This is a genomic window from Streptomyces sp. NPDC002867, from assembly GCF_053591895.1.
On record NZ_JBSFUR010000047.1, the window covers coordinates 1 to 47,758 of the forward strand.

At 69.2% G+C, this 47,758-nt stretch carries 45 protein-coding genes and 4 pseudogenes; 27 read left to right on the forward strand and 22 right to left on the reverse strand.

What is annotated here, in order from left to right; genetic code table 11:
* Window positions 1-117: 117 nt before the first annotated feature.
* On the forward strand, window positions 118-1,221 hold the full coding sequence (locus ACWD0A_RS29115) for a M20 family metallopeptidase (RefSeq protein ID WP_451302855.1): 1,104 nt from the start codon (window positions 118-120) through the stop codon (window positions 1,219-1,221).
* Between the two features lie 181 nt (window positions 1,222-1,402).
* Here ACWD0A_RS29115 and ACWD0A_RS29120 read toward each other — a convergent pair whose 3' ends face one another.
* Window positions 1,403-2,854, reverse strand: coding sequence for a transposase (locus tag ACWD0A_RS29120; RefSeq protein WP_451302857.1), 1,452 nt, complete (start codon window positions 2,852-2,854; stop codon window positions 1,403-1,405).
* Between the two features lie 435 nt (window positions 2,855-3,289).
* Here ACWD0A_RS29120 and ACWD0A_RS29125 point away from each other — a divergent pair.
* The 3 genes and pseudogenes from ACWD0A_RS29125 to ACWD0A_RS29135 form a co-directional block, all read left to right on the forward strand.
* Window positions 3,290-3,632, forward strand: a pseudogene (locus ACWD0A_RS29125) (primase-like DNA-binding domain-containing protein); the annotation flags it as partial.
* On the forward strand, window positions 3,629-4,030 hold the full coding sequence (locus ACWD0A_RS29130) for a DUF6009 family protein (protein WP_451302859.1): 402 nt from the start codon (window positions 3,629-3,631) through the stop codon (window positions 4,028-4,030). The pseudogene ACWD0A_RS29125 and the gene ACWD0A_RS29130, both read left to right, overlap by 4 nt.
* An 844-nt stretch (window positions 4,031-4,874) precedes the next feature.
* Window positions 4,875-5,123 (forward strand): hypothetical protein, encoded by a 249-nt coding sequence (locus ACWD0A_RS29135; protein WP_451302861.1) that lies wholly within the window; start codon window positions 4,875-4,877, stop codon window positions 5,121-5,123.
* A 504-nt stretch (window positions 5,124-5,627) separates the two neighbouring features.
* Here the strand turns inward: ACWD0A_RS29135 and ACWD0A_RS29140 are convergent.
* Window positions 5,628-6,158, reverse strand: a complete 531-nt coding sequence (locus tag ACWD0A_RS29140; protein ID WP_451302863.1) for a DUF6584 family protein — start codon at window positions 6,156-6,158, stop codon at window positions 5,628-5,630.
* 286 nt (window positions 6,159-6,444) lie between these two features.
* Between ACWD0A_RS29140 and ACWD0A_RS29145 the strand changes: the two genes are divergently transcribed.
* The 3 genes from ACWD0A_RS29145 to ACWD0A_RS29155 all read left to right on the forward strand — a co-directional run bounded on the left by ACWD0A_RS29145 (window position 6,445) and on the right by ACWD0A_RS29155 (window position 8,331).
* Entirely contained in the window at window positions 6,445-6,681 is a 237-nt protein-coding gene (locus ACWD0A_RS29145; RefSeq protein WP_451302865.1) for a hypothetical protein, read from the forward strand.
* Complete coding sequence (locus ACWD0A_RS29150) at window positions 6,681-7,058, forward strand: fic family toxin-antitoxin system, toxin component (RefSeq protein ID WP_451302867.1); 378 nt, start codon at window positions 6,681-6,683, stop codon at window positions 7,056-7,058. The genes ACWD0A_RS29145 and ACWD0A_RS29150 overlap by 1 nt, the downstream gene beginning before the upstream one ends.
* A gap of 664 nt (window positions 7,059-7,722) precedes the next feature.
* Window positions 7,723-8,331 (forward strand): 3'-5' exonuclease, encoded by a 609-nt coding sequence (locus ACWD0A_RS29155; RefSeq protein WP_451302869.1) that lies wholly within the window; start codon window positions 7,723-7,725, stop codon window positions 8,329-8,331.
* 358 nt (window positions 8,332-8,689) lie between these two features.
* On the opposite strand, the gene ACWD0A_RS29160 is transcribed toward ACWD0A_RS29155, so the two are convergent.
* Complete coding sequence (locus ACWD0A_RS29160; RefSeq protein WP_451302871.1) at window positions 8,690-10,375, reverse strand: ribonuclease J; 1,686 nt, start codon at window positions 10,373-10,375, stop codon at window positions 8,690-8,692.
* 420 nt (window positions 10,376-10,795) lie between these two features.
* On the opposite strand from ACWD0A_RS29160, the pseudogene ACWD0A_RS29165 reads away from it, so the two are divergent.
* Window positions 10,796-10,939, forward strand: a pseudogene (locus tag ACWD0A_RS29165) (IS21-like element helper ATPase IstB); the annotation flags it as partial.
* Between the two features lie 29 nt (window positions 10,940-10,968).
* On the opposite strand, the gene ACWD0A_RS29170 reads toward ACWD0A_RS29165, so the two are convergent.
* The 5 genes from ACWD0A_RS29170 to ACWD0A_RS29190 all read right to left on the reverse strand — a co-directional run bounded on the left by ACWD0A_RS29170 (window position 10,969) and on the right by ACWD0A_RS29190 (window position 13,990).
* Entirely contained in the window at window positions 10,969-11,259 is a 291-nt protein-coding gene (locus ACWD0A_RS29170) for a hypothetical protein (RefSeq protein ID WP_451302873.1), read from the reverse strand.
* A 246-nt stretch (window positions 11,260-11,505) separates the two neighbouring features.
* Complete coding sequence (locus ACWD0A_RS29175) at window positions 11,506-11,919, reverse strand: SMI1/KNR4 family protein (RefSeq protein WP_451302875.1); 414 nt, start codon at window positions 11,917-11,919, stop codon at window positions 11,506-11,508.
* A 12-nt stretch (window positions 11,920-11,931) separates the two neighbouring features.
* The gene (locus tag ACWD0A_RS29180; protein ID WP_451302877.1) at window positions 11,932-12,270 is read right to left on the reverse strand and encodes a hypothetical protein; all 339 of its coding nucleotides are present in this window, start codon (window positions 12,268-12,270) and stop codon (window positions 11,932-11,934) included.
* 321 nt (window positions 12,271-12,591) lie between these two features.
* The gene (locus ACWD0A_RS29185; protein ID WP_451302879.1) at window positions 12,592-12,798 is read right to left on the reverse strand and encodes a hypothetical protein; all 207 of its coding nucleotides are present in this window, start codon (window positions 12,796-12,798) and stop codon (window positions 12,592-12,594) included.
* 208 nt (window positions 12,799-13,006) lie between these two features.
* On the reverse strand, window positions 13,007-13,990 hold the full coding sequence (locus ACWD0A_RS29190) for a helix-turn-helix domain-containing protein (RefSeq protein WP_451302881.1): 984 nt from the start codon (window positions 13,988-13,990) through the stop codon (window positions 13,007-13,009).
* A 130-nt stretch (window positions 13,991-14,120) separates the two neighbouring features.
* Here ACWD0A_RS29190 and ACWD0A_RS29195 point away from each other — a divergent pair, with 130 nt between their 5' ends.
* The gene (locus tag ACWD0A_RS29195) at window positions 14,121-14,987 is read left to right on the forward strand and encodes an NAD(P)-dependent oxidoreductase (RefSeq protein ID WP_451302883.1); all 867 of its coding nucleotides are present in this window, start codon (window positions 14,121-14,123) and stop codon (window positions 14,985-14,987) included.
* Between the two features lie 177 nt (window positions 14,988-15,164).
* Here the strand turns inward: ACWD0A_RS29195 and ACWD0A_RS29200 are convergent, their stop codons facing one another.
* Both ACWD0A_RS29200 and ACWD0A_RS29205 read right to left on the reverse strand, forming a co-directional pair.
* On the reverse strand, window positions 15,165-15,581 hold the full coding sequence (locus ACWD0A_RS29200; RefSeq protein ID WP_451302885.1) for a DUF4259 domain-containing protein: 417 nt from the start codon (window positions 15,579-15,581) through the stop codon (window positions 15,165-15,167).
* Window positions 15,582-15,642: 61 nt separating this feature from the next.
* Window positions 15,643-17,225: pseudogene (locus ACWD0A_RS29205) on the reverse strand (ISL3 family transposase).
* A 291-nt stretch (window positions 17,226-17,516) separates the two neighbouring features.
* Between ACWD0A_RS29205 and ACWD0A_RS29210 the strand changes: the two are divergent.
* The 4 genes from ACWD0A_RS29210 to ACWD0A_RS29225 all read left to right on the forward strand — a co-directional run bounded on the left by ACWD0A_RS29210 (window position 17,517) and on the right by ACWD0A_RS29225 (window position 19,266).
* Entirely contained in the window at window positions 17,517-18,224 is a 708-nt protein-coding gene (locus ACWD0A_RS29210; RefSeq protein WP_451302887.1) for an AAA family ATPase, read from the forward strand.
* Window positions 18,225-18,298: 74 nt separating this feature from the next.
* The gene (locus ACWD0A_RS29215) at window positions 18,299-18,568 is read left to right on the forward strand and encodes a hypothetical protein (RefSeq protein WP_451302889.1); all 270 of its coding nucleotides are present in this window, start codon (window positions 18,299-18,301) and stop codon (window positions 18,566-18,568) included.
* Complete coding sequence (locus ACWD0A_RS29220; RefSeq protein WP_451302891.1) at window positions 18,565-18,897, forward strand: hypothetical protein; 333 nt, start codon at window positions 18,565-18,567, stop codon at window positions 18,895-18,897. The genes ACWD0A_RS29215 and ACWD0A_RS29220 overlap by 4 nt, the downstream gene beginning before the upstream one ends.
* 72 nt (window positions 18,898-18,969) lie before the next feature.
* A complete protein-coding gene (locus ACWD0A_RS29225) occupies window positions 18,970-19,266 on the forward strand; it encodes a hypothetical protein (protein WP_451302893.1) in 297 nt (98 codons plus the stop codon).
* Window positions 19,267-19,455: 189 nt separating this feature from the next.
* Here the strand turns inward: ACWD0A_RS29225 and ACWD0A_RS29230 are convergent, their stop codons facing one another.
* A complete protein-coding gene (locus tag ACWD0A_RS29230; RefSeq protein ID WP_451302895.1) occupies window positions 19,456-20,502 on the reverse strand; it encodes a S66 family peptidase in 1,047 nt (348 codons plus the stop codon).
* A 169-nt stretch (window positions 20,503-20,671) separates the two neighbouring features.
* On the opposite strand from ACWD0A_RS29230, the gene ACWD0A_RS29235 reads away from it, so the two are divergent.
* The 4 genes and pseudogenes from ACWD0A_RS29235 to ACWD0A_RS29250 all read left to right on the forward strand — a co-directional run.
* Window positions 20,672-21,901, forward strand: a complete 1,230-nt coding sequence (locus ACWD0A_RS29235) for an MFS transporter (RefSeq protein ID WP_451302897.1) — start codon at window positions 20,672-20,674, stop codon at window positions 21,899-21,901.
* Between the two features lie 417 nt (window positions 21,902-22,318).
* Window positions 22,319-22,993, forward strand: a complete 675-nt coding sequence (locus tag ACWD0A_RS29240; RefSeq protein WP_451302899.1) for an alpha/beta fold hydrolase — start codon at window positions 22,319-22,321, stop codon at window positions 22,991-22,993.
* A 687-nt stretch (window positions 22,994-23,680) separates the two neighbouring features.
* The gene (locus ACWD0A_RS29245; RefSeq protein ID WP_451302943.1) at window positions 23,681-24,199 is read left to right on the forward strand and encodes a hypothetical protein; all 519 of its coding nucleotides are present in this window, start codon (window positions 23,681-23,683) and stop codon (window positions 24,197-24,199) included.
* A 566-nt stretch (window positions 24,200-24,765) separates the two neighbouring features.
* A pseudogene (locus tag ACWD0A_RS29250) lies at window positions 24,766-25,537 on the forward strand (IS110 family transposase); the annotation flags it as partial.
* Window positions 25,538-26,030: 493 nt separating this feature from the next.
* Here the strand turns inward: ACWD0A_RS29250 and ACWD0A_RS29255 are convergent.
* The 7 genes from ACWD0A_RS29255 to ACWD0A_RS29285 all read right to left on the reverse strand — a co-directional run bounded on the left by ACWD0A_RS29255 (window position 26,031) and on the right by ACWD0A_RS29285 (window position 34,022).
* A complete protein-coding gene (locus ACWD0A_RS29255) occupies window positions 26,031-26,759 on the reverse strand; it encodes a maltokinase N-terminal cap-like domain-containing protein (RefSeq protein ID WP_451302901.1) in 729 nt (242 codons plus the stop codon).
* 134 nt (window positions 26,760-26,893) lie between these two features.
* Entirely contained in the window at window positions 26,894-28,549 is a 1,656-nt protein-coding gene (locus ACWD0A_RS29260; protein WP_451302903.1) for an AMP-binding protein, read from the reverse strand.
* Window positions 28,546-30,507, reverse strand: a complete 1,962-nt coding sequence (locus tag ACWD0A_RS29265) for an FAD/NAD(P)-binding protein (protein WP_451302905.1) — start codon at window positions 30,505-30,507, stop codon at window positions 28,546-28,548. The genes ACWD0A_RS29260 and ACWD0A_RS29265 overlap by 4 nt, the downstream gene beginning before the upstream one ends.
* 52 nt (window positions 30,508-30,559) lie before the next feature.
* Window positions 30,560-31,891: a methylaspartate mutase gene (locus ACWD0A_RS29270; protein WP_451302907.1), complete on the reverse strand. Its 1,332-nt coding sequence runs from the start codon at window positions 31,889-31,891 to the stop codon at window positions 30,560-30,562.
* Complete coding sequence (locus tag ACWD0A_RS29275) at window positions 31,888-32,367, reverse strand: cobalamin B12-binding domain-containing protein (RefSeq protein WP_451302909.1); 480 nt, start codon at window positions 32,365-32,367, stop codon at window positions 31,888-31,890. The genes ACWD0A_RS29270 and ACWD0A_RS29275 overlap by 4 nt, the downstream gene beginning before the upstream one ends.
* 52 nt (window positions 32,368-32,419) lie before the next feature.
* Entirely contained in the window at window positions 32,420-32,836 is a 417-nt protein-coding gene (locus ACWD0A_RS29280; RefSeq protein ID WP_451302911.1) for a cupin domain-containing protein, read from the reverse strand.
* A 220-nt stretch (window positions 32,837-33,056) separates the two neighbouring features.
* On the reverse strand, window positions 33,057-34,022 hold the full coding sequence (locus ACWD0A_RS29285; RefSeq protein ID WP_451302913.1) for a LysR family transcriptional regulator: 966 nt from the start codon (window positions 34,020-34,022) through the stop codon (window positions 33,057-33,059).
* 569 nt (window positions 34,023-34,591) lie between these two features.
* Here ACWD0A_RS29285 and ACWD0A_RS29290 point away from each other — a divergent pair.
* A complete protein-coding gene (locus ACWD0A_RS29290; protein ID WP_451302915.1) occupies window positions 34,592-35,158 on the forward strand; it encodes a DoxX family membrane protein in 567 nt (188 codons plus the stop codon).
* Window positions 35,159-35,235: 77 nt separating this feature from the next.
* On the opposite strand, the gene ACWD0A_RS29295 is transcribed toward ACWD0A_RS29290, so the two are convergent.
* Window positions 35,236-35,832, reverse strand: coding sequence for a CGNR zinc finger domain-containing protein (locus ACWD0A_RS29295; RefSeq protein WP_451302917.1), 597 nt, complete (start codon window positions 35,830-35,832; stop codon window positions 35,236-35,238).
* Between the two features lie 84 nt (window positions 35,833-35,916).
* Between ACWD0A_RS29295 and ACWD0A_RS29300 the strand changes: the two genes are divergently transcribed.
* The 4 genes from ACWD0A_RS29300 (at window position 35,917) to ACWD0A_RS29315 (ending at window position 39,789) form a co-directional block, all read left to right on the forward strand.
* Window positions 35,917-36,489 (forward strand): carboxymuconolactone decarboxylase family protein, encoded by a 573-nt coding sequence (locus ACWD0A_RS29300; RefSeq protein ID WP_451302919.1) that lies wholly within the window; start codon window positions 35,917-35,919, stop codon window positions 36,487-36,489.
* 344 nt (window positions 36,490-36,833) lie between these two features.
* Window positions 36,834-37,379 (forward strand): HPP family protein, encoded by a 546-nt coding sequence (locus tag ACWD0A_RS29305; RefSeq protein ID WP_451302921.1) that lies wholly within the window; start codon window positions 36,834-36,836, stop codon window positions 37,377-37,379.
* 37 nt (window positions 37,380-37,416) lie between these two features.
* Window positions 37,417-38,082, forward strand: a complete 666-nt coding sequence (locus tag ACWD0A_RS29310; protein ID WP_451302923.1) for a pyridoxamine 5'-phosphate oxidase family protein — start codon at window positions 37,417-37,419, stop codon at window positions 38,080-38,082.
* A 282-nt stretch (window positions 38,083-38,364) separates the two neighbouring features.
* Window positions 38,365-39,789 (forward strand): vanadium-dependent haloperoxidase, encoded by a 1,425-nt coding sequence (locus ACWD0A_RS29315; protein ID WP_451302925.1) that lies wholly within the window; start codon window positions 38,365-38,367, stop codon window positions 39,787-39,789.
* 1,112 nt (window positions 39,790-40,901) lie between these two features.
* On the opposite strand, the gene ACWD0A_RS29320 is transcribed toward ACWD0A_RS29315, so the two are convergent.
* Entirely contained in the window at window positions 40,902-41,117 is a 216-nt protein-coding gene (locus ACWD0A_RS29320; protein ID WP_451302927.1) for a hypothetical protein, read from the reverse strand.
* Window positions 41,118-41,420: 303 nt separating this feature from the next.
* On the reverse strand, window positions 41,421-41,573 hold the full coding sequence (locus ACWD0A_RS29325; protein ID WP_451302929.1) for a hypothetical protein: 153 nt from the start codon (window positions 41,571-41,573) through the stop codon (window positions 41,421-41,423).
* Window positions 41,574-41,900: 327 nt separating this feature from the next.
* On the opposite strand from ACWD0A_RS29325, the gene tap reads away from it, so the two are divergent.
* On the forward strand, window positions 41,901-43,964 hold the full coding sequence (tap, locus tag ACWD0A_RS29330) for a telomere-associated protein Tap (protein ID WP_451302931.1): 2,064 nt from the start codon (window positions 41,901-41,903) through the stop codon (window positions 43,962-43,964).
* A 4-nt stretch (window positions 43,965-43,968) separates the two neighbouring features.
* Window positions 43,969-44,523, forward strand: a complete 555-nt coding sequence (tpg, locus tag ACWD0A_RS29335; protein WP_451302933.1) for a telomere-protecting terminal protein Tpg — start codon at window positions 43,969-43,971, stop codon at window positions 44,521-44,523.
* Here the strand turns inward: tpg and ACWD0A_RS29340 are convergent.
* Entirely contained in the window at window positions 44,520-45,089 is a 570-nt protein-coding gene (locus ACWD0A_RS29340) for a DUF4145 domain-containing protein (protein WP_451302935.1), read from the reverse strand. The two genes, tpg and ACWD0A_RS29340, sit on opposite strands and share 4 nt — an antisense overlap.
* A gap of 16 nt (window positions 45,090-45,105) precedes the next feature.
* On the opposite strand from ACWD0A_RS29340, the gene ACWD0A_RS29345 reads away from it, so the two are divergent.
* The 3 genes from ACWD0A_RS29345 to ACWD0A_RS29355 all read left to right on the forward strand — a co-directional run bounded on the left by ACWD0A_RS29345 (window position 45,106) and on the right by ACWD0A_RS29355 (window position 47,181).
* On the forward strand, window positions 45,106-45,390 hold the full coding sequence (locus ACWD0A_RS29345) for a hypothetical protein (RefSeq protein ID WP_451302937.1): 285 nt from the start codon (window positions 45,106-45,108) through the stop codon (window positions 45,388-45,390).
* Window positions 45,391-45,502: 112 nt separating this feature from the next.
* The gene (locus ACWD0A_RS29350) at window positions 45,503-45,664 is read left to right on the forward strand and encodes a hypothetical protein (protein WP_451302939.1); all 162 of its coding nucleotides are present in this window, start codon (window positions 45,503-45,505) and stop codon (window positions 45,662-45,664) included.
* Between the two features lie 470 nt (window positions 45,665-46,134).
* Window positions 46,135-47,181, forward strand: coding sequence for a YaaC family protein (locus tag ACWD0A_RS29355; protein WP_451302941.1), 1,047 nt, complete (start codon window positions 46,135-46,137; stop codon window positions 47,179-47,181).
* Window positions 47,182-47,758 lie beyond the last annotated feature (577 nt).

The following is a 47,758-nucleotide window of genomic DNA, read 5'->3' on the forward strand; positions in this document are numbered from 1 at the left end:
CTATGAGCGCAATGCCGACCACTTCCTCGCCTTCGCCAGCATCGCCTGCAGCCTCATCTGCTACCGCAGACTCACCAAATGAGATGACCTCTAAGTTACCGAGCCTGAAGGTCGGACATGCACCAGAGCACTGAGGTCAGCACCGAGGCGATGCTCGCCGACCTCCGGCGACTCGTCGAGGTTGAGTCGCCCTCCCGCGACCTGGCTGCCCTCGAAGAGTCGGCCGAGGCAGTCGCCGAGATCCTGGAGAAGCGGTTGGGCGGTAAGGCGGTCCTGCTGCCAGGGGAGGCCGGAACCCACGTCCGTTGGTCCGGCGGCGGAACTCCGTATGTCCTCGTCCTCGGGCACCACGACACGGTGTTCCCCAGAGGCACCCTTGCCATGCGCCCGTTCCGGGTGGCCGACGGGCGCGCGACGGGGCCTGGCGTCTTCGACATGCTGGGCGGACTGGTGCAGGCCGTGCACGGGCTGGCAGCACTGGACGATCTGTCGGGCGTGGAGATCCTCGTGACGGCTGACGAGGAAGTGGGCTCGGGAACCTCGCGGGCACTCATCGAGGAGTTGGCGCAGGAGTGCGGCGCTGTGCTGGTGTTTGAAGGCTCCGCGGAAGGCGGAGGGTTGAAGACCGCCCGCAAGGGCTGCGGCACCTTCCGGGTGGACATCGAGGGTCGCGCGGCCCACGCCGGTCTTGAGCCTGCCGCCGGCGTGAACGCCTTGGTCGAAGCGGCCCACCAGGTGCTGGCCATCGCGGCGCTCAGCCGACCGGAGGTGGGCACGACGGTGACTCCGACGGTGGCCACCGCGGGGACCTCGGACAACGTGGTGCCAGCTGAGGCAACAGTGCTGGTCGACGTGCGCGTCGAGTCGGCCGCGGAGAAGGACCGGGTCGAGGCGGCGTTCACCGCGTTGACCCCGCACCTTCCCGGGGCCCAGCTCAAGGTGCAGGGCACGGTAGGCCGCCCCCCGATGCCCGAGTCCGCGGCCGCGGAGCTGTTCGCCATGGCGCAGCAGCTGCAGCCGGGCATCGAGGGCAAGGCGGTTGGCGGCGGCAGCGACGGCAACTTCACCGCCGCACTGGGCGTGCCGACCCTCGACGGGCTGGGCGCCGTTGGCGGCGGCGCGCACGCCGACCATGAATACCTGCTGGTCGACGCGATGGCCGATCGGGCCCGTCTCGTGGGCGGACTAGTGACTTCGATCCGCCACGCCCGCCAGGACTGATCCGCTGTTCGCCTTTCAGGCCCCGAACGTGCCAGGACCCAGGCGGGGAGAGTGACAGCCTCCGCCCGGGCTCCTGGCACGTTCGGGATGCTGCTCCACCCGTACCGTCCGGCGCCGGATTTCTAGGCCCCAGCCCGGGTGCCTCCTTTCCCCCGTGGGGCAGCACCCGGGCCGATCCGTCCTACAGTCCGGCGGCCGGATCGTCGCTGGCCGCGGTCCGCAGCGGGCGGTGGCCCTTGTCGTCGAGCTGGGCGAGTTCGCGCTCGTAGTCGACGGTGATGGAGCCGTAGTAGTTGACGACCGAGCTGCGGGCCGGGGAGATGTGCGCCAAGACCTCGGCGTCCACCTCCCGGCCGGCCTCGCGCAGCTGGTCGACGGCCAGGCCCATGTACTCCGTGTGCCAGCAGATGACCGCGTTCGTGACGACGGTCAGGCACCACGCCTGCTCGTTCTGCTGCTCGGGCTGACGCCGGGTGATCTTGCCCTCGCGGGCGTAGTGGAGCTGACGCCGCAGGGAGTGGATGGACTCGCCCTTGTTCAGCTGCCGGGCGATCTTGCGCCGGTATCCCTCGTCCGACAGATACTTCGCCGCGCAGATCGTGCGCCGGATCGCCCCGTACTCCTTGAGCGCGGCGGCCAGCGCGTTCTGCCGGGAGGACGCGGAGAGCTTGCCGACGATCAGCGAGGCGGCGGCGTGCCGGTACTTCAGCGACCCCGCAAGGCGCAGCAGGTCGTCCCAGTGGGCGGACACGAGGTCGAGGTTGGCCTTCTTCGTCAGCAGCGGCCCCGCCCTCGGGAACCGCTCCTCGTAGTCGGCCTTGGCGCCCATCCGGTACAGGGTGATCTTTCCCAGGTCGCGGATGCGGGGCGAGAGCTGCTTGCCGACCAGGTCGAACAGGCCGAAGTTGACCAGGGTCACGCCGTGCGTGTCCGTGGCGTGCTCGGTGATCGGCAGGTCGGTGGCGTTGCCCAGGGTCTCGTCCAGCACGTAGTGAGCCTCGCGGTGCGTGGCCACGATGACCTTCGTGCCGAACGTCGAGTGCTGGTCGCTCACGTGGGTGTAAGTGGAGATGCCCTCGGAGACGAAGTACTTGTTCAGGTGCCGGGCGGTTATCGACTTGCCCCGGGTGGGGGACCGCTGTCCGTCCGAGGACGACAGGGTGCCGGAGCCGAACATCGCGGTCATCGGCAGCTGGTGGTGGTAGTTGACCAGGTAGATGTTCGCCTCGCGCAGCGTCTCCTCGCGGATGTACCACTCCGCCGTCCACGCCAGCACGTCGTACGGGATGTCGCAGGAGGAGGCCATCCCGTGCAGCCCGAGGTTCGTGGACAGCCCGATCAGGCAGGCGATCAGGTTCCGCTTCAGCTGCGGGGAGCGGGCCTGCTTGCCGCCGGCGTGGGTGAAGCAGTCCAGGAACCCGATGTGCCGGTCCATCTCCACGAGCAGCGAGGCGATCGGCACGTTCGGCAGCATCCGCTCCAGCTCCGTGTGCAGGTCTTCGGCCTCGGTGGGGATGTCCTCCGCCGTGAGCGGGGAGATGACCAGCTCGCCGTCGTCGTTGAGCCGGACCGGCCCGTCGCCGCGCTTGAGCGTGTCCTCCAGGTCGCCCAGGGCCTCGTCGAGTTCGTCCATCACCAGCGGCAAGGCCTCGGAGAAGTCGGGGTTCTTGCCGACTAGGCGGCAGAACTCGATGCGGTGTTCGCCCCACTGGGCGGGGGGACAGGTAAGCGGCCGGGTTGTCGTAGCGGCGTGAGCCCGGCACGAACACGTCCCCCGAGCGCAGGCCGTCGCGCAGCGCGAGGAGCGTGCACAGCTCCCAGCAGTGCCGGTAGGCGGTCGCCTCCCCCTTGGCCGCGGCCTCGTCCAGGTAGCCCTGCCAGCGGGCCGGCACGAACAGCGTCGGGGCACCATGGGGGAGCGGGCGCCGGTGGCGTTCAGCTCCCGCAGAATCTCCAGCGCCTCGATCAGCGGCTGCGCGTCGGTGCCGCCGGCGAACCGCACCGTCGTTTCCCGTCGGCCGCCGGGCCCCGTCTCGGCGGCCGGCCGGGGGCCGGCCGGACCCCTGGCCTTGTCGCCGCCGAGGAAGGCCCCGGCATCCTGAACTGGCTGATCGAAGGCGCACGCCGCTACCATCGCCACCACCGCCTACGCCGAAACCGAGGACCACACCGGCCGCTTCTTCGACGAGACCTGCGTGCTGCACCCCGACTACCGAGCCGAGCAATCCCGTCTCTACACCGTGTACAAGGCCTGGTGCCAGAGCGAAGGCGCACCGCCGGCCTCAAGCCGCGCTTTCGCCGCCCGCGCCCGGGAGCTCGTCGGCCTGTCCTCCCCAAAAGAGATGATCTTGTCGAATTCGCGGAAGTATTACCCTGGCATCGGACTGCTCGCCGACGAGGAGAAGGCATGAGTGCCCTGATCAGCGACGACGAGATCAAGCACGAGACCGAACTGGTTTGGCTCGAAGACATCGAACAGCTCGACTACGTCCGCCAGAGCCTCGACCGCCTCCCAACCCGAGGCGGCAAGCCGGCCTACTTCCGCGACGGCCGCATGGTCGGCTACGCCATTCTCGACCCCAAAGCCAAAGCATCCCGCGCCTCCGGTACCTTCCGCCGCCGCGTCTTCTGGCTCCTGCCACACGATCGCGACACAGCTCCGGAGGGCCTGTATGCCATGGGCGCTCCCGCAGAAGCCGTCGACCCACGTACCCTCACTCCCGGCGTCAAATGTCGCAAGACCGAGCGCTCCGAGGGCGGCCCCCCATCGACTGCCATGCAGGAGCTCGGAATAACGCTCCCGCTGTAGTCCAGGCGGAAGCCATGTCCGAAGGACAGTCGCTTCAGTCGCTCCAAGCCTGCGTGCTGGCAGCATCGCCCGCACTGTTGCCTCGGCCCGGCAGCAGGTCTTGCCGGTGGCCGGCATTCGTGCACGAGTCCCCGCCGCCCTTCTGGGCGGGTGAAGCCACAGTGACGAGTCTGCGCTGTGAGAACGCAGGGTGTGGCTGATGCCCCACAAAGTGGCGTACGCGCCGATCGCCTGCGACGAGGCGGGCATCCTCAGCAAAGGTGGTCGCCGTCCTGCGCACTCTCTGAGAACTATGGAGGAGCGGTCCGCCCGGGCGGCGTGCGAATGGGACAGGGCCTTCGCCTCGATCGTGGACGCTGTGGACGAGGCAGTCGACCCGGTTCGGCGCCCTTTGGAGCGGGTACTACTCCTTGGCCCTCCAGGAGCCGACGCGGCGTGCCTTCAGATGCAGGAGTCGCTGAACAACCTGCAGGCCTCGCTGTACTCGTGGGCCGGGGGAAGAGGAGTGGCCCAACTTTCCGCTGTACCGCGGTGCGCGGAAGGTTGCCGATGAGGCTCGGGCAGGGTTCCTGGATGCCTCACGTGCTGTGATGCGGACCGCGCCTCGTCCTGGCCGCCGTTGGTGGCGACGGAGGGCCTGAACTCGACCGTGCGGCCTTGACGTCCTGGCCCGCCGCGGGATGCTGGCCGTGACCGTACGGCCAGCAGAGGGGGACACGGTGAACTGTCCACGGTGCGGAGCAGCAGCCCAGCAGGGTCCGAACGGGTCGTGGTCCTGCGCGAACTGCGGGCCAATCAGCGGCAGCACCCCCGCGTCGGCCGCGGCCGCACTATCGTCCTCGGCATGAGCGCGCGACGAGACACCCCGCCGCCGACCGTCGCCCCTGAACCGCCGGTGGACGAGGGGCCGAAGATCACGCGGACGGATTGCGACCGGTGCGGGACCCGGGTGGCAGGGATCGACGGCCGGTATGCATGCGGGGTGTGCGGCTGGGTGAACCACTGGTCCGAAGGGCACCGTCCGCTACCGCCAGCCGAGGCGGACGTCGACTTCCCCGACCGGCCCGGCGCCGCCGCGCAGCGCGACCGCTGACAGACGGGTGCGCACCCAGCCCGCCTCCCAAGCAACCGATCGCCTGGTCGTCAGTGTCTGCGCCTTTTCGACTCCGTTGACGTGGGTATGGCAGAGAGCGACCGCCCTCGGTCTTGCTTCACGAACTTCTGGCACCCACACTCGCACCTGCCGATTGCCCCTTGATGCTTGCGGGGCAGGTGATTGCATACCGCGCACCTGTGGCCCGCATGCTTGACGAGAACTCCCGCGCCGACGTACCCACACCAACACTCGTGCGGGCCTTTGAAGGGTTGGGCTGCCATGTCAGATCCTGCTCTGAACCGTACGGGCGTAGCCGACAACCATGGTGACTGCATACCGCCGAAGGCACTTCGTGTAGCAGCGCTGGCACAGCTTCTGCGGGTTGCCGCTGCGGCGCCTATGAGGGCATCGGACCTGCATCATCTGCTCGACCTCCCGGACAGCTTCCCGAACGTACGGAGCTTGAGCGGCGCTCCTCACCGGCCCCGCTGGTGACCTGGGTCAGTCGAAGAGGGCAACGACTCCATTCACCCAGATCGCGAGGAACGCAAGGGCCCCCACCAGGCAGCCGACGCCCGCCAGCACGCCGCTGACCGTCCAAGGCTCGGAGGGCGCCTCCTCGTACTTCTCCTCCAGGCCGTCCCGGTAGGAGGCGGGGTCGTCCCAGTCGACGGGGTGCCCCAGCTCCTCCGCGTAGGCGGTCCGCACTGCGACCAGCTGCCCCTCCGCGAAGGAGGTGGCAGCCATCGCCTCGGGGCCGCGCCAGGCGAGGGCCTTCATCCGCCACCCGGGAGACCCGTACCGCGCCTCGAAAGCGACGGTCTCGTCGGCGTGGCGATCCTCTTCGAGGTACATCCAGCGTCCGGCCTCGGCGGCATCGCCGTAGAGCCGGTACACCTCGGCCAGACGCCGGCGGAGCGTCAGGTCGTACGGGAAGGACGAGACGAGACCGCGCAAACGCTGGCGCGCGACGGGAACCCGGCCGGCGGCCAGGTCTGCATCGACTCGGGCAAGGGTCTCTCTCAGGGGCATGAACACATGATCGGGTACCGCACTGATCCACGTCGACCTGGTTTGTCGCTCAACACTCGCTCGCTCTCAATGGCATCGACTGACCCCCACTGAGATGGGACACCATCACTTACGGGACAGCCTTTTGTTGACCAGGAAGGCACCACCACCGCAGTCACCGAACGATGCGCCCGGTTCTTCACATGCACCGACGAAGAAGCCCCTGCTGCGCCATCTCAGGGCCGGAGGGCTGGTCTGCAGGGCCACCACCTGCCTAAGATTGGTAACACCTGTTACCATGCCGGGTATGGCGAAAACACAGATTGGCGCCCGAGTGGACGAGGACGTAGCGGAACTCGCGAGGCAGCGCGCCGCTGACCTCGGTCTGAGTCTGGGGGATTACCTGACCCGCCTCGTGCAGGAGGACAGCAGTGGCCTGCGCGCCCGGGCTGTGGACGCGGCAGCCCGCTTCCTCGCCGAGCACCAGGACATCTTCGACGATGCCGAGGACGCCCAGCAGACTCCGGCAGCGCACGCCGCGTGATGGAACTCCACATTGACGTCCCCTGGATCGTGCAGGTCGCCGAGATCGCAGGAGCGGGCGATCCGGCCTCAGACGACTACGGCGTACCTCTCGCTGCGGTAGCGCGCCACCACGCCGAGTTCTTCGAGCAGCCCGTCTACGGCAGCCCCTACACCAAGGCCGCCGCCCTCGTACACACCCTGGGCCGCTGCCGCTGGCTCGAGCGCTCCAACATGGCCGTCGCCGCCGCTAGCGGGGTCATGTACCTAGAAGCCGCAGGCATCGCGGTCAAACCCACCCGCAACGACGCCATGGCCCTACGCGACCTCCTCCTCGATTCCGGCTGCACCGCCGCCAAGATCGCCGCACTCCTCCGCACGTGGCCCACCGCCACCTGAGGCCCCGCCCCCCAGAGTGGGGCGGTCAGCAGGGCAGGCGCCGATCCACCTGCACCCGCAGTTCCTGCGCCAGCCCGTAGGTCGGCCCAGCCCCCGTGCCGTCACGCCCCCGCCGGGACCTGGACGGCGTGCTCCTTGGCTCGGGTGAAGCCCGCGCGAACGTCAAAGGCGGGCGCTGTTCGCGATCACTCGCCGCATACTACGAGCAGCACGGCTGCCGATGCAGTACCACGACACGGCCGGCGCAAAATCATGCCAGAGGCCGAGCATCGGATTCTCGACCACTCCCACCAGCTGGAAACGTCGGCGCCCAGGGGGCGCTGACGTTCCGCAAGATGAGCTGCGGCGGCGCCTACGCCCACGGTGAGGCCACTACGGAATCAAGGAGCTGTGCAACATCAGCTCCCGCAGCAGCTTCGCCTGCGCCAGAGGGCGTGGGTCAAGCCCGACCTCGCCGAAGTGCCCGAAGCCGCCCGGGACCACGGCGCGATGGGCCCGTAGAGGTCGCCGAGCGGGCCATCATCGTTGAGGGACTGGACGAGCCGCCGCGTTACTACCTCCAGCACGGCGGCTACAAGTGCCGCGACCGATCAAAGCCCCGCCACTACCGCCAGCACGGCCGGGATCCCATTGGCTGGACGGCGGAGAACGGAACACCCACGCCATGAACTTCACCGCCTGGCCCCACGTCCTTGTCGTAGATGTCGAGGGCAACGGCACCAATCCTCCCGACCTGGTCGAGGTCGCTGCGCTGCCTCTCCGCGACGGCCAGGCGGACAAGACCACGGCGGGGGCGTGGCTGATCCGCCCGCCCCGGCCGGTGACCCCGTTCGCGACCCGCGTGCACGGCCTGCGCAACGAAGACCTGGCCGGCGCCCCCGAATGGGACGAGATCGCCGACAAGGTCCACGGCCTCATGGGCGACGCGTGGATCTGCGCCCACAATGCACACGTGGACTACCGGGCATTGAAAGGGCACATGCCGAAGTGGGAGCCGGCCGGCGTCATCGACACACTTCGCCTGGCCAAGGCCACCTTCAAGAACCTGCCCTCCTACGGCCTCGACGCGCTCATCAGCCACATGAGGCCCGATCTTTCGGAAGCCCCCGCCGTGGGACGGCACCGAGCAACGTACGACGCCTACGCCACGGCACAGCTCCTCATCGCCATGGCCGACCACTACGACACCTGGGACCAGCTGATCGCTGCGGCCGTGCCGCCCTGCCTGCCCGGCGCCCCGAAACAGAAGCGGAACCCACCCTATGGTGACTAGAAGCCCGTCCGTATCGCGGCGCTCAGCGCACTCCACCGGCAAGACGACGCTCATTGCCCTCCACGGGCTCGCTCATTCCCATGACCTGGGTACCAGTGGTCTGGTGAGGCAGTTCATTGGCCCGCGAGGCCACCGCGGTGCTGCACCCCTGCCTCACCGGACCGCGGGTCCCGCCGGCGCCGCAGAGAGACGTCGCCCATCGGCGTCGGCTTCCAGTCGAGCTCGGCGAAACGCGCGCTCATCCCTGTCCAATTCTTCGCTTCCGGCTGCGGGCCGGGCAGTTCATGCCGCCTGCAGCAGGAGGGACCGGCAGGTTGCGGGAGATTCGCTGCCGCCCGTAACCCGCGTTCGACGCCGGTCAGGCGTCGATGATCACTGGAATGATGAGGGGCTTGCGGCGGTAGGTGCGGAAGGCCCAGTTGGCGACCGCGCGGGCGATGAGCTGTTCGAGCTGGTGGGCGTCGCCGACGCCTTCCTCCGCCGCCTTCGCCAGAGTTTTCTCGATCACCGGGATGACGGGCTCGAAGGTGGTGTCGTCGTGGACGAATCCACGGGCCAGGAAGTCGGGCGCCTCCGCGAGCGCTCCTGTGTCGGCGTCCACGATCGCGACCACCGTCACCACGCCCTCTTCCGCGAGAGTGACACGGTCTTTCAGGGACGCCTCGGTGGCGCCGCCGACGGTCATGCCGTCGACGTAGACGTTGCCCGCGGGCACCTTGCCGGTGATCGAGGCGCGCCCGTCGACCAGGTCGACGACGACGCCGTCCTCGGCGATCACTACGCGGTCCGGGTCGACGCCGGTACGGATCGCCAGGTCGGCGTTGGCCCGCAGATGCTTCCATTCCCCGTGCACGGGCATGACGTTGCGGGGCTTGACGATGTTGTAGCAGTAAACGAGTTCGCCGGCGCTGGCATGCCCGGAGACATGCACCTTGGCATTGCCCTTGTGGACGACGTTCGCGCCCCAGCGGGTCAGGCCGTTGATGACGCGGTAGATGGCGCTCTCGTTGCCAGGGATCAGGGAGCTGGCGAGCAGGACCGTGTCGCCCTTGCCGATCCGGATCATGTGGTCGCGGTTGGCCATCCGGGACAGTGCGGCCATCGGCTCGCCCTGCGATCCCGTGCAGACCAGGGTGATCTGGTGGTCCGGCAGCTTCTCCAGTTCCTTCATGCCGACCACGAGACCGGAGGGCACCTTCAGGTAACCGAGTTCGCGGGCGATGCCCATGTTGCGGACCATCGACCGGCCCACGAAGGCGACCTTCCGTCCGTGCTGGTGCGCGGCGTCGAGTACCTGCTGGATGCGGTGCACATGGCTGGCGAAGCTGGAGACGATGACCCGTCGCGGTGCCGTGCGCAGGACGTGCTCGATCGCGGGGTTCAATTCGCGTTCGGAGGTGGTGAAGCCGGGAACTTCGGCGTTGGTGGAGTCGGTGAGGAATAGGTCCACGCCCTCCTCGCCGAGCCTGGCGAAGGCGCGCAGGTCGGTGATGCGGTCGTCCAGGGGGAACTGGTCCATCTTGAAGTCACCGGTGTGCAGCACCATGCCGGCATCCGTGCGGATCGCGACCGCGAGCCCGTCCGGGATGGAGTGGTTGACGGCGACGAACTCGCAGTCGAAGGGGCCGAATCCCCGCCGGTCGCCCTCGCGGACCCGCACAGTGCGCGGCCTGATGTTGTGTTCCTTCAGTTTGGCCTCCAGGAAGGCCAGCGTCAGCTTGGAACCGACGACGGGAATGTCGGACCGCTCGCGCAGGAGGTAGGGCACGCCCCCGATGTGGTCCTCGTGCCCATGGGTGAGGACGACGGCCACGATGTCGTCCAGGCGGTCCCGGATCGAGGTGAAGTCGGGAAGGATGACGTCCACCCCGGGCTGTGTCTCTTCGGGGAACAGGACGCCGCAGTCGACGATCAGCAGTTTTCCGGCGTGCTCGAACACTGTCATGTTGCGGCCGATCTCGCCCAGGCCGCCCAGCGCGACGACCCTCAGTCCCCCTGCCGGCAGCGGAGGAGCGGCTTTCAGTTCGGGATGCGGATGACTCATACCCTGACGCTACCGGGGAGTCTGCGGGAAGTGATCCACTGCGGATCCGTCGCCTTCCACACGCAGTCCGGGCAGCTGGACCTTCGCCCGGACTCGCCCACCTACGCCACCCAGCTGAGGCTCCTCAGCGCCGGATCGTCGCCGCGGCGAACGACACCGCCGCCACCCGGGCAGTCCGCACAGTCCGGGTCCTGCCCGTTGGCACCGCGCCCGCAGCGCGCACGGTGGAGTGCCCGACACCCCTGGCCGCGCCGAAGGCGCCCTTCAAGACCCGGGGTCGGAACGGCGGCCCGCCCCCTCTCGCATGGGGCGGACCGCCGTTCGACTCGAAGGGGCGCCCGGTGAGTACGGCGCGTCGTCGTGGCCCCCTGGATCAGTCCGATGACCCAAGACGCGCTCCGCGCCAGTGACATCGACTTGACCAAGACCTTCACCGGCCCCAGGCTTTGCGCGGCGATCGTCGACCGCCTCACCTTCGGCGGCAACATCATCGAGACAGGAACCGATTCCTACCGCCTCTCTACCACCCGAGCCGGCGCCGAACAACAGCTGGCCACCAGCTGACCTGGGCGCACAAGGCTTCGTGAGCATCCTCAACGCTCACGGATCCTTGACCACCACCAGCCGCCCATCTTGAAGGCGTTCACCGGCCCAGGGTTCGGCAGAGTGCGACGCTCGAACTCATCGTCGATGCGAGCAATCAGCCGGCCGAGATCGCGCCGGGCACCGCGAGGGAGGTAAAGCATGACCTCTCCCAGATCATCTCGGGCATACTCCACCTCCAGTCCGGGCTGCCAGACCTGGGATGCGTTCAGATAACGGCCGGGTTGCCTGAACGCCCACTCGAAACGGGCGAGCGCGTCAGCAACTGCGCCAGGCCACATCCGCTCATCCTCGACGCGGCGGACAGCTGCACGAGTCCTCGCGAAAAACCCCGGATCCGCCGAACTGCAACGTGTCTGCGAGGCCGCCACCGCTCAGCACGGACGACCTTCGGGCGCCTACGCGGCATCGCCCTTTCTGAGCAACATGCCCGGCATCCTGCCACGAACGGAGCCGACTCCGCACGGACGATCGAGCCCCCGCCGCTCGGGGGGTGCTCTTACTTCTCGGTTCTGGCACACATTCCGTCAGGGCAGCGGTCGGGAGGGCGTGGGATCGGTGTCGTCCCATTTCCACCCGGTTTGAGGGAACTGATCCAGCAGAGCGGAGAGGGACGCTGCCTGGTGGATGGCCGATGACCAGTCTTCCGCGGAGACGTCGAGTGTCACCAGAGGTGGGGTGTCCTGGCGGAAGTCGTAGGCAAGCAGCTCGCGGCTTCCGTCTCCGCCGATGACGACGGCGCCGGGGAAGCGTTTCTGGAATTCACCGGCGTCATTGATGCCGATGAGCTCGTCCAGCGCGTCGATCACCAGGAAGTCGTCAGCGGGAGGAACGAACTGACTCAGACTCCCTGTAGTACCCAGGAAGTCCCGGTAGTCCTGAGGAAACCGGACTCCGAAGTGGTGCTCGACCTGCACGATCTGGTCCTCGTTCGAACTCATGAGGCAGTTCTATCAAGGGCAGAGGAGGTGACGGTGGCCGCTTTGTGCCGCGGTGAGGAGGACACGTTTGCGGAGTAGGGGGAGCTTGGCTCGTCCGAACATCTGGCGTTTGATCATCTTGATGTGATTGACACGGCCCTCGACGGGGCCGGAGTTCCAGCGGGTGCTCAGACCCTGGACGACGGCGTCCCAGTCTTTCTCCAGGCCGGTGGCGAACGCGTACAGCCGGGGCAGGTCCGCGATGCGGGTGGCGGCCGCCAGCCTTCTCCGGGCTGGACCGAGGACCAGAGGGCTGCGGTCGCCCAGCTGCGCACCGAGTGCGTGGCGCTGTCCGCGACCGTCGGCGCGCACACATACTGGGCCTCGCTCACCGGCGAGGACGTCGTGAAGGCGCGCCAGGAGCTGAAGCTGTCACCAGGCCTAAGATTGTCCCGTCGGTCGACGCGACGACCGCCGCCTGACCCCAAAGAGACTCGCCCGCCGCGTCCGTCGCCCCCGCCCGACTTGCCCCAGCTGCCCACCCTGGAGACGCGGCTCGCCATGAATTCCCAACGGGGGCGGGTGCAGGCGGATCACCGCTGTCGAGCAGCATCCGGAACTCCGGGCAGAGCCGATCCAAGAATCGCCATCACGGCGGGTCTCTGGTGATCTCTCCGTCGGTGCAGGTCAGGCTCAGCTCCAGCTCGGCGAGAGTTCGTTCGGATGGCCGTATGGCACTGGTCGGCCCGTGTACGCGTCGAGCAGGACGCGGTCGTACACGGGTCGATCCAGCTTCACCGTCACGTGCTTCTTCTTTGCCTGCGTGGAGCAGTCACCGGTCTTCGGGCTTTTGACGGAGGCTGACAGCACTACGCTGCCGCGTGTTTCCAGGACATCCACGGCGGGGCCGTCGTCGCCGGGTGGAAGATCCGCGTGATGGTGTGCCGTCGATGCGGAACGGTCGTCGTCGACGAAGGTCTCAACGACGTTGGTGCAGAGGCGATCGGCATCGCTCTGGCCGCGTCGAGTTGCTCACGCACTGACCGGCCGCGGTTCTGGGTCTTTCCCCTGCACGCACTCTTCCGTGCGTACAAGCCCCAGCTCGCTATTACGAAGGTAGCCGCGGGGGCCTGAACGACTTGCGGTAGTCGGTGGGGGAGACCCCCACCGTCCGGGTGAAGTGGTGGCGCAGGTTCGCCGCCGTGCCCAGGCCGCTGCGGTCGCCGATCTGCTCCACCGGCAGGTCGGTCGACTCCAGCAGGCTCTGTGCCCGGCCGATGCGCTGCTGCAACAGCCACTGCAGCGGCGTCGTGCCGGTCGCCTCCCGCAGCCGCCGGTAGAAGGTGCGCGGGCTCAGCCCGGCCCGGCGCGCCAGGTCCTCGACGGTGAGCGGCTCGTGCAGCCGCTCGGCCGCCCACTGGAGTACGGGAGCCAGGCCCGCGTCGTCGTCGCGGGGCACCGGCGCCTCGATGAACTGGGCCTGGCCGCCCGAGCGGTGGGCCTGCACGACGAGGCGCCGCGCCAGCTGGTTGGCGACCGAGGCCCCCAGGTCGCGGCGGACCAGGTGCAGGCACAGGTCGAGCGCGGCGGTGGCCCCGGCGCTGGTGAGGACCCCGCCCTCGTCGGTGTAGAGGACCGAGTCGTCGACGACCACCTCGGGGTGGCGGGCCGCCAGCTGGGCGGTGTGACTCCAGTGCGCGGTGGCCCGGCGGCCGTCGAGGAGCCCGGCCGCGGCGAGCGCGAAGGCGCCGGTGCACAGGGAGACCATCCGGGCCCCAGAGGCGGCGGCTTCGCGCAGGGCTGCTACCAGATCGGCCGGGACCTCCTGGCCGTCCTCGACGACCGCGTCGGGCACGGACGGCACGATGACCGTGTCGGCGCCCACGAGCGCGTCCAGGCCGTACTCCGTACGCAGGGAGATTGCCCCGGCCGGGGCGTTGCCGCAGAGCCTCAGCTCGTACCAGGGGTCGGCCAGGTCGGGCTGCGGGATGCCGAACACCGTGCAGGCGATGGAGAGTTCGAACAGCTCCCAGAGGGAGACCCCCGAGCGAGGGTCGGGGACGACGGCCACGGCGACGACACCTGCGCTCATTCACCGATCCTAACCCGGCCCCGTGGCAGGAATTTTGCGTACATGGTCAGTCCTGCCACTGTCACGCCCCTTCCGCTCCTGCGAGTGTGGATCTTGTTCAAGGACCGCCACAGACAGGGAGTTGTCACTCATGAACGCACAGAACGTCACCGTCATCGGTCTGGGACAGATGGGCGCGGCGCTCGCCGGTGCCCTCCTGGACGCCGGGCACACCACGACCGTCTGGAACCGCAGTCCCGAGAAGGCCGGGCCCCTCGTCGCCCGGGGCGCGGTCCGCGCGGAGACGGTCGCCGAGGCCGTCGCCGCGAGCGACCTAGTCCTGGTGTGCGTCCTCGACTACCCGGCCGTACGCGAACTCCTCGGCCCCGTAGGGGAGTCGCTGCGCGGCAAGGCCCTGGTCAACCTCACCTCAGGCTCGCCCGAGCAGGCGCGCGAGGAGGCGAAGTGGGCGGCCGGGCAGGGGATCGCGTACCTCGACGGCGGCATCATGACGACCCCGCCCGGCGTCGGCGACAGCGCCCACATGTTCCTCTACAGCGGCGCCCCCGAGGTCCTGGCCGCGCACCGCGACACCCTGGCCGTCCTCGGCGACCCCGTCGACCTCGGGACGGACGCGGGGCTCGCCTCGCTGTACGACTCCGGGCTGCTCGGCCTCATGTGGTCCGTCTTCGGCGGCTGGCTGCACGCCACCGCGCTGGCCGGCGCGGACGGGGTCGCGGCGAGGGACTTCACGACGATCGCCTGCCGCTGGCTGAAGACGGTGTCCTGGTTCATGACCGGGTACGCCGAGCAGATCGACGCGGGCGAGTACCCCGGCCACGACGCCACCATCGACGTGCAGGTCGCCGCGATCGGCCACCTGCTGCACGCCGGGGCGGACCGGGGCATCGACCCCCGACTGCCCGAACTGCACCTGGAGTTGATGCGCCAGATGGTGGCCGCCGGGCACGGGGGCGACAGCTACGCCCGCGTGATCGACGCCTTCCGTAAAAGCTAGGTCGTCAACGCCGCTGCGTTAATGGCCCACAGAGACCGTCTCATCCTTGAGAACCTGACGCTGCCGTCATTTCTCATCGACATCCGCAGTCCAGATGATTACCCCCTGCCTCCCGAACCTGCCGACAAACGCTGTCCCTAGAGAGGTTCTGGCACGACTTCCGTGAAGCGGTCACGATTAGTGATCAGTGGGTGTTTCGAGTGCTTGGAGGATCTGTCGCACTTCCTGGCGCCACTGGTCAGCGTCGGCGCTGTCCACCCAGCCGGTTGCCATTTCTGACCCGTCCTGGAGAACCCGGTCCAGTGCGAGTCTCGCCAACGCGCGAAGGGAGGCTGGCAGTTTCGGCAGCGGTTCCCTGGGACCGTCATCCGGGTCAATCACGATGCGGCTGTCCGGGAGAGTGCTGGCGACGAGAGCGCCGGCGGCAACGGCCTCGGCCCCGTCTCCGCCATCGACGCGTTCTCCCGAGTCGGTGACTCGCTGGAATGCCCGCCCCAGCACGTCAATAACCTGCTGGTGAGTGAGTCTCTCAAGTCCATCGACGAAGTCTGCGGCAAGGTCGCTGTCGAACGGGCCGGTTCCCCACGTTCCCATGCATGCCTCCTGATACGGCTGTCTCGGACGAAGGCATGGTTCCAGGAGCCACTGACATCGGTCACGGGGCCAGGAGGACCCGCTTGCGGAGCAGTGCGAAGCCGGCGCGTCCGAACATCTGGCGCTTGAGCATCTTGATCCTGTTGACGTGTCCTTCGACGACGCCGGAGTTCCAGGGCAGGGTCAGGCCGGCGATGACCGCGTCGCGGTCTCGGTCGATGCCGGCCGCGAGAGTGTGGAGGCTGGGCAGGTCGTCCTGGCGGACGGCGTCGAGCCACTGAGGGAGTCGCTCCCCCTGCCGCTCGGTGAGCATTTGGGCGAAGGACCGGACGTGACCGGTCAGGGCGTCGAGTTCAGGGCAGTTGGCCAGGACGACCTTGAGCCGGAGCTGTTCGATCTCGGTTAGCGTCTCGGGTCGGCTGAGGATCCATCTCGTCACCACGCGGGGTGCCGGCGGTTGCGCGGTGACCGGCCGTGGCAAGGTGCGCTTCTCTCGCAGGTAGGCGCTGACGCGGCCGTAACTGCCTCGATAGCCCAAGGGAACGATCTCCTCCCAGAGCTTACAGGCGTTGGTGCAGCCCTCGTCCCAACGTTCGTCCAGGTAGGGCTTGTACTCGTCGAGGACGGAGGTTCTGTTGAGCTGCCACTGGCCGCGAAAAAGGTCTTCCGGCTTCGCAGCGTCGGCGAGGCTTTTGACGGTGCGGTGGGTCATCTGGAGCTCACGCCCGATGGAACGGCGGCTGTGGCTCCGGCTTCCAGCAGCGCGTGGACCGTGGCGTGCCTGGCTCGGACGCGGTTGGCGAACCGCTCGCTCCGCCATGGCGAGTCCGCCTTCTCCTCAGGCGGCGCCGGTTCGTCGGCCTTCCCCTCGCGATCGGGGACCAGGACACGAAGGCACTGGCGGTGGCGGGCGACAGCCCGCTCAGCGGCCTCCCCGAGGTTGTGCCACAAGTGCCAGCGGTCGGCGACCTGCGTGGCCTGGGGTGCCCCGGCTGTGGCACCTTCCGCGAAGAACGGCGCGCGGTCCCGGCAGACGATCTCGATCCCGGGGCGCTTCGCCAGCCATGCGGCCAGGCTGGACGCCTCCCGGTCAGGCAGCAAATCCACCGGCCGACGGGTCTCGACGTCGACAAGCACCGTGCCGTAGACCCGTCCTTTGCGTGTGGCGTACTCATCAACACCAACCACCCGCGGGGCCGGGACTTCGGGTTCGGGCAATGCATCGAGCAGCCGCAACACCGCGCTGCGGCTGATGGACACCCCGAAGGCCCGTGCCATCCGGGAGCCGGCCCGGCCGGCGAGGGCGAGACCCACCGCGGCGAGAGTCGACCGCAACCGCTCCGTCCACCTGCTGTGCTGCCGGGTCAGTCCCGGTATCTGCTCAGCGAACGTCCGCCGAGCACACGAAGACTCCGGACAGAAGAACCGCCGAACTCGCAGTTGTAGGATCACCAGACGTCCCCCACTCGGCACGTCCGCTGGAAACCGCAGGTAAGAGCTGTGCACCCGGGTCGACTCGCTCCCACTGTCCGGGCATGCCGCCCCGGCCGCCGTACTGCGGACGCCGACGCGTATCGCCTCGTGGCTCACGTCCAGCGACAGCACCGACACGTTCGCGATGGACGGTAACAGCAGGCCCTCCAGACGGGGCGACGTCTCTTCCACGACGCCGCACTGTCGACCACTCCAAGATCGGCCCTGGTCATTTCAGGCAACTTCCCGGAGCCTGATCCGAGCGTCAGCCGTCACTCGGCGTGCGCGCATCACGGGAACCGAGCCAGAACCCGAGTCGCGGCAGCAGATGTTCAGCTCGATGGGAGGCATCCGGGTCGGGCCGGAGTCAATGTTCGCGAGAACACACAGCAGTCGGCCGAACGCCGGGGGTTCCGGGGCGGGGGCACACGTCCTGAGCGCGCGTTGTGGGAGACTCGACGCGTGATCATCGAACGTACGTACGTCCACGTGGCCTCGTATGAACAGGAGGAGTGGCCCTGGTCCGTGCCTTGTGTGCGCGGGTTGCTGGAGGACGGGCTGCGGTTCACTGCGCCGGTGACCTTCCTCGTAGGTGAGAACGGCTCGGGCAAGTTCACCCTGGTCGAGGCCCTCGCGGAAGGCTTCGGTCTGGACTCCTGGGGCGGCTCGCACGACTGGCGTTACGCCAGCCATCGCCCCAAGTCGGTGCTGGGTGAGCGGATCCGCTTCGACGCAGCTCCGCGCGGAAGGCACATGCTGGGCAGCTGGTCCGCCCGCAAGGGGTTCTTCCTGCGCGCCGAGACGGCACTGGACGCCCTGGGCCGGGAAGGGTTCGCGCCTGACTCGGTCAGCCATGGGGAGGGCTTTCTCGCTGCGTTCCGGGGCAAGTTCCTCCAGCCAGGGCTGTATGTGATGGACGAGCCAGAAGCCGCGCTGTCGTTCGCTTCCTGCCTGGAGCTGCTAGGCCATATCGACCAACTGGTGAAGGGTGGCGGCCAGGTCATCTGTGCCACCCACTCTCCGCTGCTGACCGCCCTGCCTGGTGCAGACATCATCGAGGTCGGCGAGCATGGCATGCGCCGTGTGGCCTGGCGCGAGCTCGACCTGGTCGACCACTGGCGCCGCTATCTCGCCGACCCGCAGTTCTATCTGCGGCACGTCCTCGACTGAGCCGTTACACCCTCATCCCCACCAGTCTGTTCCGTCACAAGACCGGTGACCAGCGCGACTCCTGGTGATCACTCGTGGCGTCGCTGGAGGAGTCCTTGCGGCTGCACGCCCACCGGCCGGGCATCTTGCTGAAGCTGATCGCCTACCTGCACGACCGCACCGGCGGCATGATCGGCAGTCTGTCCCACCTCGTCCGCGAGGCCGCCCTGGACGCCATCCTCGACGGCAGCAAGAAGATCACCAAAGCCTCGCTGGAACGGGTCGACCTGGACGAGGGCGCGGGACAGCAGAACATTCCCCGCGCACGCCGGCGACGTTCCCGCGGCGAGAAGCACATCGCGTGACCACCGGGCTGCGGTCCCTGCCGCTCGCGCTGCCGCCCGTCCATCGCAAGACCATCGGCTCCTGCCTGAACCGGCTCGCCGACGCCAACCACCTCACCATCGGCTACCTTTCCTCCCTGATAGGCCCGTCGCGGCAGCACCGCTGCGTCGACAACCGAGTCGGTTACCGGGCCCCAGATGGCCTCTCCCGGCTCGCTGTGCTGACCGGCCGGAGCCCGTCCACCCTGATCCGCGCGATGCCGTCGCCCGGCTTGATCGGCGACCCGGTCCGGCGGCTTCCGTTGTCCGCCACCGAGGAGGTCGTCGAGCCGCGGCGCCGCCCGGCCTGAACGGGAACTCGGGATTCGCTCCGGCGCCAGGGTGCGGGCGGGCTCCTGGGCGAAGCGGGCGGTGACGATCCTGTGCTGCCACGGCCCGTCGACGGCGGGCAGGATCTTCTCGTCGACGAGGCGGAAGTACTCCAGCATCAGCTCGGACAGCGTCACGACGTTGAGCCTGCCGGTCTCGCCGAACCGCTGCTCCATGCTCCAGCCGAGCATCTCGCTGCTCGCGACCACGGCGGCGGTCACAGTGCCGTCCGCAGCGATCGCGACGGCCCGGCGACCATCGACAAGGAGAACCCTGCCCCGGTACGGCTCGGGCCGCTTGTAGTCGGACGAGAAGTTGAAGCCGTCGTGCGCGGCTTCATCGGGCCTTGATTGAGCAGGCTCCCCGGATTGCGTCCTGGCTGTGCAGACCATTGATGAGCTCGGGGGTGTTGTGCGGTGTGCTCTGTCGAAACAGGACCGGCCGCTCGTCGCACCCGAGGTGGGCCTCCAGGGCATGGCGGGCCTGGGCAGGATCGCAGGGCGGTGTCGGTGCGGGGACGGCCAGCCGGGTGCCGGGGGTCAGTACGTCACGGTGATGCGTTGTGCTGGGCCGTCGACACGGACCAGGCCGCCGTAGGGGATCACCAGTTGGGGATCGGTGTGCCCGAAGTCGACGTCGAAGACCGCCATGGTCCGCGGGGCGTAGGCGGCCAGCGCACGCAGCACCGCCTCACGCTGCTGCGTGACGTAACGCTGTTTGGCCTCAGGACCGTTTGGCTGCTCGAAGGACCAGGCCTTGGCACGGCCCATCAGCAGGGCGGGGAAGCGGGCCAGCAGGCCCCGCTCGCCCATGTTGCGCAGGATCCGGAAGACCTCCTCCGCGCGCGGCAGCTCCTCGGACGTTTCCAGGAACAGCACGTCACCCTCGTACGCCGCGGTGTCACATTCGATCTCGCGGTCGGCCATCAGCAGCCAGGAGAGAATCTCCAAGTTGCCGCCCCAGGCCCGGCCCTCGACGGTGCGCTCGGGTTGGTGCCAGATCCAGCCGTCGGCGGGCTCTGAGTCCGGTTCCGCGTCGAAGGTGGCCGGGTCCGCCCAGTCGCGGTCGGTGTCGCGGTAGCGCTCGGCGGGGCGGAGTTCGTAGGGGCCGGAGGTGAACAGGGCCGCGCATACGGAGTCGGCGGTCAGGGGGTGGAGTGTGGACGGACGGCCGAACTCGGTCATCAGGCAGCCCCCGTGGTAGCCGACGATGCCCAGGTTCCGCAGCAGCATCAGCAGATTGGTGTTGTCGCTGGTGCCGAAGAAGGGCTTGGGGTTGGAGCGGATCAGCTCACGGTCCAGCAGCGGGAGCACGGTGAGCTGGTCGTCGCCGCCGATGGTGGCCACCACCGCCTTGATGGTCGGGTCGGCGAACGCGGCGTGGATGTCGTCGACGCGCTCCTGGGGCGTGGAGCCCATCTTTCGGGTGGTCGGGTATTCCACGGGTTCCAGGCCGAATTCCTCACGCAGCCGCTTGAGTCCCAGCTCGTAGGGGATCGGGAGGAGTCCTGGCAGGCCGGAGGAGGGTGAGATGACCGCGACGCAGTCGCCGGGCACGGGCTTGGGCGGATACACGGGTGGCCTCATGCGCTGAGAATAGGAATCCGGCTTCTGTTGCGCACTTGCGTTTCCCCATACGAGTTGGTGCGTCGGGACGAGTGCTGGTGACGGGCTCGCTCCCGGGCTTCGTGGACCTCGGGTGGGCAGGGTGGGTTATCTTCTGCCGGGCGAGCGGATGTCTGTGTACCGTCAGGCCATGCCAAAACTGCTGCCGCCCGCCGGACCTCAACGCAGGCTTGCCCTGGCCCAATTGAGCAATTCCGTGGGGGACGGCGCGTTCTACGTCACGTCGGCGCTCTACTTCGTCCATGTCGTCGGGCTGGAGCCGGCCAGGATCGGTCTCGGCCTGACCGTGGCCTGGGCGGTGGGCTCGGTCGTCGGGGTGCCGCTCGGCCGGATCGCCGACCGCCGGGGTCCACGTGGCACGGCTGTGCTCCTCGCGCTCGTGACCGGCGCGGCGGTTGCGTCCTTCCTCGTTGTACGGGATTTTCTGCCGTTCCTCGCGGCTGCCTGCCTCTACGCCACCGCGCAGTCGGGCCTGGCCGCCGCCCGGCAGGCGCTGCTGGCGGGTCTGGTCGCCAAGGAGGAGCGCACCGGTGCGCTCGCTTACCTGCAGTCGACGCTCAACGCGGGGCTTGCCGTGGGCGCCGGTATCGGTGGGCTCGCGCTGTCCGCGGGCACCAGATCGGCGTATCTCGCGGTCTTCGCGATCGACGCCCTGAGCTTTCTGCTGTGCGCGCTCGTCCTGCTGCGGCTGCCAGCCGTTGCGCCGGTGCCTGCGGTACGTGGTGCGAAGCTGGAGGTGGTGCGGGACCGGCCGTATGCCGTCGTCACGCTCCTCAACACCGTGCTGCTCCTGCGGATGCCGCTGCTGAGCCTCGGTCTGCCGCTGTGGATCACCGAGCGTACTGACGCCCCGGAGTGGCTGGTCTCCGCGCTGTTCATTCTCAACACCGGTGGCGTGATGCTCTTCCAGGTCCGTACCGCCCGCTCGGTGACGGGGCTGGCCACGGCAGCCCGTGCCATTCGTCGATCCGGTGTGCTCATGCTCGCGACCTGCGGCGTCTTCGCCCTCTCGGCCGGGACTTCGCCGTGGCTCGCGATCACCTTCCTGGTGGGCGGCTCGGTGCTCCTGGTCGCTGCCGAGATGCTCCAGTCGGCCGGTTCCTGGCAGCTCGGCTTCGATCTGGCACCGGCTGAGCGAATCGGCGAGTACCAGGGCTTCTTCGGCACCGGTGTCACCGTCGCCCGCACGCTCGGGCCGCTGCTGCTGACGGCGCTGCTGGTGGGGATGGGTCCGGTCGGGTGGCTGGTCCTGGGCGGCCTGTTCCTGGTGGCGTCGTACGCGCTGGGGCCTGTGGTGCGGTGGGCGGCGGCGACGCGCCGGGAGCCCGCGCCCGCATCAGCCGTTGCGCCGACCGTCTGAGCTCTCAATCGGCGGCGCATACGGGCCGCGCTCACTGCGCACGCTCCGTCCGGCGGCACGTCGTGTCCCTCGCCTCCCCGGCCGAGACCTACCTCGCAGATGAGGCGCACCCGCTCGGACTGCGCGCCGCCTTCCTGGTCGTCGAAGCCGACCAGGCGGGCATGCGAGAGATCGCCGCCCAGACTCGAGCTTTGCGCTCGTCCACTCGCCCCTCCTCGTTCCGCACAGCATGCCGTCGGCCCGAGGAACACCCCGCTGTCATCTCCGTAATCAGCGACCGCACAAGGCGCGCACATCTCAATCAGCAGCCAGGGCGCCCCGGAGAGCCGGACGGCCACTCCTGTTGAGCCACCAAAGGCAAGACCCGATCAGCCACATCCAGCCCTCCCGGGCCGCCTAACAACTTACGGAGACCTGATGACCACTTTCGTCCTCGTACCAGGCGCCTGGCACGGCGCATGGACCTTCGAACCGCTGGCCCGGCAGCTTCGGGCGCACGGCCACCAGGCCTACCCCCTCACCCTCACCGGTGTAGGGGACCGCAGACACCTTCTCACCGCCACGGTCAACCTCGACACCCATATCGAGGACGTGGTCAACCTCCTCGCGGACGAGGAGATCACCGACGCCGTGCTGGTCGGACACAGCTACGGCGGCATGGTCATCACCGGCGCCGCCGACCGCGCTCACGAGCGGGTTGCCGGGCTGGTCTACGTCGACGCCATGGTCCCCGAACACGGCGACTCCTGCTGGTCGCTGGTCACCGACCAGGAGCGCGCCTGGTATCTCAACGGGGCGGGCGAGACCGGCTACACCAGCGCACCGTTGCCCTTCTTCGACTCCCGGGCCACCCCGCACCCCCTGGCCTCCCTGCTCCAGTCGATCCGCCTGGAAGGCGCCCTCGACCGGTACCGGAGCCGGGACTACGTCTACGCCACCGGCTGGGACGGCCAGTCCCCCTTCACCGCGCTCTACGAACGCCTGTGCAGCGACCCCGCCTGGCGTACGCACGCCCTGGCCTGCGGCCACAACGTGATGCGAGACGCCCCCGACGAGCTGCTGAAGGTACTGCTGGCCACCGCGCAGGACTGACGTGGGCACGCCTTCGTCAGCATGCACAAGGGTCCCCCTCGGCAACTGACTTCGGGGACAGCGGCGCGACCTGAGCAAGGCCGTCGAGGAGGGCCAGCTGCCAGGCAGGTGAGGGCTGTGAACGACCAGCGATCGACGAGCTGGTGGCCGTGCCAAGGGGTACTGAAGGCGCTGTGGGCTTGAACGGAGGTGGATGTACCAACCCACCGCAGCGGGCCCGCGACCGGGACGCCGGGCGGGGTGGTCAGGGCCTGACGCGCGGCGTGCAGCAGGCGGCCGGTCAGGCCGGAGGCCGGGCCGGGGCCGGCCGATGCTGCGGCGACGGGAGCAGCGCCGGGTGCCGAAGCCGACGGCGGCGCCATTGGTGCGGGCACGGCGGGCACGGCGGGCGCCGGAGCGGCTTCGGGCCGCGCCGGCGTCCAGTTCGCCGACTTCGCCGGCGACCGCATCGCCGACTGCATCCTCGGCACCGCAGACGACGGCTCTGCCGTCCACGCCTGGAACGGCAGGGACACGTCCGGCCCCGACAGTTGGAGCCACCTCGGCAAGGTGAAGCCGGTTGGGGCAACCGAGCCGACCGGCGATCGAGCCTCCGTCAGGTCCTCCCTCAGCGGGTGCGCCCTCCTCCGCAGGGCGGAGCCGGTCCGCCGCAGCGGACGACGCCCGGCGGCCATGTCCAGAGCCAGCATGTACGTCATGACGACAGCGACCTTTCCCCTCCCCGCCGCCGCACCTGCGCCCGCGCCCATCTGGGCGCGCCGCGCCGCCCACGCCATCGCGCTGTGTGCAGTCCCGTCCGGCCTGTGGCGCATCGCCATGGCATCCGGTGTCTATGTGGGCTACAGCGACCAGGTGCTGCGCAACATCTACGACATCCCGGGCTGGGGCATCGCATACGTCGTAGGTCTGTCCGTTCTCGCCGAGTTGGCCGCTCTGCTTCCACTGCTGCTCGTCAGCGACCGGTGGCAGCCGCTGCGACCCCGGGCCCTCGCCGCGCTTGCCTGGACCGCCTCGGCCGTCCTGGTCCTTGTGGCACTGTGGCAACTCGTGGTCGCTCTCACCGTCGAGAGCCAGACGTACCTGTCGAGCGGTATGACCCAGATGATCTGTGGTGCCGCTTTCGCTCCGCTGTTCGCCGTCCCAGCACTGATGACGGCGGTGACCTGGTCGTACGCAAAGCGGCACCGGGGAGGAGGGCAGGCATGACCACGCCAGCCCCTCCCTTACTTCCCAACCGACACATTCGCACCGCCGCCGGCCGCCGGCGGGCGGGGCGCTTCGCCGCAGGCGCCGGCGACCCGCTCGCAGCCGATCTCCTGGCAGCGCACCACGCGGCGGTCGGACTCGTTCCCGGTGCCCGGGTCTGGTGGGTGGATCGTGTGAGTCTTCGGTGACCTTGGCAGCGTTTGGTGAGCGGGGTCGATGCTCTCTGCGGCGGCAGCCATGTGGGTGACGACCCCGGGCTGCGCCGAACAGGGTGTTGCGGGCGGGCAGGAGGCTCAGGCAGTTGACGGTCGAGCCATCCCCGGCCGCCTGGCAGATACGGCTGTTCCGGCTCTTTGGCAACCACGTCGTCCACGGCGAGGCCGCCCTATTCGGTCAGCCACTGCTTCGCTGCTGCCCCGGTCGTGCGAGGTGGGCGGGAACCTGACCGTTGCCCTCGGTGTCCAGGGACACTTGGCCGCTCGACACCCCGGCGACGACTCGGCCGCTGATGGGGATGTGCGAGCAGATCGCTGAGCAGGACAACGTCGGCGAGGTCGTCTGCAGGGTTGCGCTGTCACGGCGATGCTCGGGAGCACCATCAGCGGGACAGGGCCGGGGTTGACGCCGGCAAGACGCATCACCACTGCGTGGTCCTCGACGCCGAAGGTGTCAAGCTGTTGTCGCGCCGGATGGGCCAACGACGAGCCTGAAGGGCTGCGGCTCTTCGCCGACGTCCTGGCTCTGGGGGACGAGGTCACCTGGGCCGTCGACCTGGCCGGCCGTGCGGCCCTGCTGATCGCGTGTCGTCAGCCACGACCGGCATCTGCTCTACATCCCCGGCCGCGTGGTCAACCGAGCCTCCGGCGGCTATCGCGGTAGTGGACCGGTGCCCGCGACGCACTCGTCATCGCTGACCAGGCCGTATGCGCCGCGACCTGAACCCGGTGCGTCCCGGTGACGAGGCCACGGTGGAGCTGAAGCGGTTCACGGCCCGCCGCACTGATCTGGTGTGCGACCGCACCCGCGCTGTCAATCGGCTGCGCGGAGCGCTGACCGTTATCTTTCCTGCCTTCGAACGAGCCCTGGAATTGACCAACACCGGTCCCTTGATGCTGCTGACCGGCTACCAACTCCAGCTGCGGTCCGCCGTATGGGTGCCGGCCGTCTGGAGACCTGGCTGCGCAACCGGAAAGTCCGCGGCGCCGCCACGGTGGCGCGGGCCGCCGTCGAGACGGCCGAACGGCAGCACACCGCAGTCGTCGGCGAGAAGGCCATCGCCCAGCTGGTGCAGACCATGGCGAGGGAGGTGACGTCCTCAACGAGAAGATCGCCGAGGTCGTGATGGTGCGGTCCCTGAGCGGGATGCGGGGTAGCGCGTGAGGTGGTCCATGAGGGAGGCGATGTCGAGCTGGGCCAGGAGGTTCTTGCCGACGGCGGTGGCGTGGCCGGTGTCGGTAAGGGGGGCCCACTCGTTGACCGGTGGGGCGGTCGGGCTGTTGTGCGGCTTCGTGGATGCGGATCTCGCCGTCGGTGTCGCTGCTGGGACAGACCGCGGCGTGGAGTTCGTCGCGCAGATGGGTGAGGGCCTTGTTGAAGAGCCGGCCGTCGGGGTCGGGCCGGGTGGCCAGTCGAACAGTCGCATGAGGTGCAGGAGGTCGCGCACTTCTGGGGCTTGAAGAGGATCCGGTCCTGGCGCGGAGCTGTTGCATGATCAGTCCGGCGCGGGCGAAGGTGTGATGGAACATGTCACGACTGCTTCGCTGCGAGGACAGCGACGTCCGCCGATCCGTTCCGCCCCCCGGACCATGAGGACTTCGCGTAGCCGTTGCCGTTATTGAGTTGGTGGTGATGGTGGTCTGGTGCGTGGAGGAGCCTGGTCGTAGAGGACGGCGAGTGGGCCTCGGTCTTGGGTGCCGTGTGGGGAGTGCCATCCGGCGGTGATGTGTCCCTGGGGTTGTGTGGGGTGGGCGGGGGAGTGGTCCGCTGGGGGGAGGATGCGGGTGACTCGGATGGTGAGAGGTGTGGTCGGTTCGCTGTGTGGGTCGGCCGTGGTGGTGGTTTCGACGGTGAGGTGTGTGCCGTCGGGCCTGTTGGTCACGGCAGTGGATCTGATCGGAGCCGGGTCGATGGTTCCTGAGAAGTGATGTGTGACGGAGTGGTCAGGGGTGTTGCTGAGGTCTTGGGTTTGTGGTTCGGCGTGGCCGAGGATGGCGTTGAGCAGTTGTGTGACGAGTACCGGGTCGTGGGTTCCGTCGTAGATCCATCGTCGTCCCAGTACTCCGTGTTCGGCCGTGCCGATGAGGGCGTGATCGGATCCGTCGAGTGGTGCCCCGCGGTAGCTGAGCGGGACATGGTAGGTGAGTGGTCGGTTGCCGGATCCATCGGTGACCATCATGAACTCGATGCCGACTTCGCCCTGCGGGTCGTCGAGGCGAAAGCCGCCGGCCTTGGTCAGTTCGGGACGGTGTCCGGTGCCTGCGTACCAGGGCTGAGCAGGCAGCCATGAGGCGAGAAGATCCAGTTTGCTGGGTGTCAGAGTCGTGTGGTGGATGACCGCCATTGCTTCCGAATCCCTCTCGTCGTCGTGAGCTTGGCTCGTTGCGGTCTCACAACGCCCCCGTGGCCCAGGGGCCGTTGCGGTGTCCGTCCCGGCGGCGTGTGGTCAGGGCGGGCAGCACGCCGCCGGGACGGGGCTCAGCCGACCACTGCGGTGCGCAGCACGGCCCGGCGGGTCTTTCCGGAGGACGTTTTGGGGAGCCTGTCGGTGAAGGTGACGGAGTGGATGTGCTTCTCGGCGGGCAGGCGGGCGTGGGCTGCGGCGAGGACGGCGTCGGCCGTTGCCTGCTCCGGTGGCCATCCGGCGGCGGGTACCAGGAAGGCGTGCGGTACCCATTGCCCGATGGGATGCGGTGCCGGGACGACGGCGGCGTCGGCCACGGCGGGGTGGGTGCGCAGCGCATGTTCCAGTTCCAGGGGCGAGATGCGGTGGTCGAAGGACTTGAACATGTCGTCTGCGCGGCCGATGTATGTCAGGTAGCCGTTGGCGGACCGGGTCACCAGGTCACCGGTGCGGTAGTGCCCCTCGGCGAAGGCGGCATCGGTGCGGGCCGCGTCGCCGTGGTAGCCGGCCATGACGCCGGCCGGCCGGTCGGTGAGATCGACGCAGAGCTCACCGATGGCGCCGTCCGGGACGTGGGTTGCGGTCTCGGGGTCGAGGACTGCGATGCGGTATCCGGGCAGGGGAAGGCCCATGCGGCCGGGGGAGGCCGGCCGGCCCGGTGGATTGCCGATCTGGGCGGTGGTCTCGGTCTGACCGTAGCCGTCGCGGATGTCCAGGCCCCAGGCGTCCCGAACGGCCCGGAAGGTGGGGGCATCGAGTGGTTCGCCGGCGCTCGTGGCCTCGCGCAGGTGGGCGGGTGCCCGGGAGAGTCCATGGGCGACGAGTGAGCGCCAGACCGTTGGCGGGGCACAGAAACCGGTGACCGGGTGCTGGTGGAGGGCACCGAGGATGTCTGCGGGGGTGTCGGCGCCGGGGACGAGGGTGAGGATGGTCGCTTCGGCGTTCCAGGGAACGAAGAAGGAGCTCCAGGCGTGCTTGGCCCAGCCCGGGGCGGAGATGTTGAGGTGGAGGTCGCCGGGGCGCAGCCCGTTCCAGTACATGCCGGAGAGATGGCCGACCGGGTAGCTGAGATGGGTATGGCGGACGATCTTCGGCCGGGAGGTGGTGCCGGAGGTGAAGTAGTAGAAGAGGGTGTCGTCGGCCCGGGTGGGCTCCTGCGGCTGGAAGAGGGGGGTGTGGCCGTGGGAGTCGTGGTAGTCCAGCCAGCCCACGGGCGGGGGGCCGACGGTGATTCTGGTGACCGACAGGTCCGCCGCGGCGTCGATGTGGGAGGTGAGCCGGCTCTCGGCGATGACGTGACGAATGTCCGCACGGCCGATCCGGTCCGTGAGGTCGTCGACGGTGGCGGTGGTGTAGGTGGGGACCACGACCGCGCCGATCTTGATGGCGGCGAGCATGCTCTCCCAGAGTTCGATGCGGTTGTCGAGCAGCACAAGTACCGGGTCACCGCGCCGTACACCGTTGGCTGCGAGCCAGCCGGCGAGCTGGCCGGACCGCTGGGCCAGCTGATGGAAGGTCACGGCCTGGTCCTGGCCGCGGCCGGTGATCCGCAGCGCGGTGCTGTGGTTGTCCCGTGCGATCGCGTCGAACCAGTCCACAGCCCAGTTGAAGTACTCGGGCCGCGGCCAGCGGAATCGCCAGTAGGCGCCCTCGGGGTCGTCGTGGTGGGCCAGCAGGAGGTCACGGGCTCGGCAGAATTCCCGGCCGGCCGGTGACAGGGCGGCCTTCACCGCTGGGCCGCGTGGGCTCGGCCCGGGGCCGTGCGAGGCCGGGCCGGGTCGGCGAGGAGGTCGGCGGCGAGTGCGTCGGCGTCCCGGTAGAAGAGGGTGTTGACGCCGGGCCGGCTGCTGCCGACCTGGGTGAACCAGCGGGTGTGCTCCGTGGGGATGCCGATGGCGTAGAGGTCGGTGAGGACCTTGCCGTCGCGGTCGATCACGTGGAAGGGAGCGGGAGTGACGGCCATGCCTCCGCTGTCGAGACGCTGGCCGTGGACGAGGTCCTCGACGACGTATTCGCTGACGATGCCGTCGGCGAGGAGCCGGCGGATGAGCGCGGAGGTGTCCGACGCGAGGGCGGGGGTGGGGATACGTGCCTCGATGAGGGCAGTCAGGTAGTGGCCGGAGCCGTCGACCTGCGGCGAGTGGACGTGGAAGCGGCCCGCCTGCTCGTCGGTGGTGAAGCGGGCGTCGGGGCCTGCGATGTCGACGAGGCCGGCTTCGATCAGCGCGAGCAGCTGCTGCACACGCTCTCGGGGCGGCCCGGCCGAGAGCAGCGCGTTGGCCGGCAGGAAGTGGGTGTGGAAGGCGTGCCGGTGGGACTCGGGCAGCAGGCCGCCGTAGTCGACCGCCTCACGCACGACGTTGCGGATGTCACGCAGGACGTCGAGGGCGGCCTTGAGCGGGCCGTCGTGGTTTCCGAGTTCCGCCTGGTCGAGGTCGTGCCGGAGGTACTGGAGCAGTTCGCTGCGGAAGGTGGCGGGGGAGGAGAAGCGCCGGTCGGCGAACGGCCGGGCCAGGCGGAAGATGTCGAGCGGTTCGACGTCGGGCAGGCCTGTCTCGGCCAGCAGTGTCCGGACTGCCTGCGGGTCGCCGGCCACGGCGAGATGACGGCGGGCGAACGCCGCCGCGACGGCCTCGCCGAGACGGGTGCGCACGTGTGTCGTGCAGTAGACGTGCTCGACCTCGCGCAGCAGCAGCGGCAGTATGTCCTGGGCGAAGTCCAGTCGGGGGCTGCCGCTGACCTGTTCGCGGTGGTGGCGCGCGGCGTTCAACGCCGCGCGGGTCAGGAAGCGGGCCGCGTGGCTGTACTGGGGGCTCTTCTGGTTGCGGCCTCGGGCCGGGATGGGCAGACCGCTGCGGGATGCGGCGATGATGCGGGGTTCGGCGCCGCTGGGGCGGTAGGTCAGCGAGCCGTCGGCGGCGGTGATGAAGATACCGCCACGGCCGACGGTGAGGCTGAGCATGACGTCGTAGAAGGACAGGCCCATTCCGCGGATCCCGACCGCCGTCCGGGGCGGGACGGCGGCGAGGGAGAGGTCCATCTCGGCAGCGGAATCGGCGGGCACGTAGTGCAGCTGCGGGTGGCGTGCGGCGAAGTCGATCAGTTCCTGCTCAGCGGCCGTGGGGGCGTTGGTGGGGTGACCGGTGGCGAGGACGACCCTGTCCACGGTCAGACTGCCCCGTTCCTGGTCGAGTTCGAGGTGGTAGCCGCCCGCGGGGCGCGGGGTGAGGGCGGTGACCCGGGCGTGTACGGGCAGCAGGTCGGTGCCGGGCGGCACGTGGCTGCGGATCGTGTCGAAAACGAAGCGTAAGTACTGGCCGTAACGCTGCCGGGAGGCATAGTCGTCCGGGCCGAGGGGCTGCTCTGTGTGGGTACGGGACCGCTCGGCGTCCCATTGGCCGAGCGAGGGCCCGGCGCCGGGCCGGGCGGGACCCCCGTCCGGCCCGCCGGAGTACATGGTGACCTGGCCCACGACGGTGTTCATGGTGAACCAGCTGGGCTGATCGGTGCGCCAGACGCGGCCCGCGCCGACCTCGACGGCGTCGAACGCGTAAATGCGCACCGGGCGGTCGGATGGGCCGCGGGCGTTGAGGCGGTGCACGAGGCGTTCGAGGACGGATATGCCTCGAGGCCCGGTGCCGATGACGGCGATGCTGAGCGGGCTCGCACGGTGGGCGGCTGTGGTCACGGTTCTTTCCCTTGCTTGCCGAGATCGGGCTGGTCGTGGCGGTGGCGGCCCGTCAGACCGGGTCAGGTGCGGACAGGTGGCGGGCGGGCTGCAGGCCGTGCGCGGCAAGCGCCTGACGGTCCAAGGTCCGCTGGACGTGGGAGAGCATGCCGAGCAGGTCATGGGCCCGCAGATGGGGCGTGCCGGCGGGCCGCGGGACCGTCAGCGGCATACGGCCGACGGTCAGCCAGCGCAGCCGGCCGTGGGTGTCGATGTAGCTGCGGGCCCGCTGGGCGTTGTCGGCGTGCAGGCAGTACGGGACGTCGAGGATGCCCCGCCTGAAGGCTTCGCTCAGGGCCCGTCCGATGTCGGGGTGCAACTCGAGCACGGCGTTGATCAGTGCGCTCGCCTCGTGGCGGACGGCCAGGCCGAGTTCCGGTTCGCCGTCCTGGTCGTCCGCCGCCGGGGCGCCGGCGCGGGGTACGGCCCGTGCGGCGGCCCAGGCCTCCTCCAGGGCCTGGACGTTGTCCTCGACCGTGGGGATGCGGTGTGCCTCGGCGGGGGTCTTGACGATGAGCCGCTCGGTGCCGGTGGCTGCGGCCAGCCGGGCACTGCGGCGCAGCAGCTCCAGGGCACCGTGGGCGGTGCGCGGGAAGACCCCCATGTAGGTGTAGAGCACGACGTGCCAGTCGGTGTCGGCCAGGTGCTGGGCCGCCAGTTGGCGCAGGGCGCGGATGGCGTACGTGTCCTGGGTGTCGTCGGTCTGCTGGGCGTAGCTCAACGAGATGCTCTGCAGGCCGTGTTGACGGAAGAACATTCCTTCCAGCACCGACAGTGCCACCAGGAGGGACGGTGGGCACAGCTGGCCGAGCATGCAGCCGCCGAAGCTCTCCATGTGAGCGCCGGGAACGCGGTGCGCGAGGACTTCGCAGGCCTCTGCCCAGGCACGGACGGCCTCGTCCAGCGGAGTACGGCTGTAGGGAAGGCAGTAGGACACGGGTCCGCCCTCGGTCGCGTCCAGTCCCGCGTCGACCAGGGCGTGGACAACGCCAAGGGGCAGCGGGGTGCCATGGCGGACCTGAATGGGCAGGCTTCCGGCCCCCGCACCGGCGATCATGGCGCGGGTGGCGGCGGCCCCGTGGGCGACGATCGGGAAGCCGTTGAGGTCGGCACCCGCGGCCAGGGCACGGCGGGCGGCGTCGTGGTCTCCCACGCGGGTGTAGCTGTCGAGGGTGATCGTGCCGACCGTACGGGCTCGGGCACGGGCGACCGCCCGCAGCCCGGAGGCCATCTGGGTGCGGGCGGGAAAGCCCATACGGGGCTGGACGAGGAGATCGCCGGCGTCACGGGCCTGGGCGACTGCGGTGGCGAACCGGCCGAGGCGGATGGAGGGATGGGCGGTCATGACGCGGCGCAGCCGGAGATGAGTGCCCTGGGGTTCTCCAGGTACCGCTGGAACTCCTCGACGCCGCCGGACTCGTCGAAGACCGCGTCGAAGCCCGAAGCGAGAAGGTCGGTGCCCAGGGCCGCGTCGCCCGGGCCCTGGGTACCCAGCTTGCCGCCGATGACGACCGGCAGGTCCGCAAGGTCTGCCTCCGCCCGCAGACGGGCGATGAGCCTTCGGCCGTCCAGGTAGCCGTGGCCGTTCACGCTGCTGATGACGACGAGGTCCGGGCGCAGGCGCCGGCACTCGGCCAGCAACAGGTCGTCCGGGACGCAGGCGCCGAGGTTGACGACCTCCGCCCCGCTCTCCTCCAGAAGGAGCTGAAGGAACACCAGGTTCCAGGTGTGGGAGTCGGAGGAGACGCTCGAGACCACGACACGTCGCGCAGGCTGGGCGTGGCGCACCGGTGTTGAGGGGACATGGACGGGGGCGGACATGGCGGAGCCTCACAAGCTCGGTCGAACGGGACGGCTGGACGAAGGGATCGGCTCAGGCGCCGGCGGCCGCGCCGACGGGGCGGATGGCCCGGTCGGGGGTACGGGCGGCAGCGGGACGGGTCCGGATGGCCAGCACGGTGCAGCCCGTACGGCTGGACATCTGGTGCTGCGTACCGGGTGCCTCGACGACGAGGTCACCTTTGGCGTAGCTGGCACCGTCGCTGTGGTCGAGCGTGCCGTCGAGGACGAGCATGAGCTCGAAACCGAGGTGCTCGTGGTAGTCGCCGTGGGCGCCGGGCGGGAAGCGGAGCAGCAGGCCGGCCGAGTCCTCGCCCCGAGCGGCGTCGGGTGCCCACAGAACGTGGTGCTCGACGCCTACGCGTCCCGGCTCCTGCCACGCCACCCAGTCCACTTCGTCGATTTCGAAGCCGCTGCGGAATACATTCTGGATGCAGTGGATATCACTCATGTGGCTCTCCTCCTGAAAGGGCTGTTCAGACGCGATTGCGCATTTACGGTTTCTCACCCTACGGTCGTGTCCGTCGCCTGTTTTCGGTAAGAATCGATGACAGGAATCAGTCTTTTCGGGTTCTCGGCCCGGTGCCGGAATTCGGGGGCCGGAACGACTTCGGCCGGTGCGCGGTCCCGTGGGGACGGCGCACCGGCCGGTGAATCTGTGCAGCGGTCCTTCAGACCCCCAGGGCCTGTCTGGCTGCGGCGCCGGGAGCCTTGCGGACCAGGTCGAGGAAGGCGGAGACGGCCGGCGGCAGCCATGTGGTGCCGGCCCACAGGGCCTGGACATAGGCGTCGGTGCGCGGCAGATCCTCGACCACGGCCAGGCCCTCCCATCCCAGGTCCTGTTCGACGGCCACCTCGGGGACCATGGCGATCCCCAGTCCGGCCCTGGCCAGGCTGATGGCGCTACGGGTGGAACCGGCCTCCAGGATCGGCGGGTTGATACCGCGCTCGGCCCTCAGGTGGCGCAGCAGGACCTCCTGGGAGACGCAGTCGGGGTCGACGACGAGCACCCGCCCGCCCTCCGGGTCGCAGCCGGGGGCCGGCGAGGGGTCCCCGACCGGTACGAGCGGCACCTTGAACAGCGACTGCCGGCTGATGCCGGGAACACGCGGAACCTCATCGGCCGGATCGATGGTGAGCGTGAGGCCGATGTCGACCTCGCCGGCGGCGACCGCGTTCTCGACCTCGGTCGCAGTCATGACCTTGGGGGAGACTTGAACGCCGGGGTAGCGGTACCGGCACTCGCGGACCAGCTCGCCCATCTCGTACTCCATGAGCAGCGCGGTCGAACCCACGACGACGCGCCCGGTGGCCTCGCCGTTGGCCTTGAGTGCCGCGGACATCTCGTCCACTACGGAGAATATGCGGCCGACGTATATCTGGAATACTTCTCCGGCCGCGGTGAGCCGGACCCCGTGGGGAAGGCGCTGGAACAGCGATACGCCCACGCGGTTCTCGATCGTGCGTATATGTGCGGTGACGCTCGACTGGGCATAGCCGAGATTTCTGGCGCTTTTGGTGAGACTTCCGGTTCTGGCTACTTCCCAGAAGGTTCTCAGCTGATACATCGTCAAGTCCATCGTGTTCCCCCCCGTAGCAATGGCCACCCGCCCCCATTCTAATGAATAAGAAGACATCTTGCCGTTAGGGATGCTGGCACGGGGGGCGGCTCCTTGGCAATACGCAACGTGCGGGAAACCCCCGGATCGGACGAATCCGTATCAATTACCTTCAGTGACGGTGCCCTTGACGGAGGATCGGCTCTCCTTCGGGGTCGGGGGCGGAGGCCGGTGTTCCCTCCTTAGTCATGGCGGGAAAGGGGCGGACCGGCAGGACGCAGGCCGAAGCGCGTCACGCACTGTCACGGTCCGCCGGGCTGGCCCCCCTCGGTCCCTCCGGTGCTCGGGGAAGTGTTCACGGGGGCGTTGTGTGTCGGACACGGGGCGGGTCGTCGCATCGGCGGATCGGCCGGGCCGATGGCAGCCATCCGAGACTCGAGCGTCTCAGCCCTCGGTATCTGGCTAGCGTCCGGGGGACGGGGGCTGCGCGGCTCGCCTGCGGCCGCTCTCCCGCCCCCACCGCCTGGCGCAGCCCCTGCCGGCCCGGCTGCCATGTCGTGACCTTCACGCGGCCGCACGGGCGTGTCCGCCGCCGGCCGCTCTCCTGCTTTCCGGCTCACATCCCGAACGACCGAAGGACGGGTCGCATGAACTCTGCCCTGGAACGTTCCCGCCGACGCGTGGCGGCGGGAACGGAATCCCTCGCCGCGCGCTACCGCCTGTTCAGCGACCTCGCCCTGCGGATCAGCGTAGGAGTCGTCTTCGCCTGGTTCGGCATCCTGAAATTTGTCCCGGGCACGAGCCCCGCGCAGGACATCGCCACCCGGTGCATGGGAGTTCTCTCGTTCGGGCTGGTCCCTGCCGAGGTCAGCCGCCCCTTACTGGCCGTCATGGAAGTCGGCATCGGCCTGGGCCTGATCACGGGATGGCTGCTGCGCACGGTGCTGGCGGTGTTCTTCGTCCACATGGCGGGCGTCTTCGCCACCCTCGTCATCGCGCCGGACGTGGTGTGGGCCCATGGCTCACCGCTGCTGCCCACGTTGGAAGGGCAGTACATCATCAAGAACATCGTGCTGGTGACGGCATGCCTTGCGGTCGCGTCCCATCTCGGATCGCGGAAGGTCGGCCCGGACGCTCCGCCCGCCGCGCAAGCCCCGCTCCGCGTGCTGTCAGGTGCCGGGCCGGCCGGGCGAGGTGTTCCACCGGCGTCCTGAGCGGCGACAGCACCGCAACGCCGGCCCCGGGGAACGGGCACTCGGCCGATTCCCGCCGCAGGGCCGGCGTTGCGGTGTCAGGAGGTCCTGCGGTTCCGCTCGTAATGACGTGCTGCTCGGGCACGGTTCCCGCAGCCCGCCGAACACCACTCCCGCCGGGGGTGGTCCTTGAGGAAGTAGAGCACGCAGCCCGGCGCATGACAGGCCCTCAGCTGTGCGATGTCCGGCCCCCCGAACAGATCGACGGCCTGCTGGGCGATCTCCGCACGAGCCGTCGCCAACCGGTCGACCGATCCGCACGCCAGTGCCCGCGGCCCCCCGCCCCAGGACAGCTCGCGCCAGCGCGGCGCCGCCCGCACCTGCTGGTTGACCGTCTCGACAGCCTCCTGCGGTGCATCACCACCCCGGACGGCGACGCCGGTCAGGGTGCGGATGGCGTCCCTGAGGGCGCGGATGGCCGCCAGGTCCCGCTCGTTCGTGCGCAGCAGGTCCCTGTCGTCGAGCGGCACGGCGAACCGGTGCCGGTTGTCCCGGAACCAAGCGGCCACGTGCTCGACCGTCTGCAACCCGTCGACCAGCTGGCCACGTACCGCATAGGTGGCGTTTCCCAGTTCGATCGGCAGCGGCTCACCCAGCGTGGGGGCGCCACCGCCCTGAAGTTCGTCCAGTTTCACCCCTTGATGGTAAGGCCGCCTTGCAACCATAAGAAGTCTGTGCCATGGTTCTAACGTCAGAAACGCGCAGCAACCGTTATAAATGTGGCGGTTGTCGATCACCCGGAGGCCCACATGTCCCGCCTGCCGATCATTGAGCCCGAGACCGCCCAGGGCTCCGCGGCCGAGCTCCTCGCCGCGGTCCACAAGGCCCTTGGCGTCACCCCGAACATGACCAAGGTGATGGCCAACAGCCCGGCCGTGCTCAAGGCCTACCTCGAGTTCTCCGGAGCGCTCGGCACCGGCACCCTGCCGGTCGGCATCCGCGAAGCCATCGCGCTCGCCGTCGCCCAGGAGAACTCCTGCGACTACTGCCTTTCCGCCCACACCTACATCGCCACGAACCTCGCGGGCCTGAGCGAGTCGCAGGCGGCCGACGCCCGCCACGCCAAGTCGGGCGACGTCAAGACCGCCGCCGTTCTCAAGCTCGCCACCGCTTTGGTCCGCACCCGCGGCGGCGTGGAGGAGAGCGACCTCAAGACCGCCCGTGAAGCCGGTCTGAACGACGCCGAGATCACCGAGGTGATCGGCAACGTGGCGCTCAACGTGTTCACCAACTACCTCAACAAGGCCGCCGAGGTCGACATCGACTGGCCGGTGGTCAGCCACGTCGGCTGAGCAGGCCGGAGCCGAGAGGGCGCGCGGCCGCCGCCGCAGGCCGCTGGTCAGGCGCAGCAGGGGGAGAACGTGGAGGCCGCGAGGGCTCGCGTCGCATGCGGTTCTGCCGCGCGAGCCTTCGAGCACGGTCGACCGTCGTCGCACGCCGAAGCGCCCTGGAGGCGAACGAACCGAGCCGCGCCCTCGCCGCACCGGCCTGCCGGCGCGCGATTCCACGGGCGACCGGGCCACCCCCGGGGCCGGTCGCCTCTTCCCCCGCCCGCGAGTACCGCCGTCCCGCCCGGTACGGCGGTGCTCGCGGGCACCTGTTCGCTCCGTCCCGCCCACCTGCTGGAGAAGAGTCGATGACCGACCAAACCGTCGCGGCCACCCCCGCGACACCCGACGCGACGACCAAGAAGCGACGCTTCGCGAGCCGAGCGCCCCAGCGGCCGGCCCTGGCCGTCATCGCCGTCGCCACCACAGGTTCCGTTCTCGCCCTGCTCGCCCTTGTCGGGCTCGGCGCGCTGCTGGACCAGGTATGGCTCATCCCCCCGCTGGCGGCCAGCGCCGCTCTGGTCTTCGGCGCACCCGCCCTTCCCCTGGCCCAGCCGCGGAGTGTGATCGGCGGTCAGTTGCTCTCCGCGCTCACCGGATTCGCGGTGCTGGCCGTGGCAGGCGATTCCGCCTGGGCCGCGGCCTTGGCCGGCGGCCTGGCCCTCGGCGTCATGGCCCTCGGTCGCACCCCGCACTCGCCCGCCGCCGCCACCGCGGTGATCGTGGTCGCCCAGCAGCCGTCCGCGATGCCGTTCCTGCCGGTCCTCGCGGGCGCGACCGTCGTCCTGGTCGCCGTCGGCATACTCACCGGGCGTACCGGTGTGACACCGCGCTATCCCACCTACTGGTGGTGACCCCGACCATCGGCGCCACCCAGCCCAGGAGACCGCAGTGACCAGCCGTTACGCCCAGCTCGCGTTCACCTCTGCCGTCCGCGCCCGACAGCAGCGCCACGGCAGCCGCACCGCATACGCCCGCATCGAGGCAGGACCGGCACAGGCCGACCGGCTCAGCGACGACGAGGTCGAGTTCATCACCGCCAGAGACAGCTTCTACCTCGCCAGTACCGGCGAGAGCGGCTGGCCCTACGTACAGCACCGGGGAGGCCCGCCGGGCTTTCTGCGGGCCATGGACGACACCACGCTCGCCTTCGCCGACTTCCGCGGAAACCGGCAGTACATCACCACCGGCAACCTCCAGGGCAACGACCGGGTGGCCCTCCTGCTCATGGACTATCCCCAGCGCATCCGGCTGAAGATCCTGGGCACCGCCATCACCGATGACAACCCCGGCCCCGAGCTCCTGCGGGCCCTGACGCCGGCCGACTACCGTGCCGGCGTGGAGCGGGTCGTCCTCATCACCGTCGAGGCGTACGACTGGAACTGCCCGCAGCACATCACCCCCCGCTACACACCGCAGGAGATCGAGGACGACCACGCGGACCTCTGCCGGCGCCTCGCCGAACTCCAGCGGCAGAACGCCGCCCTGCCCCGTCTGAAAGAGCGCCTCGCCGAACTCGAGGCCGAGAACACCGCCCTGCGTGCCGCCGTGCAGTGACACCCGGCACCACCGAAGGGGGGCTCCGCGCCGTCGGCGCGGAGCCCCCCTTTCGTCGTGATCGCGCCGAAACCCAGGTCACGCCGGCGCCCGGGACGCCCCTCCATCACCAGTGCCGATTCCTCGCATCGAGGAGGCTCCCGCCAACTGCCTCGGCCGACAACTAGCTTCATCTGCAGGGCGGCGGTCGACGCACACACCGGCAGCAGCCTCCCCATCCACCCTGCACACGCCGACAGGCGCGCGGGTGCGCCCTCACGCAGATCTTGGAAAGGAACCGGTATGCCCAAGTCCAGCGGCTCCCGTCGCCACGGAAGGAACGCCCTGATAGCGGCGATCGTCCTCGGCGGCCTCGCTGCCCTCGTCCCGGGCCACGCGGCTGCCACCGACGATGCGCGACCGCCCGGCTACGACCACATCAACCCGGTCGAGTCCGTCCCCACCGCGGTCGCCAACAAGAAGGGCCCCGACCACGTCCTGTTCTGGGAGCGGGCCATGCTCCAGGCCACCCGCGAGGCGGGCGGCATCGCCGGCCCGATCACCCGCGGCGGCGCCCTGCTGAACATCTCCGTCTACGACACCGTCAACTCCATCTACCCGGTCGGCAAGCCCTACCTCAGCCGCTCCAGCGAGCTGTACGGCCGCTACGGCGCGCTCGACCCGGCGATCGACTACGCCGCCTACACCGCCCTGAAGGAGGCGTTCCCCACCGTCAACCTGGACGACGACCTCGCCGCGGCCCTTGCGCTTCCCACCTCCGCCACTGCCAGGGACCGAGAACTCGGCAAGAGCCAGGGAACGAAGATCGCCAAGGCGCTGATCAATCACAGAGCCAACGACGGCTCGGCGGACACCACCCCGTACGTGCCGAACCTGGCACCCGGCCACTGGCGTCCGACCACTCCGGGCGTGCCCGCCGGAGGCCCCAACTGGGGCAAGGTCAAGCCCTGGGTACTCGCCTCCTCCGACCAGTTCCGCCCGGCCAAGCCCGGCGGCCACGAGACCCCCGAGGCCCTGCTGTCCAGCGACATCTACGCCGACGCCCTGAACGAGGTGAAGACCCTCGGCAGTGCCAACTCCACCGTACGCACCGCCGACCAGACCCAGATCGCCCGGTTCTGGGCCAACGACGTCAACGGCAGCTACAAGCCGACCGGCCAGCAGTACGACCACACCCTGGTCGTCCTGAACAAGTACAAGCCCAACGCCAGCTCCTTCTACACCGGCAAGCTCTTCGGTGTCCTGTCCATCGCCCTCGCCGACGCAGCCATCGTCGCCTGGGACGCCAAGTGGAACACCAACTTCGACCTCTGGCGCCCGCAGAGCGCCGTCCAGAACGCCGACAACGACTACAACGCCAAGACCGTCGGTGACCCCAACTGGCTGCCTACGTCCAAGGACGCCAACGGCGTGCACTTCTCACCGCCGTTCGCGGCCTACCAGTCCGGACATTCCACCTTCGGCGCGACCTGGGCCGGGATCATGAAGAACTGGTTCGGGACCGACACCATGCCCTACGAGGGCACCACTGACGACCCGAACGCCCGCGGCGTCACCCGGCACGTCAGCTCCTTCAGCTCCGCCGCCGCCGAGAACGCCATCAGCCGCGTCTACAACGGCGTGCACTTCCGGTTCGACACCGTCGCTGGTGTGAATGGCGGTCAGAAGGTCTCCGCCTACGTCTGGAACGCCCGCCCGCTGGGCTGATCCGCCGTACGTACACGTCCACCCCCGCCATCGCGCCGGCGGGGGTGGACCTCGTGGTCCCGCACCTCCGACGTTCACAGCAACCCGTCGCCCGTGGCTCGGCACCCGGCCGACCCACCCGCATCGACGCGAACGGCACCCAGGCGGCGCAGTCGGCATACGACACGGCCGCCCCGGCGCCATGAACAGCGAAACCAGAGCCATCGCCCGCCTGCGCCACTCCGTCTCCCTTCGAGGCTCTGACAGAGAGACCATCCCCCGAAAGTGGCCCACCAGATACGGAACCCCGGGGCTCACCCGCCAGTTCGCCAACCCACCCGAACCCCCGGCCCTGTGGGAAGACCGGGCAAGGCCGGCTTCACGTACCGGTCCAGCGCGTAACCGCCTGGACCGGTGCGAGGAGGGGCCGTCGCTGCTGCTGAGGTGCGGTTCCTCCGAGCGCTTCGTGGAAAGCGGACAGCAGATCATCGATGCGGCGAGCCGGCTTCTTCGAAGGCGGCTGCTTGCGCACCAACGTGCAACGAGACGCCGGCACGGCACGTGCGGTGGTGCCTCGAATTCGAACCGGTGATCCGGGCCTCCTGCCGTCGGTGTCTGACTCGCAGTAAACCGGCCACAGAGTGCGTTTCTGGCCGGAATGCAGAAGGAGCCCTTGCTGCTGCAAGGCCTCGCGGTACGGAGCCCGACAGGTGTCGGCGCTCGCCGGTCGGAGGTAATGGCGAAAGTCGTTGAACCGGCTCGCCGCTGCGGGCGGTTTGCATCCGAAGGGCTGCCCTCCCCTCAGGTCCGACAGCGCAGGCGGTCGGTTGGACCCTGGCCGACGGAACGGCACCCGTGCCCAGGCGCTGCGGTGCAAGCATGGCGCCGTCGTGGAGGCTTGGGGCGGGGAGGACCCGGTACATGTGGGTGGCGGAGGAGTTCGAGGAGCAGCATGCCGGGTATGCGGGCGCGGTGCTGGCCGACGGCAGTGAGCCGCGCCCGGTGTATCTGGATCTGGGCAGTGGATCGTCGATGCAGAGCACCCGTGAGTGGTGGGCCTACACCGGCCGCTTCGGGCGGCCGAAGGCGGCCGGCATCCGCGGCGCGTGCGCCTGCGGCTGGCGCGGCCCCCACTATCCGATCGACTGGCACGTCTCACCGACGAGGACGACCTGGACGATGCGGACCTGTCCGGCCCCTACCGGGACTGGGCGGCCCACATCGCCACCGTCGAACAGCAGACAGTCCCGCTGCCCGCGGACATCACCGACCTGATCGACCTTCTCCACACCCGCCTGGGCACGCTCGCGGACGACCACCCGGCCGCGGCCCTGCGCGCCGTGGGCCACTCGAGCGCCTGGCCCGCGACGCCGGCCGCACTGCCGCGTACCGGATCGACCCGAGCGCAGATCACTGGGCGGACGAGCTCTCCCGCCATCTCGGCACCACCCCGGACCGCGTCCGATCCCGTGTCCAGCGGCACCTCCTCGGTCCGTGACCTGGCTGTTGCGTGGTCATCCGTGCCCCGTTGCCCTGGTGGGCACAACGGGGGCAACGGTCCGGAGCGGCTGACGCGGGGTGCTGTCGTGCGTCGCGCGTGCGGTTCTACCGGAACCGCCGTTGACGCCCCGTTGGTCGCCGGCGGGGTCCAACTATGCGGTGGTCTCCTCGTCCGGGCCGTCGTCGCGCTGGTCACGGAGCTTTTTCGCTGTCAAGCCGCCGAGCGCGAGCAGCAGACCGGCGGTGAGGCTTCCGAGGAACTCGGGAACGGACTCACGAAGGACATCGAAGACGACGTCGTACACGGGCAGGCCGGCGCGCGAAACGAGGCCCCAGCGCGCCGTGCTCCTTCGAGTAACCGGGCAGGGGTGGTTGCACCCGGGGCCTCTTGGGTGCGTGGACGGTCGCAGCCACCCGGAGCGCCGGCGAAAGCCTGGGCTCGCATGAAGTGGCTGCCCCAGTTGGCCGGACCGGCGCTCATTCTGCTCCCGCGACGGGAGTTGGCGAAGGCGGACGTATCTTCCTCCGCGTATGTCAAGAAGATCCCCACGTGCGCCCAGCAGTGAGCCAGGTAAAAATTGAGGTTAAATACAGGGCTAAATCTGTGGTAGTGTCTGGGGTGGAGGTGGAGCATGCCGACCGAGGAAGAGCTGTTCGCGGCGGTGGATTCGCTGCTGGAGGACCAGCCGCAGTTGCCGCCGCCCGCTGAGCGGGCCCGGCTGCGTGAGGCCGCCGGCATCACGCAGGCCCGTTTGGCGACCGCGCTCAAGTCGACGACGCAGACGGTGAAGAACTGGGAGAGCGGCCGTTCGGAGCCGCGGCCGCCGCGTCTGCAGGCGTATTTGCGGCTGCTGGAGGGCTGGGCGGCGAAGTACCCGCCCGAGCCGGCGCCGGAGACGTTCACCAGCCCTGCAACGCAGCCGGCCGAACCGGTCGCCCCCGCACCCGCTCCAGTGGCGGAGGCGGCGCCCGCGGCCAGGCCGTCGACGTCGCGCCGTCCGGCGGCGAAGAAGGCCGTCGCGAAGCCGGTCGCCGTCGACCCGCGCTTCCCCCACGGTCCGCTCGCCGTCCTGGACGGCGACGGCCAGGCCTATGGCGCCGGCGGGATCGTCCTGGACTGCCCGGCCACCACGATGGTGCAGCTGGTCGACTGGACGCTCACCGAGTCCGGCCTCGGAGCGCCGAAGCTGAACCGCAACGGCAAGGACGCCGACCCGCTGATCGTTCTCACCGCCGCGGCCGCCGTGAAGCTCGGGCTGCCCGAGTGCCTGGAGGGCCCCGAGGCCCGCCGCTCACTGCGGCTGCCGGAGGACCATGTGGTCGTCAAGCAGCTCACCCGCACGAAATGGAAGCTGACCCAGCGCGGCTTCGGCCCCTGGGCACGCATCTACCGCCCTGCCAAGGGCAACCAGCGCCGGTGCGTGCAACTGGCGATCCTGTCGTGGGACGCGCTCGATACCCGGGCCTGGCCCGGCGCCGACCAGCTGCCGCCGGCCGAACTCGCCCGCGCCCTCGCCGTCTACGCCCAGCGGGTCATCACCCCGCGCGGCTCCACCGCCGTGTCCGGCCTGGAGCTGATGACCGCGCTGCGCCCGCCGACCCGGGCGGTGAAGAACGAGACCACCGGCGAGTGGGTGTCCGGGCACAACCCCGGCTCTTTGGGCGCCGAGCCGGTCGACCCGGCCCCTCCCGAGGCCACCACCGAGCACCCGGTCGCCCAGGGCTGGACCGGCGGCTTCCTCGACGAGGAGGCCTACCAGTGGGTGCGCGATCCCCAACTGCTGTCCGATGAGGAGTGCCTGCGGCCGTTCGCGATCGGCCTGGACATCAACACCGCCTTCCTCGCCGCCGCGGCCCGCCTCGTGGTCGGCCTCTCCGGCCCCGAGCACGTCCAGCGACCTGTGTTCGACAAGAAGATCCCCGGCTCCTGGCTGGTCGACCTCTCGCACATCGAGCTGGACCCGCGCCTGCCGTCGCCGTTCACCCCGTCCGGCCAGCGCCCCACAGGACCTGCCTGGTATCAGACGCACACCGTCGCCTACGCGGCGGAGCTCGGCTACGACGTCGAGCCGGTCGAGGGCTTCCTGCGGCGCGAGACGGGGGCGTACCTGGACCCGTGGCACGACCGGCTCAAGACCGCCTACGTCGACACGATGGCCGACCTCGGCGTCACGAAGGACCTGGACGACCACCGGTTCCTGGCCGCGATGGAGCAGCACAAGCAGGTCGACCCCCCCCTGGCCGCGGTCCTCGCGGCGATCAAGGCGACGGTGAAGGGCGGCATCGGCAAGCTCCGCGAACGCCCGCAGGGACGGCACTACCGCGACGGCGAACGCTGGCCGGCCCTCGAGCGCCCGACCTGGCGGCCGGACATCCGCGCAGCGGTCATCTCCAAGGCCCGGGTCAACATGCACCGCAAGATGCTCAACACCGCGAAGGCGACCGGACAGTACCCGCTCGCCGTCCTCTCCGACTGCGTCGTCTACGCCAGCCCCGGCCCCTCCCCGCTCGACTTCCTGCCCCGCACGCCGGACGGCAAGCCGCTGCCCGGATCCTTCCGCCTCGGCCCCACCCCGGGCCTGGCGAAGCTCGAAGGCGTGGCGGAGATGGCCTGGGCGGTCGACCTGATGGAGAAGGGCCTCAACCCGGCCCGCCACATCAAGGGCGGCGACGCCGTCCTGGACGAAGGAGAGTGACCCGGTGGGGGACATCGACGACGCCCTGGAGCGCGCGGACCAGGAAGCGTTCACCCGCGAACCGCCCAAGGGCCTGCAGGCCCGCATCAACTTCCTGATCAAGCAGCTCAAGACTGCCAAGGCCGTCGCCCAGGAACTGGGCGTCACCGCCGACTCGGTCAACCGCTACCGGCGCGGCGCCCGCAAGCACCCGCCCAAGGAGATCGCCGACCGGATCGACGCCGCCGTCCGCGCCCGCTGGCAACCCCAGGTCCGCAAGCGCCGCCGCCGGCAGGCCGCCTCCACCACCGGCATCACCGTGGAAACCCGTGCCCGCTTCGGCTACACCGCCCCGATCGGCACCACCGACGACGGCCGCATGCGCCGACTGACCGTCCACCTCCCCCCGGAGTACGCCAGCCGCCTCTTCGACGCCCAGCAGCAAGGCTTCAGCGACCAGCAACTGCGGACCATCGTCGCCGAAGGACTCCAGGAAATCTACTTCAAAGACGGCGGACGCCGCGCCGACGACCTCGAAGTGGAATTCACGGACATCGACTACTTCGACGTTTCCTTCTAGCTTCTTTGCGCAGCACGGTTCCGGTCTCGCCGGTCTTTGCGGGCGGCACGCATAGCCGCCCGCTCTTCCGGCTGCACGTAGACGACGGTGACCGCTTCCTCGATCAGGAGGGCGACGTCCGCGACTTCTTCGCTCGAGAACGCGAGACCGTCGTGGAGGCTCCAGTTGCCCAGCAGCCGAGCCTCGTGCAGGTCGGCCACGATCTCGTCTGGTACTCCTCGCGAGGCGAGATCGTCGATCCTCTCGACGAGGTTGCGCCCCGTTGCCTGCTTGTCGGCGCACAGCTCCTCGACGGCCGCCCGGTACATCCCGGCTGCCGCCCGAAAGGCACCCACGGCCTCGCACTGGGCTCCCTCGCGGAATAAGCCCCGCATCTTGTCAGGAGCCGCTCGGTGAAGTTCGCGGGGCATCTGACGAGGGTGCATCAGTTCTACGCTGCGGACCTTCACCTTCTTCAGTTCCTCAGAAGTCGGGGGATCGGACCAGCCGCTCATGTCAGGACCCCAGTACGCGAACAGGACGCACGTCTTCTCGCATGACTGGCACTCCAGCACGTATTCGTCCACTTTCCATCGCTCTGGCTTGTCCTCCGACGAAACGCGGCCCGGGCCGACGGAGACGCCTGCGCCAGAGGCGTTCTTCCAGGCCTTCAGCGCCGGATTGGCGAGCTGCTGTACCGCAGAGCGGCAGCTGCAGTCCGCGCTCACCCAGGCAGCCTCCTGGCGCGCCGAGCCGGTCGCCGACATCGGCGAATGGGCCGGCGGCCGCGTCGACGACCCGGACGACGACTTCGCCTGCCGCTACATGTACGCGTTCTGGCGACTCGTCGCCCAAGGCGTCACCACCACCCAAGCCCCTGCCCACTGAGCGCTCTGGCCGCCGTACGGCGGGGCAGCCGCACGATCCCGCAGTCCGGGTGGTGCGCCTGGCACGCCAGATCCCGGCGCAACGCTCGACAGAGCTGGGAGAGGAGAAGCAGGTGCGGACCTATCACCACCGGTGGCCCGTACGGATGCACAAGGTCCGACAGTGGTACCCGTCCGCTCAGGAGCACCGCCTCATCTGGCGCGGCCCCTACATCAAGGGCCCCGCTGACGCGCCCCTCATGCTGGGCGAGAAGATTTACGTCGCTGATCACTGAGCGAGTGGACGCCGAGGTGACAGAGAAAGCCCATCGAACCGACGCGGACCGTTCCACCGCGGACTGACCGTGATCTGCGGCGTCACCGGCACACTCCGGCGGCCGCAGCTGCTCGTCCTCGGACGCTACGACCAGGATGGCCAGCTGCGCGCGGCCGGCCGAACCACGCCGCTGAAACCGGACGCCGCCCGCCAGCTTGCCGACCACCTCACCGCCGCCGACCCCAACCACCCGTGGACCGGACCGGCCCACGATTCACCGCCCCCTGGGGTAGCCAAGAGCTCCTCGATCCGATCCTCGAGGTCCCGGAGCTGATCGCGGAGATCAGCGCCGACACAGCCATCCATCGGGGGCGCCTGGCGCCCCCCGCTGCCCCGGCCAGAGACTGGGGCAAGCCGACGGTCAGCCCACTGCCCGTGCGTGCAGAAATCCCCCGCGCGGGCTGCTCGGAGCCGGGTAGCGTCCCTGTCATGCACAGCGATCTCGGCACCGATCAGGCGTGGGAGCGGCTGCGGGCCAGCCGCTCGAACCCGCCAGGCAAAGCAGCCGATCCCGGCGCCCGCCGCAAGACCTACGCGGCCGCCCTGGAACAGACCGGCCAGATGTTCCGGGCCGCCGCTGTCGTGGACCCGGCCACACGCCCGTTGCAAGTCTTCTACGGGCTCAGCCAGGCCGGGCGCGCCATCGCGGCCGCAGCTTTGTCACTCAAAAGCCAGGACTGGCGCCTGGAATCCCACGGCATCAAGACCACGGGGTTCCACCTGCCATTCCGCGACATCGAGATCCGTACCGACCCGCCTGGCACCCAGGGCAGCTTCGTACGAGTCAGCGAAGCGCTCGACTCCCCGGTGTGGGGCACGGACCCGATACGTCTGGAGGACGTCTGGGACCTGCTGCCGCCGAACCACGACTACCCGCTCAGCATCCGGGACCGGCTCACGCCGCTGTTCACGGACGAGCGAAGCGTCGGCGACCACGAGCACAGCCTGCTGAGCGTCCCCGTGTGCGGCATCCCCGACCGGGTCATCGACGCCGGAACCCGTGAAGCGCTCGCCGACTTCTTCGCCGCGTACCCGGCCGTCGCCCAGCACAAGAGCTACGTCACCACCCGCGCCCTCAGTCTCGGCCCCGAGGCGCCCCCGGAGTACAGCCGCTACGACCACGGCGGCGGTGAACTGGTGGTCAACTGGGAGATGCCCAAAGGGTCGGCGACCGGAGCAGAGCGCCGGGAGCACCTGCAGGCCATGACACGCCGCTATGCGGGGGCCTGCTACTTCCTGCCTGTCCTCTCCCCGATGAAGCGGGAGCTGCACCCCCTGATGGCGTGGTGGGCCGTCCTCTACACCTTGTCCATGCTCGCCCGCTACCAGCCCGCCACCTGGGTCAAGCTCATCAGCGTCGACGACAGTCCGCACGCGGTCCCGATCGAACGGCTCCTGGAACGCGCGATCAGCCACCTTCCCGTCCTGATCGCGGACACCATCGCTGAGGTAACACCCAATTCAGGGCTCTCCTGACCAGGGCAAGCCTTCCGTCGGAGGCGTGGGCAAGCCCAAGGTGACCCTGGGCAAGCTCTGCTGGCGGAGGTCCACGACAAAAGGCCGTCCTACAGGGTGGTTTACCGGGCACACTGGTCGCCGTGATCCCACCAGACGTTCGAGGGCTGGAGCAGCTTGAAGGCGCTCTCCTGGTGCGACGTCTCACACTGATGTCACCAAGATTTCTCATTTAGATGTCATCGACCATTGCTGGCCACAGCGGCAAATGCGTGACATGAAGTGAGAATTTCTAGTGACAGCAAGTGAGAACTTCCAGCGCGTCGGGGTGAGATGGCTATAGGGGAAGGTGCTCTGATCTGGGATTGTGACCGGACGGCGGTTCCACCGTCGCCTGCTCAGGCAGAATCCTCGTGATCTGTTCTCTGTTGCGGTTCTGTGAGAACACGCGGAGAGACCCCCACGCATGTGGGGAGGACACCTTGTCCAAACCGGACAGGTAAAGGTTGCGTCCTGAGAGGTGGTGTACGGGCTCCCACCTGATCCGGGCGTTTGTCCTGGCGTCGGAGTGAGTGTCCGGATACAAGAACGGCCACCG

What these genes read in the sequence shown, in the direction of transcription:
- ACWD0A_RS29115 (WP_451302855.1), top strand. Translation starts at nt 118, where the DNA reads ATGCACCAGAGCACTGAGGTCAGCACCGAGGCGATGCTCGCCGACCTC.
- ACWD0A_RS29120 (WP_451302857.1), bottom strand. Translation starts at nt 2,854, where the DNA reads ATGGACGAACTCGACGAGGCCCTGGGCGACCTGGAGGACACGCTCAAG.
- ACWD0A_RS29130 (WP_451302859.1), top strand. Translation starts at nt 3,629, where the DNA reads ATGAGTGCCCTGATCAGCGACGACGAGATCAAGCACGAGACCGAACTG.
- ACWD0A_RS29135 (WP_451302861.1), top strand. Translation starts at nt 4,875, where the DNA reads ATGAGCGCGCGACGAGACACCCCGCCGCCGACCGTCGCCCCTGAACCG.
- ACWD0A_RS29140 (WP_451302863.1), bottom strand. Translation starts at nt 6,158, where the DNA reads ATGCCCCTGAGAGAGACCCTTGCCCGAGTCGATGCAGACCTGGCCGCC.
- ACWD0A_RS29145 (WP_451302865.1), top strand. Translation starts at nt 6,445, where the DNA reads ATGGCGAAAACACAGATTGGCGCCCGAGTGGACGAGGACGTAGCGGAA.
- ACWD0A_RS29150 (WP_451302867.1), top strand. Translation starts at nt 6,681, where the DNA reads ATGGAACTCCACATTGACGTCCCCTGGATCGTGCAGGTCGCCGAGATC.
- ACWD0A_RS29155 (WP_451302869.1), top strand. Translation starts at nt 7,723, where the DNA reads ATGAACTTCACCGCCTGGCCCCACGTCCTTGTCGTAGATGTCGAGGGC.
- ACWD0A_RS29160 (WP_451302871.1), bottom strand. Translation starts at nt 10,375, where the DNA reads ATGAGTCATCCGCATCCCGAACTGAAAGCCGCTCCTCCGCTGCCGGCA.
- ACWD0A_RS29170 (WP_451302873.1), bottom strand. Translation starts at nt 11,259, where the DNA reads ATGTGGCCTGGCGCAGTTGCTGACGCGCTCGCCCGTTTCGAGTGGGCG.
- ACWD0A_RS29175 (WP_451302875.1), bottom strand. Translation starts at nt 11,919, where the DNA reads ATGAGTTCGAACGAGGACCAGATCGTGCAGGTCGAGCACCACTTCGGA.
- ACWD0A_RS29190 (WP_451302881.1), bottom strand. Translation starts at nt 13,990, where the DNA reads ATGAGCGCAGGTGTCGTCGCCGTGGCCGTCGTCCCCGACCCTCGCTCG.
- ACWD0A_RS29195 (WP_451302883.1), top strand. Translation starts at nt 14,121, where the DNA reads ATGAACGCACAGAACGTCACCGTCATCGGTCTGGGACAGATGGGCGCG.
- ACWD0A_RS29200 (WP_451302885.1), bottom strand. Translation starts at nt 15,581, where the DNA reads ATGGGAACGTGGGGAACCGGCCCGTTCGACAGCGACCTTGCCGCAGAC.
- ACWD0A_RS29230 (WP_451302895.1), bottom strand. Translation starts at nt 20,502, where the DNA reads ATGAGGCCACCCGTGTATCCGCCCAAGCCCGTGCCCGGCGACTGCGTC.
- ACWD0A_RS29235 (WP_451302897.1), top strand. Translation starts at nt 20,672, where the DNA reads ATGCCAAAACTGCTGCCGCCCGCCGGACCTCAACGCAGGCTTGCCCTG.
- ACWD0A_RS29240 (WP_451302899.1), top strand. Translation starts at nt 22,319, where the DNA reads ATGACCACTTTCGTCCTCGTACCAGGCGCCTGGCACGGCGCATGGACC.
- ACWD0A_RS29245 (WP_451302943.1), top strand. Translation starts at nt 23,681, where the DNA reads ATGTACGTCATGACGACAGCGACCTTTCCCCTCCCCGCCGCCGCACCT.
- ACWD0A_RS29255 (WP_451302901.1), bottom strand. Translation starts at nt 26,759, where the DNA reads ATGGCGGTCATCCACCACACGACTCTGACACCCAGCAAACTGGATCTT.
- ACWD0A_RS29270 (WP_451302907.1), bottom strand. Translation starts at nt 31,891, where the DNA reads ATGACCGCCCATCCCTCCATCCGCCTCGGCCGGTTCGCCACCGCAGTC.
- ACWD0A_RS29275 (WP_451302909.1), bottom strand. Translation starts at nt 32,367, where the DNA reads ATGTCCGCCCCCGTCCATGTCCCCTCAACACCGGTGCGCCACGCCCAG.
- ACWD0A_RS29280 (WP_451302911.1), bottom strand. Translation starts at nt 32,836, where the DNA reads ATGAGTGATATCCACTGCATCCAGAATGTATTCCGCAGCGGCTTCGAA.
- ACWD0A_RS29285 (WP_451302913.1), bottom strand. Translation starts at nt 34,022, where the DNA reads ATGTCTTCTTATTCATTAGAATGGGGGCGGGTGGCCATTGCTACGGGG.
- ACWD0A_RS29290 (WP_451302915.1), top strand. Translation starts at nt 34,592, where the DNA reads ATGAACTCTGCCCTGGAACGTTCCCGCCGACGCGTGGCGGCGGGAACG.
- ACWD0A_RS29305 (WP_451302921.1), top strand. Translation starts at nt 36,834, where the DNA reads ATGACCGACCAAACCGTCGCGGCCACCCCCGCGACACCCGACGCGACG.
- ACWD0A_RS29315 (WP_451302925.1), top strand. Translation starts at nt 38,365, where the DNA reads ATGCCCAAGTCCAGCGGCTCCCGTCGCCACGGAAGGAACGCCCTGATA.
- tap (WP_451302931.1), top strand. Translation starts at nt 41,901, where the DNA reads ATGCCGACCGAGGAAGAGCTGTTCGCGGCGGTGGATTCGCTGCTGGAG.
- ACWD0A_RS29355 (WP_451302941.1), top strand. Translation starts at nt 46,135, where the DNA reads ATGCACAGCGATCTCGGCACCGATCAGGCGTGGGAGCGGCTGCGGGCC.